At 45.8% G+C, this 57,671-nt stretch carries 51 protein-coding genes and 1 tRNA gene (2 of these 52 only partly in view); 23 read left to right on the top strand and 29 right to left on the bottom strand.

The window, feature by feature from the left end; all coding sequences use genetic code 11:
- Nucleotides 1–380: the 3' end of a lipid-A-disaccharide synthase gene (gene lpxB, locus GA520_RS10290; protein ID WP_163336692.1), read on the top strand. It extends 769 nt beyond the left edge of the window; the window shows 380 of its 1,149 coding nt (coding positions 770–1,149); its start codon lies beyond the left edge, outside the window; the stop codon is at nt 378–380.
- Between the two features lie 20 nt (nt 381–400).
- Complete coding sequence (locus GA520_RS10285; protein ID WP_163336693.1) at nt 401–712, top strand: Smr/MutS family protein; 312 nt, start codon at nt 401–403, stop codon at nt 710–712.
- Here the strand turns inward: GA520_RS10285 and GA520_RS10280 are convergent.
- The 3 genes from GA520_RS10280 to queD all read right to left on the bottom strand — a co-directional run bounded on the left by GA520_RS10280 (nt 703) and on the right by queD (nt 3,543).
- Nucleotides 703–1,536, bottom strand: coding sequence for an RluA family pseudouridine synthase (locus GA520_RS10280; RefSeq protein WP_163336694.1), 834 nt, complete (start codon nt 1,534–1,536; stop codon nt 703–705). The two genes, GA520_RS10285 and GA520_RS10280, sit on opposite strands and share 10 nt — an antisense overlap.
- Before the next feature lie 21 nt (nt 1,537–1,557).
- Nucleotides 1,558–2,835 (bottom strand): Vi polysaccharide biosynthesis UDP-N-acetylglucosamine C-6 dehydrogenase TviB, encoded by a 1,278-nt coding sequence (gene tviB, locus GA520_RS10275; protein WP_163336695.1) that lies wholly within the window; start codon nt 2,833–2,835, stop codon nt 1,558–1,560.
- A 294-nt stretch (nt 2,836–3,129) separates the two neighbouring features.
- Nucleotides 3,130–3,543: a 6-carboxytetrahydropterin synthase QueD gene (gene queD / locus GA520_RS10270; protein ID WP_240910067.1), complete on the bottom strand. Its 414-nt coding sequence runs from the start codon at nt 3,541–3,543 to the stop codon at nt 3,130–3,132.
- Nucleotides 3,544–3,745: 202 nt separating this feature from the next.
- On the opposite strand from queD, the gene GA520_RS10265 reads away from it, so the two are divergent.
- The 5 genes from GA520_RS10265 to thiL are packed head-to-tail and all read left to right on the top strand — an operon-like array spanning nt 3,746 to nt 9,171.
- Entirely contained in the window at nt 3,746–4,510 is a 765-nt protein-coding gene (locus GA520_RS10265; protein WP_163336696.1) for a tRNA1(Val) (adenine(37)-N6)-methyltransferase, read from the top strand.
- Between the two features lie 3 nt (nt 4,511–4,513).
- Nucleotides 4,514–6,049 carry a YifB family Mg chelatase-like AAA ATPase gene (locus GA520_RS10260; RefSeq protein WP_163336697.1) on the top strand — a complete coding sequence of 512 codons (1,536 nt, stop codon included), beginning with the start codon at nt 4,514–4,516 and terminating at the stop codon, nt 6,047–6,049.
- A gap of 9 nt (nt 6,050–6,058) precedes the next feature.
- Entirely contained in the window at nt 6,059–7,786 is a 1,728-nt protein-coding gene (locus GA520_RS10255; RefSeq protein WP_163336698.1) for a DUF3352 domain-containing protein, read from the top strand.
- A gap of 1 nt (nt 7,787) precedes the next feature.
- A complete protein-coding gene (locus tag GA520_RS10250) occupies nt 7,788–8,156 on the top strand; it encodes a hypothetical protein (RefSeq protein WP_163336699.1) in 369 nt (122 codons plus the stop codon).
- Between the two features lie 16 nt (nt 8,157–8,172).
- Nucleotides 8,173–9,171: a thiamine-phosphate kinase gene (thiL, locus tag GA520_RS10245; protein ID WP_163336700.1), complete on the top strand. Its 999-nt coding sequence runs from the start codon at nt 8,173–8,175 to the stop codon at nt 9,169–9,171.
- 4 nt (nt 9,172–9,175) lie between these two features.
- Here the strand turns inward: thiL and GA520_RS10240 are convergent, their stop codons facing one another.
- The 5 genes from GA520_RS10240 to GA520_RS10220 form a co-directional block, all read right to left on the bottom strand.
- On the bottom strand, nt 9,176–9,673 hold the full coding sequence (locus GA520_RS10240) for a dCMP deaminase family protein (RefSeq protein ID WP_163336701.1): 498 nt from the start codon (nt 9,671–9,673) through the stop codon (nt 9,176–9,178).
- Between the two features lies 1 nt (nt 9,674).
- Nucleotides 9,675–10,514 (bottom strand): alpha/beta hydrolase, encoded by an 840-nt coding sequence (locus GA520_RS10235; protein WP_163336702.1) that lies wholly within the window; start codon nt 10,512–10,514, stop codon nt 9,675–9,677.
- A 277-nt stretch (nt 10,515–10,791) separates the two neighbouring features.
- A tRNA-His gene (locus tag GA520_RS10230) sits at nt 10,792–10,868 on the bottom strand.
- 71 nt (nt 10,869–10,939) lie between these two features.
- Nucleotides 10,940–11,590: a zinc ribbon domain-containing protein gene (locus GA520_RS10225; RefSeq protein ID WP_163336703.1), complete on the bottom strand. Its 651-nt coding sequence runs from the start codon at nt 11,588–11,590 to the stop codon at nt 10,940–10,942.
- A 56-nt stretch (nt 11,591–11,646) separates the two neighbouring features.
- The gene (locus GA520_RS10220; protein WP_163336704.1) at nt 11,647–13,344 is read right to left on the bottom strand and encodes a prephenate dehydratase domain-containing protein; all 1,698 of its coding nucleotides are present in this window, start codon (nt 13,342–13,344) and stop codon (nt 11,647–11,649) included.
- A 160-nt stretch (nt 13,345–13,504) separates the two neighbouring features.
- On the opposite strand from GA520_RS10220, the gene GA520_RS10215 reads away from it, so the two are divergent.
- Nucleotides 13,505–16,483, top strand: a complete 2,979-nt coding sequence (locus tag GA520_RS10215; protein WP_163336705.1) for a DEAD/DEAH box helicase — start codon at nt 13,505–13,507, stop codon at nt 16,481–16,483.
- Between the two features lie 36 nt (nt 16,484–16,519).
- On the opposite strand, the gene GA520_RS10210 is transcribed toward GA520_RS10215, so the two are convergent.
- From GA520_RS10210 to GA520_RS10200, 3 genes are all read right to left on the bottom strand, one after another.
- On the bottom strand, nt 16,520–16,975 hold the full coding sequence (locus GA520_RS10210; protein ID WP_163336706.1) for an SH3 domain-containing protein: 456 nt from the start codon (nt 16,973–16,975) through the stop codon (nt 16,520–16,522).
- 172 nt (nt 16,976–17,147) lie between these two features.
- The gene (locus GA520_RS10205; protein WP_163336707.1) at nt 17,148–18,071 is read right to left on the bottom strand and encodes an LD-carboxypeptidase; all 924 of its coding nucleotides are present in this window, start codon (nt 18,069–18,071) and stop codon (nt 17,148–17,150) included.
- Nucleotides 18,072–18,872 (bottom strand): type III pantothenate kinase, encoded by an 801-nt coding sequence (locus tag GA520_RS10200; RefSeq protein ID WP_163336708.1) that lies wholly within the window; start codon nt 18,870–18,872, stop codon nt 18,072–18,074.
- Nucleotides 18,873–18,974: 102 nt separating this feature from the next.
- Here GA520_RS10200 and cutA point away from each other — a divergent pair, with 102 nt between their 5' ends.
- The 3 genes from cutA to GA520_RS10185 all read left to right on the top strand — a co-directional run bounded on the left by cutA (nt 18,975) and on the right by GA520_RS10185 (nt 23,644).
- Entirely contained in the window at nt 18,975–19,295 is a 321-nt protein-coding gene (gene cutA / locus GA520_RS10195; RefSeq protein ID WP_163336709.1) for a divalent-cation tolerance protein CutA, read from the top strand.
- Between the two features lie 396 nt (nt 19,296–19,691).
- Nucleotides 19,692–21,527 carry a DNA topoisomerase IV subunit B gene (locus tag GA520_RS10190; RefSeq protein WP_163336710.1) on the top strand — a complete coding sequence of 612 codons (1,836 nt, stop codon included), beginning with the start codon at nt 19,692–19,694 and terminating at the stop codon, nt 21,525–21,527.
- 62 nt (nt 21,528–21,589) lie between these two features.
- Nucleotides 21,590–23,644, top strand: a complete 2,055-nt coding sequence (locus GA520_RS10185; protein WP_163336711.1) for a DNA topoisomerase IV subunit A — start codon at nt 21,590–21,592, stop codon at nt 23,642–23,644.
- A gap of 9 nt (nt 23,645–23,653) precedes the next feature.
- Here the strand turns inward: GA520_RS10185 and miaB are convergent, their stop codons facing one another.
- The 6 genes from miaB to GA520_RS10160 form a co-directional block, all read right to left on the bottom strand.
- Nucleotides 23,654–24,985, bottom strand: coding sequence for a tRNA (N6-isopentenyl adenosine(37)-C2)-methylthiotransferase MiaB (gene miaB, locus GA520_RS10180; protein ID WP_240910069.1), 1,332 nt, complete (start codon nt 24,983–24,985; stop codon nt 23,654–23,656).
- A 79-nt stretch (nt 24,986–25,064) separates the two neighbouring features.
- Entirely contained in the window at nt 25,065–25,256 is a 192-nt protein-coding gene (locus tag GA520_RS27135) for a DUF4911 domain-containing protein (protein ID WP_163336713.1), read from the bottom strand.
- 14 nt (nt 25,257–25,270) lie between these two features.
- Entirely contained in the window at nt 25,271–26,716 is a 1,446-nt protein-coding gene (gene purB, locus GA520_RS10175) for an adenylosuccinate lyase (RefSeq protein WP_163336923.1), read from the bottom strand.
- Nucleotides 26,717–27,112: 396 nt separating this feature from the next.
- Entirely contained in the window at nt 27,113–28,798 is a 1,686-nt protein-coding gene (gene recJ, locus GA520_RS10170) for a single-stranded-DNA-specific exonuclease RecJ (protein WP_163336714.1), read from the bottom strand.
- A gap of 33 nt (nt 28,799–28,831) precedes the next feature.
- Nucleotides 28,832–29,803: a tRNA (adenosine(37)-N6)-dimethylallyltransferase MiaA gene (gene miaA / locus GA520_RS10165; protein ID WP_163336715.1), complete on the bottom strand. Its 972-nt coding sequence runs from the start codon at nt 29,801–29,803 to the stop codon at nt 28,832–28,834.
- Nucleotides 29,804–29,806: 3 nt separating this feature from the next.
- Complete coding sequence (locus GA520_RS10160) at nt 29,807–30,268, bottom strand: helix-hairpin-helix domain-containing protein (protein ID WP_163336716.1); 462 nt, start codon at nt 30,266–30,268, stop codon at nt 29,807–29,809.
- Between the two features lie 450 nt (nt 30,269–30,718).
- Here GA520_RS10160 and GA520_RS10155 point away from each other — a divergent pair, with 450 nt between their 5' ends.
- The 6 genes from GA520_RS10155 (at nt 30,719) to GA520_RS10130 (ending at nt 36,179) form a co-directional block, all read left to right on the top strand.
- Nucleotides 30,719–31,186 carry a tRNA (cytidine(34)-2'-O)-methyltransferase gene (locus GA520_RS10155; RefSeq protein ID WP_163336717.1) on the top strand — a complete coding sequence of 156 codons (468 nt, stop codon included), beginning with the start codon at nt 30,719–30,721 and terminating at the stop codon, nt 31,184–31,186.
- A gap of 29 nt (nt 31,187–31,215) precedes the next feature.
- Entirely contained in the window at nt 31,216–32,301 is a 1,086-nt protein-coding gene (gene serC, locus GA520_RS10150) for a 3-phosphoserine/phosphohydroxythreonine transaminase (RefSeq protein WP_163336718.1), read from the top strand.
- An 11-nt stretch (nt 32,302–32,312) separates the two neighbouring features.
- Complete coding sequence (locus GA520_RS10145; RefSeq protein WP_163336719.1) at nt 32,313–33,179, top strand: radical SAM protein; 867 nt, start codon at nt 32,313–32,315, stop codon at nt 33,177–33,179.
- Nucleotides 33,176–34,243 carry a 23S rRNA (adenine(2503)-C(2))-methyltransferase RlmN gene (gene rlmN, locus GA520_RS10140; protein WP_163336720.1) on the top strand — a complete coding sequence of 356 codons (1,068 nt, stop codon included), beginning with the start codon at nt 33,176–33,178 and terminating at the stop codon, nt 34,241–34,243. The genes GA520_RS10145 and rlmN overlap by 4 nt, the downstream gene beginning before the upstream one ends.
- 12 nt (nt 34,244–34,255) lie before the next feature.
- Nucleotides 34,256–34,996 (top strand): SagB/ThcOx family dehydrogenase, encoded by a 741-nt coding sequence (locus GA520_RS10135; protein ID WP_163336721.1) that lies wholly within the window; start codon nt 34,256–34,258, stop codon nt 34,994–34,996.
- Between the two features lie 400 nt (nt 34,997–35,396).
- Nucleotides 35,397–36,179 carry a hypothetical protein gene (locus GA520_RS10130; protein ID WP_163336722.1) on the top strand — a complete coding sequence of 261 codons (783 nt, stop codon included), beginning with the start codon at nt 35,397–35,399 and terminating at the stop codon, nt 36,177–36,179.
- A gap of 436 nt (nt 36,180–36,615) precedes the next feature.
- On the opposite strand, the gene GA520_RS10125 is transcribed toward GA520_RS10130, so the two are convergent.
- Nucleotides 36,616–38,229, bottom strand: coding sequence for a DUF445 family protein (locus GA520_RS10125; RefSeq protein WP_163336723.1), 1,614 nt, complete (start codon nt 38,227–38,229; stop codon nt 36,616–36,618).
- Nucleotides 38,210–38,869, bottom strand: a complete 660-nt coding sequence (locus tag GA520_RS10120) for an HAD family hydrolase (RefSeq protein ID WP_163336724.1) — start codon at nt 38,867–38,869, stop codon at nt 38,210–38,212. The genes GA520_RS10125 and GA520_RS10120 overlap by 20 nt, the downstream gene beginning before the upstream one ends.
- 341 nt (nt 38,870–39,210) lie before the next feature.
- On the opposite strand from GA520_RS10120, the gene GA520_RS10115 reads away from it, so the two are divergent.
- The 5 genes from GA520_RS10115 (at nt 39,211) to GA520_RS10095 (ending at nt 44,079) form a co-directional block, all read left to right on the top strand.
- A complete protein-coding gene (locus GA520_RS10115) occupies nt 39,211–39,816 on the top strand; it encodes a succinate dehydrogenase cytochrome b subunit (protein WP_304511320.1) in 606 nt (201 codons plus the stop codon).
- A 95-nt stretch (nt 39,817–39,911) separates the two neighbouring features.
- Entirely contained in the window at nt 39,912–41,840 is a 1,929-nt protein-coding gene (locus GA520_RS10110) for a fumarate reductase/succinate dehydrogenase flavoprotein subunit (RefSeq protein WP_163336726.1), read from the top strand.
- 52 nt (nt 41,841–41,892) lie between these two features.
- Nucleotides 41,893–42,645: a succinate dehydrogenase/fumarate reductase iron-sulfur subunit gene (locus tag GA520_RS10105; protein ID WP_163336727.1), complete on the top strand. Its 753-nt coding sequence runs from the start codon at nt 41,893–41,895 to the stop codon at nt 42,643–42,645.
- A gap of 112 nt (nt 42,646–42,757) precedes the next feature.
- Nucleotides 42,758–43,795, top strand: coding sequence for an NAD(P)/FAD-dependent oxidoreductase (locus tag GA520_RS10100; protein WP_163336728.1), 1,038 nt, complete (start codon nt 42,758–42,760; stop codon nt 43,793–43,795).
- Nucleotides 43,796–43,812: 17 nt separating this feature from the next.
- Entirely contained in the window at nt 43,813–44,079 is a 267-nt protein-coding gene (locus GA520_RS10095) for a hypothetical protein (RefSeq protein ID WP_163336729.1), read from the top strand.
- Nucleotides 44,080–44,095: 16 nt separating this feature from the next.
- Here GA520_RS10095 and GA520_RS10090 read toward each other — a convergent pair whose 3' ends face one another.
- Together GA520_RS10090 and pepN are read right to left on the bottom strand one after the other, a co-directional pair.
- Nucleotides 44,096–44,806 (bottom strand): SDR family NAD(P)-dependent oxidoreductase, encoded by a 711-nt coding sequence (locus GA520_RS10090; RefSeq protein WP_163336730.1) that lies wholly within the window; start codon nt 44,804–44,806, stop codon nt 44,096–44,098.
- 55 nt (nt 44,807–44,861) lie between these two features.
- Nucleotides 44,862–47,540 (bottom strand): aminopeptidase N, encoded by a 2,679-nt coding sequence (gene pepN / locus GA520_RS10085; RefSeq protein WP_240910071.1) that lies wholly within the window; start codon nt 47,538–47,540, stop codon nt 44,862–44,864.
- A 219-nt stretch (nt 47,541–47,759) separates the two neighbouring features.
- Here pepN and GA520_RS10080 point away from each other — a divergent pair, with 219 nt between their 5' ends.
- Nucleotides 47,760–48,983 (top strand): LL-diaminopimelate aminotransferase, encoded by a 1,224-nt coding sequence (locus tag GA520_RS10080; RefSeq protein ID WP_163336731.1) that lies wholly within the window; start codon nt 47,760–47,762, stop codon nt 48,981–48,983.
- Between the two features lie 116 nt (nt 48,984–49,099).
- Here GA520_RS10080 and ispH read toward each other — a convergent pair whose 3' ends face one another.
- The 8 genes from ispH to hisF form a co-directional block, all read right to left on the bottom strand.
- Nucleotides 49,100–50,026 (bottom strand): 4-hydroxy-3-methylbut-2-enyl diphosphate reductase, encoded by a 927-nt coding sequence (ispH, locus tag GA520_RS10075; RefSeq protein ID WP_163336732.1) that lies wholly within the window; start codon nt 50,024–50,026, stop codon nt 49,100–49,102.
- A gap of 21 nt (nt 50,027–50,047) precedes the next feature.
- Nucleotides 50,048–50,539: a universal stress protein gene (locus GA520_RS10070; protein ID WP_163336733.1), complete on the bottom strand. Its 492-nt coding sequence runs from the start codon at nt 50,537–50,539 to the stop codon at nt 50,048–50,050.
- 218 nt (nt 50,540–50,757) lie between these two features.
- Nucleotides 50,758–52,155, bottom strand: coding sequence for a TRAP transporter large permease (locus GA520_RS10065; RefSeq protein ID WP_163336734.1), 1,398 nt, complete (start codon nt 52,153–52,155; stop codon nt 50,758–50,760).
- A complete protein-coding gene (locus GA520_RS10060) occupies nt 52,152–52,697 on the bottom strand; it encodes a TRAP transporter small permease (protein ID WP_163336735.1) in 546 nt (181 codons plus the stop codon). Before GA520_RS10060 ends, GA520_RS10065 begins: the two co-directional genes overlap by 4 nt.
- 100 nt (nt 52,698–52,797) lie before the next feature.
- Nucleotides 52,798–53,823, bottom strand: coding sequence for a TRAP transporter substrate-binding protein (locus tag GA520_RS10055; protein WP_370362794.1), 1,026 nt, complete (start codon nt 53,821–53,823; stop codon nt 52,798–52,800).
- Between the two features lie 301 nt (nt 53,824–54,124).
- Nucleotides 54,125–55,480, bottom strand: a complete 1,356-nt coding sequence (locus GA520_RS10050; protein WP_163336925.1) for a sigma-54 dependent transcriptional regulator — start codon at nt 55,478–55,480, stop codon at nt 54,125–54,127.
- Nucleotides 55,480–57,324, bottom strand: coding sequence for an ATP-binding protein (locus tag GA520_RS10045; protein WP_205749208.1), 1,845 nt, complete (start codon nt 57,322–57,324; stop codon nt 55,480–55,482). The genes GA520_RS10050 and GA520_RS10045 overlap by 1 nt, the downstream gene beginning before the upstream one ends.
- A gap of 42 nt (nt 57,325–57,366) precedes the next feature.
- Nucleotides 57,367–57,671: the 3' end of an imidazole glycerol phosphate synthase subunit HisF gene (gene hisF / locus GA520_RS10040; protein ID WP_163336737.1), read on the bottom strand. Its footprint extends 1,279 nt past the window's final position; the window shows 305 of its 1,584 coding nt (coding positions 1,280–1,584); the start codon falls outside the window, past its right edge; the stop codon is at nt 57,367–57,369.

The following is a 57,671-nucleotide window of genomic DNA, read 5'->3' as shown; positions in this document are numbered from 1 at the left end:
ACAGGTATAATCTCATGGCGAGATGTGATGCGGTAGTCGCGGCATCAGGTACTGTCACGTTGGAGTTGGCATTACTCGATACGCCTATGGTGGTAACATACCGTGTTGCCCCGTTTACCTATAGAATTGGACGAATGCTTATAAAACTGAAACACTTTTCTCTTGTTAACCTGATAGCTGGAGAAGAGATCGTGCCAGAACTTTTACAACAGGAAGTTACTCCTGAAGCAATATCCAACCAGCTTCAAGAACTCCTTTTCGATCAGGAAAGCAGGACGAAATGCATAATGGGTTTGGAAGCGGTTCGAAAAAAAATGGGGGGAGAGGGCGCTTCAAGCCATGCAGCTGATCTGGCACTGAAAATTTTGGATAATTCCTGACGCGACCCGCCGAACAACCGATGGATGAATATAATGATGAAATGGAAATTGAGCTTGAAATTAATGGTGTCCTGGACTTGCACGCATTTTCACCAAAGGATGTGAAGTATCTTGTGCCGGATTACCTTGCAGAGTGCCATGCACGCAACATTCTGGAGGTGCGAATTATCCATGGTAAGGGGATTGGCAATCTGCGACGGACTGTTCATTCGTTGCTTGAAAAAAATAATATAGTAAAAGGATTTCGACTCGCCGGTGAAGATAGAGGGAATTGGGGAGCGACGATTGTTGAGTTGATTCACCGGGAGTGCGAGCGGGAAAATCAGAAATAGTTTTCAGCAAAGGAGATCTCTTTCTTTCCTAGAGTGTAGTTCCTTTCGATCCTATCAAAGGGGCATGTAAAGCTAAGTTCACATGCTGCCAGGTGGAGCTCTACCTCTGCCTCTTTTGAGTCGTATCTTTTGTCCCCAACCAAGGGGTGTCCTATCCCGGAGAAGTGTTTCCTGATCTGGTGATAACGCCCAGTCTTTATTTCAACCTGGATAACAGTTTTATTGTTTTCCTGATGAAGTACATGATATTCCGTCAAGGCAGACTTGCCATCCAGTGGTTCTGTTATACTCCCGTCTTTTCCAGGAGCGGCGAGCAATCCTCGAACAACAGCCAGGTAACGTTTGACAATTTGACGTTTTTTGAAGAGTTCTGAAAACTTGCCAGCTGCCAGTTTTCCATGGGCCAGTATCACCAGTCCGCATGCTTCTCGATCAAGACGGTGAACGAGATACGGTTTGTGGGTTTTCAGTGTCTTACCGGCTACTCGCAAGAGGGAGCAGTGGTCTCCGAATCGACTTCCCTGGCTGAGCAAAAGGGCGGGCTTATTCCATATACTGTAATGATTATTAATTACAAGCGGCTGAACAGGTGGCGGGTTGCGCTTAAGGATTGTGTCATCATAACAAACCGTTATGATATCCCCCTTTGTTACCTGGGATTTTGCCCTGCGAACCCGAAGTTCCTTTTTGCCTACTCCTTTCCGCCAAACACCGCCCTTTGTCAGACAATCTTTTAATGAACTCTTGCTTGCATCACAATGTGATGCAAGCAAGTCTATGAGAAGGGCGGTCTTCGTAACTTTAATGCGCTTTTGAAACTTCAAGGGGTATTGAAATCGACGGGTTTAAAGCGTTCCATCGACTTTGTCTGCAGGATAAAGGTTTTTAACATCGAAAAGGACGGATTTGTCTTTGCACAGATTGCGCAGTTGCTCCGGTAACATTTCCCTGAATTGCCTATGGGCCACAGCTACAACAGCTGAATCATAAATTCCCGGCTCTATGGACTGAACCAAATCAATGCCGTATTCATCTTTCGCTTCCTGGGAATCAACCCATGGGTCGTACACGTCGACGCGCACACCGAAATCTTGCAACTCATCTATAATATCGACCACACGGGTATTCCGAAGATCAGGACAATCCTCTTTAAAAGTTAAACCCATTATCAATACGCGGCAATTTGCAGTGTCGATTTTTTTCTTCACCATCAACTTGATCAGGGTGGCTGCGATATGGTGCCCCATCTGGTCATTGAGCCTACGACCCGCAAGAATCATGTTTGGGTGATACCCAACCTCCTGGGCTTTATGTGTAAGGTAATAAGGATCGACGCCGATACAGTGTCCACCGACGAGGCCAGGCCGGAAGGGGAGGAAGTTCCACTTTGTGCCGGCAGCTTCCAACACCTCAAGGGTATTGATTCCCAGCCTACTGAAAATCAGGGAAAGCTCGTTGACCAAGGCAATATTTACATCCCGTTGGGTGTTTTCAATAACCTTTGCAGCTTCCGCTACCTTTATAGAACTTGCCAGATAAGTTCCTGCGGTGATGATGGTTGCATATAATTGGTCGATGAAGCTGGCAATTTCAGGGGTCGAGCCGGAAGTGACCTTTACAATGCTGGAAAGCCGATGTTCTTTATCACCCGGATTTATACGTTCCGGTGAATAACCGCAATAGAAGTCTTGGTTAAAAGTCAGACCGGACTCTTTTTCAAGTATAGGAACGCAGACCTCTTCTGTGGCGCCAGGGTAGACTGTAGATTCGTAGATTACGACATCGTCGGCAGAAAGTATGCTGCCGACAGTGTGGGAGGCCCCAGCCAGCGGTTTGAAGTCAGGGCGTTTTGCCGCATCGATAGGCGTTGGGACTGCAATAATATAGACATTGCAGTCTTTTATATCTTCCACATTAGATGTGCAATGTAGTTTTGTGGCACTGGAAAGTTCGTCGTCATCAACTTCAAGGGTCGAATCCGTTCCGGCCCTGAGTTCCCTGATCCGCCCTTCATTCAGGTCGAATCCAACCGTAGTAAATTTCCTGCCGAACTCGACAGCAAGCGGCAGCCCTACATAGCCAAGGCCGATGATACAAATTTTAGCGTCCTGAAGAGACAACATACCTGCAATATCCTCTGGTTATACAGAATAAACCGGTTTCTCACGACACCTCTCAATCAGGCATCCATTTTTCATTCCCGTCCTGAAACCGTACCTCGACCAATTTTGGGGGTTAGGAAATATTCTTTAAATCTCTGAAGTAAACATGGTTTTCGACATCGATTCCATGCCTGCAGCAAAGAGATGCGCCATATCTTGACTTTGAATGAGATCACTGATTCCTGACAAGATTGGTTGCAAACAATGCAGTAATATCAGAAAAATGTCAATAGAACATCGTTCTATCGAACAATGTTACTTTTGAGGGCCGTAATACACCAACCCCTGATTATCAGTTTCGGATACAGTTACGCTATAAAGCGAGTACCGCTCATGAGAAAGCAGATCTGCCAGGTTGTCGAAAAGGTACATTGCGATATGTTCGGAAGAAGGGTTGAGTACTCTAAAAGCTTCATGTTCATTGAGGTCACAATGATCAATCGTATCTATGACTTCTTTCACATGTTTTTTAAGAACGGTAAAATCAATACCCATACCAAGATGATCCAATTCTGTTGCCCGTACCGTTATCTTTACTTTCCAGTTGTGACCATGAGGTTTTTCGCAATCACCTGGATAATCCCGTAAATGATGTGCGCCTGCGAAGTGTGTTCTTACAAATATATCGTACATGGTAATCCTGTGGTTATGGGTAATGTATTGCATCATCACTGATGCTTAAAAGGCACTTCGGGTTATATATAATCAGTATCATCGGCTAAATCCAAAGTAAAATATGATTATTGGCATCTATAAGGAACTTTTGTGCGATCCTTCTTTTGTGATAGATATGTCAGAATATATTTGTAATAAAAAGAGACATTTTTCAGCTTATTTTCATGCTCCAATTTACTTGTAAAGGAATTTCTTCATGAGCACCGATAATAATAGGGGCATCAGGACCGATGACTCAATCTTCGATGGTGATGTTATCTGCCGACAACACAAAAACGGGTATCGTTTTTCCATTGACTCTGTGCTTGTCGGACACTTTTTGACACCAACCAATAAATCCGTAATTTTCGATGCCGGGACAGGGTGTGGCATCATACCATTAATATTGATGTATCGATGGAAGGAGCGTATCGCATCCATCGATGCCCTGGAAATTCAACCACGTCTAAAACAACTTGCGGATACCAACTTCCGCCTCAATGGAATTTCAAATAAGTGTCACACCATTGAAGGTGATATTTCTGCTGTCTTACAGGTGTTAACACCGGAACAGTATGATCACACAATCTGCAACCCTCCTTATTATAAAGTTAACTCAGGAAGACAGAGCGGTGATAGTGAGGCCAGGGCCGCACGGCATCAGCTTAACGGAACTATCTCCGATTTCACAAAAGGTTGCAGCGCTGTTTTAAAAAACAGGGGCTCAGCTGTTTTTGTCTATCCAGCAGAACTCTCCGTTGAACTTTTTGAAGCACTCGCCAAGACGAGACTCGAAATTAAACGCCTGCAGTATGTCTATAGTTACCCTGGCAATGGTGAAGGGGCTGTTCTGATTCTGGTTGAGTGTATTAAAAACGGTGGCAGTGGTTTGAAAGTGCTTCCCCCTTTTTATATCTACAGTGAGAAAAACGGCGAATACAGTGCAGAAATGAAGTGCCTTTATCAACAGGAACCCAAATAATCCATGCTTGCAAAAATTACGGGATGTACAGCAATAGGTGTTGAAGGTTTATTGATCGATGTTGAAGTTGATGTCGCCAGGGGGCTTCCAACCTATTCAACAGTTGGGTTACCGGACAGTGCTGTCCGTGAGAACAAGGACAGGGTTAAGGCCGCTATCAGTAATTGCGGGTATGAGTTTCCCAATAAAAAAATAACCGTTAACCTTGCACCTGCTGATGTGCGAAAGGAAGGTGCCGGGTTTGACCTGCCCACCGCAATTGGTATACTTGCCGCCACTGAGATAATTCCTCAACATTCACTTGAGAAAGTGTGCATGGTGGGAGAACTCTCGCTTGATGGGAAAGTTCGCAGATGTCGCGGTATACTTCCCATGGTGGTTGCTGCAAGGGATGCAGGCTACAAGAAATTCATCCTGCCACGTGAAAACAGCAGAGAGGCTGCTATCGCTGCTGATGCGATACAAGTCATCCCGGTTAGCGACCTGCCAATGGTAGTTGAGTATCTATTGGCTTTAATACAAATAGAGCCTGCCAGTCATGCAAACCTCGAAACAGTCAGACAAAATCGAGATCACCTTGTCGATTTTTCTGAGGTAAAGGGGCAAAATCACGTAAAGAGGGGGCTTGAAATAGCAGCTGCTGGAGGTCATAATCTTCTCATGTCAGGGCCACCTGGAGCAGGTAAGACCATGCTCGCCAGGAGACTTGCTACAATTTTGCCGCAAATGATGAACGAAGAAGTTATCGAGACGACTAAAATATATAGTGTCAGCGATATGCACGCTACAAATGACATCATAACTGAAAGGCCTTTTCGGGCTCCACACCACACGGTATCAGATGCAGGCCTCATCGGTGGTGGCACCACCCCGAAACCTGGGGAGGTCTCGCTAGCCCACAATGGCGTACTCTTCCTCGATGAACTCCCTGAGTTTAAAAAACATGTTCTCGAAGTACTTCGACAACCGCTTGAGGATGGGCATGTTACCATTGCCCGTGCCTCCATGACGCTGTCTTTCCCATCACGATTTATCCTGGTAGCCGCCATGAATCCCTGTCCCTGCGGTTTTTTGGGTGACCCGCTCAATTCCTGTACCTGTACCAGTGTTCAGGTAGAGAAGTACCGTAGTAAGGTTTCCGGCCCCCTGCTTGACAGGATAGATCTTTATATCCCTGTGCCAGCGATCTCTTATAAGGTTTTGACAAAATCAGGTGGAAATGAAGAGAACTCGGCATCAATCAGAAACCGTGTAAATAATGTCAGATCCATACAACAGAAAAGATTTTCCCGTCAAAACGGTGTATTTTGTAACAGCCAGATGGGTAGTCGGGAAATTGATTTGTATTGCACCCTCGATTCAGTGTCGTCATCGTTGCTGGAAAAGGGGATGGAAAAACTCGGTCTTTCAGCACGAGGGTATCACCGGGTATTAAGGCTTTCCAGAACTATAGCCGACCTTGATGGAAGTCCTGATATCGGGCCGGGCCATATTGCTGAAGCATTACAGTATAGAAGGTCTTCACATTACGCATCCTGACAGGTAACTATGCGTTTCATAATCGCCTCACTTATTGCTCTCATTTTTTTCCTTGGTTTTTTCATTATTGATAACCAGGAAGTCACCGAAGTTTCTCCGGTTCAATTCCTGCCAAACGACACAACCGTCTACCTGGACCTGGAAAACGGTTTTGCATCAGTTGGAAAGTTTCAGGAATCAAGGTTCGGTAAGACAATCAGTGAGATAGATCTGGTGGAAGTTTCAGAATATCTAGATCTTGACCCCATATTTATTTCCCGTCTTGAAAAGTTACGAGACAATTTTCGGGACGTTAAGGACAACAAATTGTTTTTAAGCCTTCTCGGGTCAAAGTTCAGCGTGGCATTGTTTCCTGAAAGAACTTGGTCGCCACCTTTATTACCAGCGGGGAATTACCTCAAGAAACAAACACTGTTTATCAGCAAACAACATAGCTTCCGGTCTGTCATAACGACAGCAAAAAGGCTGTACCCGAAAATGGTTGAAAGAGCAGGTGTCCCTTACGGCCAGTATCGTATTCGAAGGTTTTCTATTGGTCATGATACAATAGCAGCAGCTTTTGTAGATGGTTATGTGCTGCTCACCATGGAGGAACGATTGCTGCGTGAAGCATTGTACGTAAGAGATAATGCAGCAATAAACCTGAACACGAATCCATCTTTCTCCAGGATCAGGCGGAATATTGAAACGAGTGACAGAAAACTTTATGTTGATCTTTCTGTGATGCGGGAAATGAGCGAAACCATCGCTGCTGGCGTGCACTCACCGCGCGAGCAGGCGTTTCTTGCAGAATTATCGAATCTAAAAGGTTTTCCAACAGCAGGCTATGGAGCCTGGCGCCAGGGGCCTGTTTTGAGAGACAGCCTGATGGTTGAGATGGATTATGAAAAAATCCTGCCCCTCACAGGTAGAATGCTGAAGAACAAACCTGAATCCAATGCTACGCTACCATTTGTTGTCGAAGACGTTTTGTTATATTACTGGTCGAATACCCTGAACGCCAGATTGCTCTGGAAAATGTATAGGGAAGAGCGCGCTTCCGACGGACATGATATTAGCGGGATGACTAAAAGTACCAGGGAAATTACAGGGTACACGGTAGAAGAGCTGACTGAAATGATGGGTAATGATATAGGACTCATTCTTCGCCCCAGCGAACATGAACAGTTCATTCCAATCCCGGATACAGCTCTCTTTATAAAACTTAAAGACAGGAAAAAGATAAAAGAAGCGGTTGATCACAGTGCAGACCATTTTAAAATAAGCCTGCAGAGTCGCAGGTATAAAAGTGTCAAATACTATTATTGGGGTCTCTACCCCATGGAAAACCTGCAACCGGTATATACCATTCATAAAGGATACCTCATTGTAGCCAACACACTTAATATTTTTAAATCCATTGTTGACCTGATGGCGGATAAGGAACCCTTGTCCAGTTCAATTAAATTTGCCCCAATCGACCCGGGGTTCCGGGAAAAAAATAATTCTGTATGTTATGTAGACCAGAAAACATTACTGGGACAATTCCGTGAACTAGCGAGTTGGGCTGGGACCATGCTGGCAATCCAGGACAGGAGGGCGGCTGCCAAATCGAAAATTCTTATCGACAGGTTAATCAACCCGCTTCTTCTCGGACTCACAATGTATGAAAAGTCCGCCACCAGGACGTATATAGATAAAAACTGGATAATCACAGAAGCCAGAACTCAAAAAGAATTAATTTTGGAAAAGAATTGACATGCAGAAACTCGTTAACGAACTCCACCAGATAGTTGATTTCAAGGATACAACAGACATTGGTGATATTGTACTCATCGCTGCGAAAGAACCCCAGATGCTATTGTATGCATTAGTAACCGATATTGAACGAGACTCTTCACGTAAAGATGAATGGTGGCAGGTGCATCTCTCGGTACTCTCACTTCCCATACAGCAGATGACCTGGACGCTCAGGACTGCGCAAATGACTGGCATGGAGATATTCACCATGGGGGGAGAAGAGCGATTTGTCAAAGCGGTCAATATACATACTCAAAGACCGGCTGGACCAAAACCGGAAACCAAACAGCAAAAAACCAAGATTCAGCCATTTAAAAGAGTTAAGTAAGGTTATATGTGATTTAATGCGTGAGCTTGAGTTAATAAAACACATCATTAGCCGGCAATCTGGACAACACCCTGATCTATCCTGTGGAATAGGGGACGATTGTGCTGTTTTCAATGCTAATCTCGGTGAAGAACTTCTTGTAACCACTGACATGCTTGTCGAAAACGTTCATTTCGACCCGAGTTGGCACCCCCCTTACCTACTAGGCCGCAAAGCTATCAGTGTTAATATCAGTGATATTGCAGCCATGGCCGGCTCCCCCCGTTTTGCCCTCCTGTCTATTGGTATGAATCATCGATTTAACAATGCCTGGGTCAAGGATTTTATGGATGGTGTTTTCAGCCAATTGAACTTTTTCGGTTGCACACTCATAGGGGGAGATACGGTGAAGTCAGATAAGCTGGTCTTTTCTGTAACGATCATCGGGGCAGCTCCGAAAGGCAACGCTATCAGAAGAGATGGAGCACGTTCCGGGGATAGGGTTTTTGTCTCCGGCCCTCTTGGTTCTGCTGCCGCCGGCCTCCAGCTATTTTTGGATCGGGACATTTCAATTAATGATTACAGTAGTTCCTTGTGGCCCACCCTTGTACGTAAACACCTTGATCCAACACCACGAGTCAGGCTGGCAAAGCTTTTAGGAAAGAACGGAAGTGTCACCTCCATGCAGGATATCTCCGATGGAATCGCCACTGACCTGAGCCATATTTGTACCGCAGGCAGGGTGAAAGCGACCTTATACAGCAACCGCCTTCCGGCAGACAAGGAATTATATGAAATGTGCAGGGAAAAAGGCATGGATGCTGTACAGTTACAACTCTGTGGGGGGGAAGATTACGAACTCGTCTTTACTGTAAAAAAGGAAGCAGTTGAAAAGTTGAGAACAGAATTCAGGGACCAACACCGGTTTCAATTGTATGAAATCGGTGTAATTGAAGAAGGGGAGGGGGTGTATCTTCAGCGGGAGGTGGGGGAACCTCAACTCATCTCGTACCAGGGGTATGAACACAGTCCCTGAGGACTTATTCCTCCGGTTTCAAAAATGAAAGATTCACTGTTTCAAGTTTTGTGTGGAGTTGCCGGTAGGTGATATTGGGTGACTTATCGAGCATTATTTTTGACGCCTTGACTTGGTCCGTATCCTTGTATTTGTCAGAGAGATAAATAATTTCACTTATTCCAGCCTGGATAATCACCTTTGTACATTCGTTACACGGGAAAAGTCCGACATAGATCCGGCAGTTTCGTAAATCTGTCGAGATGGCATTGAGCACGGCATTTAACTCAGCGTGACAGACGTATGGGTATTTTGTTTCGAGATAGTCACCTTCCCGCTTCCATGGCAGTTCGTCGTCAGAACATCCCCATGGGAAGCCGTTATAACCGACGCCAACGATCTTGTTCTGGTCGTTGGCAACGCAGGCTCCGACCTGGGTGTTCGGGTCCTTACTTCTTTGCGCTGAAAGAAGCGCAACGGCCATGAAATACTCGTCCCACCTCAGGTAATCTGTACGCTTCATGTTATCCTTTCACCTGTTGTTTCCTGTATTTCTTACGTCGGCTTCTCCAATCGTTTTTCCCGAGAATAGTGTCTGTGAAATTTTTTATGGTCTCAAAATAATGGATACCACCGTGTTCTAACATGGTGTTATGTGTAGCTCCAGGTATGACCATAAACTGTTTATTTCGTGCACCGCTATCGGCCTGTAGTTTTTCGGCCATAGCCACGGGAATCATCTCGTCACGAGCGCCGTGAAGGATGAGTGTCGGTTTTTTGATTTCTGCAATTTTCTGACAATTGCAGAAACACTCTTCCTCTAAAATTTCATTCTTTTCCGTATCTATCCCGAGAGCCTTGGCAAGCGGCAGAGTGTCTGCAAAACCACTTTCAATAATCAATCCCTTCACATCGTCCGGGTTCTTCAAGACCAGATCAATTGCCGCTGCCGAGCCCAACGAACGTCCCATGATAAAAAGCACATCGGAATAGCCGTTGACAGACAACCATTTGCGAATAAAATCATAAACCACTCCGGAATCTTCCATCATAGCTGCAACAGAAGGTGATCCCGTCGACCAACCATAACCGCGATAGGTCGTAACAAAGAGATTCAGACCAAGGGGAGTGTATTCTTGAGCGATTTGATCGTAATCTGAAGTACATTCACCATTACCGTGGAAAAAAATGACAGTCGGTGCGTCAGGGGCGCTTAGGTGAAACCGGCAGCCAAGTGTGACCCCATCTGTTACTTCTATATCAAGATCAGTACTCCCCTCAGGTAAGGAGCCACGCATTTCACTTTGTGGATGGAAGATATGGGCGAGTACTTCCGGGGTGTCAAGTTTACTATAGTCCGTCATGATAGTTACAACCTGTTAAAAAAGATTTTGAGTGCCACACTTTCTGCAAATACCACTTTGTTTGATACCCGTTCAGAAGGTACAGCAAATAGAAAATAAAAAAAGTGGTTATACGGTTGCCTGTTTAAAAACAGGACCATGGAGCGTATCCCGATTATCGGGATTTGATTCTGTGGAGGGTGAAAGTTTACAGTAATTGTCGCCAAAAATCTACAATCTCCTCGTTTCCCGCCCGGAAATAAAAAAAGCGGATACCGTTTGGTATCCGCTTAAAAAATGGGGTGGATGATGGGATTTGAACCCACGGCCTCTTGGGCCACAACCAAGTGCTCTAACCAACTGAGCTACATCCACCACATATCTCTATCGCTCGAAAAATCGCACTTCTTATACTCAGTCAACAAGCGATTTGCAACACAAATCTTTTATAAATCCTCTTTACAGTGCAAACATTTCTTGGCCTGGGCCTTAATAATTTCGGAACAATAAGGACATTCTTTCTTGAAATTATTCTTCAAAATCTGAGAAATTGCCATGTTAATATCTTGCTCAAAGTAGGTTTCTCGAAATTCATGATTTCTGAGCGGATCGATACAGTCGAGACTATTGATTTGCAAAAGTCGCTGAAGGGCGAGTTGTTTATTTTCTTTTCCTGCTGCATTATCAAGGAGGAGGGTTAAAACTGGCTCAAGATTATTATCAACGACACAAGTGTCGAGTGCTTTTATCGCCTCTTTTTCTTTTGCGTATCGGACGTTCTGCGTCTTTATAGCTTCCGGATCGACCACACTTGCCTTAAAGGCATCCTTGTTGCCGACCATCATAACATTTCCTTCTTTGCTGCCGGGTAGTTCCATGTACCGATAAGAGGCGTGATGACCATATTGCCCGTCAACATGATCCCAGCCTTTCAAAAACAGGGGACAAACATCGTTTAGACAGATAAACAGCACGTCTGAGCCCCACCCAAGGCCATCGCCAACGTGTATTGCCGGTGCCTCGCAACAGGACATCTTCTGCTTGCAATGAGGACAGACATGTGACTCCTCAAGATACGAATAACTCTGCATTACCATAATGTGTAACTCCTCAAAAAAATATGATTCCCCACGGCTATCGTGAGGTGATGTGTTTAAATGTATGTTTTCAGGCCACCGTCACTGAGCACATTGTCGACTGCTTTGGCTTGCTTCATCCGGGCCTGAAGGAATTCCGGCGTCATGAAATCTTTATTTTTTTCCATAAGCTCACAAATCCCATGAATATCTTCATTTTCAGCCATTTTGACGATCTCAAGCAGATTCTCGGCAAATGTCTTTACAATTTTTCGTCCGTCTCCCTTAGTGGCCATGATTTCAGCATATGTCCTGGGATTTTGGTTGTGAACCCGAGCCATGGCAAGAATCCCGTAAAGCGATGTAAGCGTTGAATGGCTGCCTATATCATCACACCCTATTGCGTGCTTGGCGAGTGTCTTCGCCAGTGCAACCGATATGGTTGTCGGAAGTTTTTGTCCTACCCCCATCAGCAAATCGTGTTTTTGTGCACTGTCATGATAAATGTCAGCACCGTGCTTATACAAAAAGGCCTCAAATTCACTGCAAAAACTTCCGCTACGTGGCGTCCGAACAACGATGGCGTTTTTGTCTTTCATTGATAGAATTTGCGGGCCCCACAGGTTGTGGACAAACATGATCTCGACGGCAGGGTCCGTCACGGTCATAGCTGTTTGCAAGGTGTTTTCCGATTCCCCTGCAAGAATAATCAGGGCCTGACCTGCCTGCAGCATTGCTCCGTACTTTTTTATAGTGTCAGCTGTGACTGAGATCGGAACACAGATAACAACAACATCCACTTCGCGAATCATTTGTTCCGGTCGTATTTCGGATGTCCTGCCTGTGACAGTCGTTTCATAACCTTCATGCTGCAGTTTATCGGCAAACCATAGTGACATATCACCACTCCCGATAAAGCCAAACGACTTGATCTTTTTCACTCGCATATCAACTCGGGGGAATGATCCGAGCAGTTTTATAGAGCCTGTTTCCTGAATAACATTATTTTCCAGGCTATCAACTGTATCGGCCAGTTCTTTTTGATTGATATGCCCTTCAAACTCTATATAGATCCTTAGTTTCTGCGTCTGGATGTCATTTTCAGACTGCAGGTCCTGAATATTAATGCCGCGTCTGGTAAATTCGCCGAGGATATCGGCCAACATGCCGACCCGGTCATTGAGCGGCCTGGTGATGAGTGCAGTTGCATCATACCCGGTAGATTCCGCAGGTTTTTTACCAATTACGGCAAAACGGGTTCGGTTATGTGAAACGACTTCCCGCTCAGCAAGATTGAATCCATATGATTTAACAAGCTCTTCCGAGTCGATCACGGCATGGCTGTATCTCTGTTTATCAATTATATCCTGAAACGGTTTATCAATGCTGGTTACCCCCATCAATGTGGCATGTGGAAAATTAGAATCTATATAATCTTCGCATTGTCGCAGTACACTTGTCCTGCCGACAACCACATCTATCGGAACATTGCTGCCATCATCCGGGAAAACACGGCCAAGAGAGAGGTGAATGGGCAGAACAACGTTATCGATCCAGTAACCGTCAAGTTTCGAGACAAGCCGGAAATATTCTTTTACCTCGCCCTCTCGCGTGTTATACACCGGTATAAGTGCCAGGTCGGTTTGCCCTTTCGTAAAGGCCTCAACAGCATCCGATGCCCGGTTATAAAGCATAATCTCTGCTTCCGGATCATACTGTTTGGCAGCATTATAGGCGTCTGAACTTTTGGGTCCGAGGGTTGCGATACGAGTCATTTTCAGCTTTGTAGATTAAAAATAAAATTAAGGGTATCCTGACTTGTAACCTGCCGGGTTTTACGTGAACCAACGGATATTCGGTACCATGGGAATTTCACATGGACTAGAGACAATATACCCTCTTCACATGTAAATCAAGCGAATATAGTTTTGTGGAATGGCTGATACAAAGACGGATAGGATTCAGGGTGCAGGAGAGTACATCAAGGCCTTAATGAATTCTCCGAAGTTTGGGCCCCAGGTCGTTGCAACCCGCACTATTCCCGGGAAAGTCGCAGATTTCGCCTCCAGCCCTCCTGCTGTTCATACAAAGATCAAGACCTTTCTCAAAGAAAAGGGGATCAATAAGCTCTATACTCACCAGCAACAAGCGTTGGAATATATTGATAAGGGTAGTGATGTCATAGTCGCAACACCTACCGCCTCAGGAAAGTCGATGATTTACAACTTACCTGTTATCGATATGCTGGCCGGAGATGCAAATGGTGCAGCGCTCTACCTCTTTCCGCTCAAAGCATTAGCCCAGGACCAATTGCGTGTATTCAGCGAATTCGCGTCGCTATTACCCTCCAACAAGAAGTATGCTGCCATATATGATGGTGACACCTCATCATATATGCGAAGGAGGATCAGAGAAGATTGCACTCCAATACTTATGACCAACCCGGAGATGGTTCATCTTTCACTTCTTCCCTATCACTCAAACTGGACTTACTTCTTTAAGAAGCTCAAATATATAGTACTCGATGAGGTGCATACATATCGTGGTGTGCTGGGTAGCCATATGGCCTGGGTGCTTAGGCGGCTCCTTCGCATAGCATCTGGTTACGGCAGCTCACCGCAGTTTATAATGCTTTCGGCAACCATCGGTAATCCGCTCGAACTCGCAGAACGGCTGACTGGCCGGTCACCGGAAGTTGTCACTCAAAGCGGCGCACCTGGCTCAGGCAAGCACATGGCCCTGCTCAACCCCTGGGACAGTGCGGCTTACACCGCTTCTCAACTGCTGGAAGCGGCAATAAAGCGTAAACTCAGAACTATTGTCTACACCCAGTCGAGAAAATTAACTGAACTCATTAATCTCTGGACCCGCCCTAAATTAGGAGAGTTGGAAAATAAACTCAGTTCTTACAGGGCCGGGTTCCTTCCTGAAGAAAGAAGGGAAATTGAGAAAAAACTGGCAAACGGGAAATTGCTCGGTGTTATTTCAACATCTGCACTCGAACTTGGTATCGATATAGGTGATCTTGATGTTTGTATTCTTGTTGGCTACCCAGGTTCAATTATGGCTACACATCAGAGAGGAGGGCGTGTAGGCAGGGCCAGACGTGAATCCGTTGTTGTACTTATTGCCCAGGAAGATGCACTCGATCAATATTTTATGCGAAAACCAGAGGATTTTTTTTCCCGTCCAGTTGAGTCAGCAGTATTAAATCCGGGCAACAGATCTATAATGGAATTGCATCTTCACTGTACAGCTGCTGAACTCCCCATTGAGAGCGAAGAGCACCTGCTGTCGGACAAGAAGGTGGTAGAGGTTGTCTCATCCTTGACAGAAAATGGCCTTCTTTTGCAATCCGGGGATGGCAATCGCTGGTTCAGCACCAGGAAATATCCGCAGCGGCATGTCAGTTTAAGGGGTGGCGGGAGTCAGCTGTCCATAATTGACAGCGACAGCGGTGAATTGATTGGAGAGATAGACAGCAACAGGGCAATGAAAGAGTGTCATCCAGGAAGTGTCTATTTACATCATGCTGTTCAGTGGGTGGTTTCCAAGCTTGATTTTGAGGCAAGAGAAGTGATTGCCAGCAGGAAGAAGGCTAATTATTTCACCCGGCCTATGTCCAATAAAAATACAGAAATTCTTGAAACCGAAATAACAGGTATGAGTTTTAAAGGGCGAGTTTCTTTCGGAAGGCTTCGAGTGACCGAACATGTTACCGGCTATCAGAAAAGAAACAATTCAACCAATAAGCTCATCTCCACCTTTCCTCTGGATCTACCTGAGCAATCAATTGAAACCAAAGGGTTGTGGCTGGAGATTCCGCCGATCATAAAAGAAACACTGGAAACCGAAAAAATGCACTTTATGGGGGCTATTCATGCTCTTGAACATGGCATGATAGCACTATTCCCCTTGCTTGCCCTATGCGACAGAAATGATATCGGAGGGATATCCTGCCCTGTTCATGAGCAGACAGAAGAGGCGACAATTTTTGTTTATGATGGGCATATCGGTGGTGTTGGGCTCTCTGAAGCGGTCTATCATAAAATCGATGAGCTGTTGCGTGAGACACAGCAGATGATTCAGAGCTGTGACTGTGAAAATGGCTGCCCTTCATGTGTGCATTCACCCAAATGCGGATCTGGCAACCGCCCTATTGACAAGGGTGCCTGTCTGCGACTTTTGGAGCTCATCATGGTGAGCGATAGTACAGGTGAAACCGAATTTTCGACACCACCACGTATCGTCCAGAAAAGGCAACATTTAGACACCGAATTAAAGGTGGTACAAACTGGCGAAGTATCTATATCGGATCATCTCTCGGGGCTCAATGCCCTGCCGGAACGATATGGGGTGTTTGATCTTGAAACGCAGCGCTCCGCTCAGGAGGTTGGTGGGTGGGGCAGGGCAGACAAAATGGGGGTCTCTGTAGGTGTTGTATATGACTCCTCCCTGAATGGTTTTGTGACTTACCTTGAACACGAGGTGGGGGCCTTGATACAACATTTACAGGAACTTGACCTTGTTGTCGGTTTCAATAACAAGCGGTTCGACAACAGGGTACTATCTGGATATTCGAGCGTGAATCTGGACAATTTGCCGACCATTGACATGCTGGAAGAGATATCCAATCATCTCGGCTACAGGCTCAGCCTTGATCGCGTTGCAGAACACACCCTTGGTGCCCGGAAAAGTGCGGACGGACTTCAGGCCTTGGCGTGGTATAAGGAAGGAAGAATTGACCTTATTCGTAAATATTGCAAAAAGGACGTGGAAATCACCAGGGATCTCCTGCATTTTGGACTGGAAAACAACCATTTCCTCTTTAAGAACAAGGCAGGTCAACTGGTTCGCCTGCCCTTGCGAATGGATGCGTCAATCACAAGGGCATTAGCTAAAAACTCTTCATGAGAGCCTGTAGCGGAAAAAGGGTTGGTATAGGTTGAATCAGGGCCAGAGAAGCGGCTTGTAAATCCAACCGACAGTGCCGCCGCTGTGACGCACCTGCAACCATTTCCCCTTTTCACCAATTTTCTTCATGATAACTCCCCGCTCCACGTCGGCAACAACAGGACTCGTTGTGGAAGGCCCGGATCGCATATTGACACTTTCTTTGGCATTGATAATTACAGTGTCGTTTTTACCAATAAGCGAATTGTGTATCCAGCCGCTGTCTCCCTCAAAATCAGAGATTTTGGCCCATTCACCACTACGTTGCGTAACCTTTAGGGGGTAGCCGGCAAAAAGTTCCATATAGACCGGGTTTTTTGTACTGGGCCCGGTTCTGACATTCACATTGTCCTTGTTTACAGATACATATTCGGCAGCATAAGCCGGAACTGCCATATACACGCCAAGACTTCCGGCAACAATTATTGAACGTAAAGCACTACGTAAAGACATATATTGGTCCTGATAGGTTCTGATTTTGCAGATTTTAGGTTTGAAATCTTTGTTTCGAGCATGGTTCTTCTATAGCATTTTAGCTGGTGGAAGTCAAATATCAAGAGGTTCAAAACGAAGGCGATAAAAGAACAGCAGAACTTCTCATGACATAAAGCAACCGTTCGATATGTTAATAAAATGAAAGCGTTGCTGCGTTGCTGTCCATAATGGTTGGCAGGCCAAGCGGCAATGTGAGATTGTTGTTGAAATGACCTATTGGGCAGTTCCCCCAGACAGGGAAGGGGGTGTTGCTGGTAAGCTCCAGGACTCTGGTCCAGATTGCCTCTGTATACCTCAATTTACTTATGGTATCAAATTTCTCATCCATGCCGAAATCGCCGATAAGGAGCCCCCTGACCCCTTCAAGTTTACCTGAAAGAGCCAACTGGGTAAGCATCCTGTCGATTTTGTAGAGAGGCTCATTGATATCTTCAATAAAGAGAATTGCTTCCTTCCAGCTGGGATCGTAAGGGGTGCCAATCATTGCCATGAGGGAGCTGAGATTCCCTCCGACAAGTATGCCCCTGACCTCGTCGCCGCCCCTCACTATCTCTACATCACCTACCTGTAAACCTTTTCTGAAGTTACCTGTCAGTGAGTAGTACAACCTCTCCAGGGCGGTATTGGTGCAATCAGGAAGTGATGTGACCACCGGGCCATGAAAACAGAGGAGGTTAGCCTGCGCAAAAATCTGGTTGAGCAGAATGGTGAGGTCAGAAAATCCGATAACAGGTTTAGGATTTTTGCGAAACTGTGAAAAATCAAGATGAGCTAGAGTCCTCAGGCATCCATAACCGCCACGGGCCGCCATGACAGCCTTAACCTCTGGCGAAGCTACCATGCGCATCAATTCGCCAGCCCTGTTTACATCGGTATCTGCAAGATAACCGGGGCCAGGCCAGAGCTCACGAGGGAATACTGGCTCAAAGCCCATCTCACGCAGGATACGAATCCCTTTCTCAAAGCGCGCCTGTTCGACTACTCGACCCGCAGGAGCGACAATGCCTATAATGTCACCTTTTTCAAGGGCGGATGGAACAAGAGGCTTGGCCATCTAACTACCAACCTTTTCCTCAAAAATAATCTTGAGGCCTTCAAGGGTAAGTAAGGGGTCCACATGTTGTATCGACTGCGTCGCAGGAGCAATAATTGATGCCATCCCACCTGTGGCGACAACTTCCATTTCACCGCTATCTGAACCTGTCATCTCCTTGCGGATTCGCTGGATAACTCCATCAATCATCCCTCCATAACCGTAGACAATACCGCTTGTCATTGCCTCAACTGTTGATTTGCCAATTGCTGAATCGGGTTTTTTGGAAATATCTATGTGGGGTAACTTGGCCGTTCGTGACGACAGGGCGTCGAGTGATATTGCAATACCTGGGAGAATAGCGCCACCTAAGTATTCACAACTGCCACTAACGCAGTCAAAGGTTATAGCTGTTCCAAAATCTATGACGACAACCGGCTTCTTGAATCGCCTGAAGGCTGCTATACCATTGACTAAACGGTCCGCACCCACCTCACCAGGGTTGGCCAGGCGAATGGAAATCATATCCTTCACGCTGTCGGCAGAAACCACAAATATTTTCTTTTGCAAATGGGTGAAAAAATATTTTGAACAACAGGAAACCCACGCCGATTCAAGACTAGGCACAACACTTGCCAGCACCACACCACTCACTTCCGTGGTGTTTATACCTGTCATGGAAAACAGGGAGTGGTAGTGAACACCTATTTCATCATCTGTCTTGGCCCGGTCTGACTTGAGGCGCCATTGGCCCCTAAGCCTGTCACCCTCATACAGACCTGTAACCGTATGTGAATTGCCTACATCGATAACAAGTAACATCAATGGTACCTCTGGCTAGAAGTGGTAAAAAGAATTATATTTTTTGAGCTGCACAATAGAAACACAGCAAAACCAAACAACAATCTATCAGGATATCCGCAAATGGACAAACCTCTTATAGTACAAACGACTGTCGAAACCAAACAAAATGGTCAGCAGCTGGCAGATTCGCTGCTGCGAAAAAGACTTGCGGCCTGTTGCCAGATTTCAGGGCCCATAGAAAGCCGTTACTGGTGGCAAGGCGAAATTGAGCATTCACCCGAATATCTGCTCAGCCTTAAAACATTTTCATCTTTATTTGTCAAAGTGGAGCAACTGATTGCAGAAGAGCACCCCTATGACGTTCCGGAAATTATAGCCATGGAAATAACCAACATCAGTGCGTCCTACCGTAACTGGATGAAGGAGGAGCTGCAATCGTGAGTGGGAAGGCGAAGGGGTACAGGAAGAGAAAAATTGGTGAATATCGATGTCATTGCTGCAAAGAAGAAAAGAGTTTCTGTTGGAGTTGCCCCTGTGGTTTCATGATTTGCGTAGAGTGTTTTGAAGAAAACAAATGGGGGATCAGCAATGGTCCGACTTGGATTTGCCCGGATTGTGAAAGGGTCAGAATGATGTGAAGGCACTTCATGGTTAATTGGATGACAATACAACTACTTGTGTGATGTGCGCATGACTGCGCATTATCAATGATGGGCTGCCGACAGGGAGAGGCAGAGTATGGACCAGCGGCTTATGATGGCTGTTGCTAATTGAACTTAAATGAAATAGTATACGATCCAGACTCATAACGATCAACCCTGTGGCAGACCTCAAAAAATGAACGTACCTACCCATAATTACGACGAAAGCAAGATCAAAACGCTAAGCTCCCTTGAGCATATCCGCAAACGACCGGGTATGTACATAGGGCGTCTTGGTGATGGCTCAAACCAGGATGACGGTATCTATATTCTACTTAAGGAAATTGTTGATAATGCCGTCGACGAATTCATCATGGGGGCAGGAAAACGTGTCGATGTCCACATCAGTGATGACGGCAGGGTTCATGTCCGGGATTATGGCAGGGGGATACCGTTAGGGAAAATCGTTGATTGTGTCTCAGTAATTAATACTGGAGCAAAGTACAATACAGATGTTTTCCAATTTTCTGTCGGCTTGAACGGTGTTGGCACAAAGGCTGTTAACGCCTTATCTGAAGACTTTGTCGTAACTGCCTATCGTGACGGCAATTTCTCGTCAGCTCAATTTTCCAAGGGGATCCTCAAGGAACAGACCGAAGGAGAGTCCGAAGAAAAAAACGGTACCAGTATCGACTTCCTTCCCGACTCGGAAATGTTCGGAGAATTCTCCTTTGATAATGAGTTTATTGAAAAGAGAATGTGGCGATATGCCTACCTTAACGCCGGACTCAAACTGTTTCTCAATAAGAAACAGTACTATTCTGCAAACGGACTTCTTGATCTTTTAGACAAGGAACTAAACGGCGACAACATCTACGACCCCATTTACTATAAGGATTCCACCCTCGAGTTCGCATTCTCCCATATCGACAGTTACGGTGAAAACTATTACACATTCGTCAATGGCACTTACACCAGCGAAGGAGGTACCCACCTTTCGGCATTTCGCGAAGGAATCCTGAAGGGGATAAATGAGTTTTCAAATAAAAAATTTGTTAATACAGACGTCAGGGACGGCATAGTCGGCACCCTGGCAATAAAAGTCAAGGAGCCGGTTTTTGAGTCGCAAACCAAGAACAAACTTGGCAACACCGAGGTCCGATCCTGGATTGTCGGCAAGGTCAAGGACGCAGTTTCAGACACCCTTTACAAAAAATCAGAATCTGCCGAACGATTGATTGAGAAAATTCTGCGTAACGAGAAGGTGCGCAAGGAATTGCAATCAGTCCGAAAGGAAGCGCGTGCGAAGGCTCGAAAAGTCGCATTCAAGATCCCTCAGCTTAAGGATTGCAAATACCACCCGTCAAAAGGCAAACCCTCCAAGGATGGGCGGGAGAATATGATATTTATCACCGAAGGGCAGTCTGCCGCCGGTTCGATTGTATCGTCGAGAGATCCGCTCACGCAGGCTGTATTCTCCCTTAAAGGTAAGCCAATGAATGTGCTTGGCCAAAAACTGGCCATACTTTACAAAAACGAAGAGATGTATTCACTTATGCGTGCGCTTGATGTTGAAGATTCCATCGGCAATCTGCGATACGACAAAGTCATCCTTGCAACTGATGCCGATGTGGACGGCCTGCACATCAGAAACTTGCTGCTCACCTTCTTTCTTCACTACTTCGAGCCGCTGGTGAAGTTGGGACACATCTACATCCTTGAGACACCAATCTTTCGTGTTCGAAACAGGAAGGAAACATTTTACTGCTACTCAGAGCAGGAAAAGGTGAGTGCGACCAAGAAGTTACAGGGCAGAGGGAAACGAAAACTCAACGTCGAGACAACGCGATTCAAGGGACTGGGTGAAATTTCCCCAAAAGAGTTTAAACAATTTATTTCCGGCGAGATTCGACTGCGAAGTGTCACCCTGGACTCATTGAGTGAGGTCAGCAAGGTACTCTCCTTTTACATGGGCAAAAACACGCCGGAGAGAAAACAATACATTATGGAGAACCTTGTGCCTGTCGAGTAGGATATTGCTGGATTTTTCTTAATGTTAATTATAAACAATCTTCCCTAAAGTGTTATTTTTGAATGGAACCATCAACTGGTAAGCTGCACAAACTTTTCGACGAAAACTTCCTGGAATACACCTCATACGTTATCCGTGAACGCGCCATACCCGCCATCGAAGACGGACTGAAACCTGTACAGCGACGCATCCTTCAAACATTGTTCAACATGGAAGATGGTCGTTTCCACAAGGTTGCAAATGTAGTTGGCGAGACAATGAAGCTTCATCCGCACGGCGACGCATCCATCTTTGCAGCACTGGTCAACCTGGCAAACAAAGGCTACCTGATTAACAGGCAGGGTAATTTTGGCAACATTTACACCGGCGACCAGGCTTCTGCTGCCAGATACATCGAGTGCCGCCTCTCGCCACTTGCCAAGGAGGTGCTCTTCAAGAATGAGCTTACTGAGTTCATCGATTCGTATGATGGCAGAATGGTGGAACCTGTCACTCTGCCTGCAAAAATCCCAATACTGCTACTGCAGGGGGCCGAGGGTATTGCCGTAGGCATGGCCACGAAAATCATGCCGCATAATTTTTGCGAACTCCTGCAGGCGCAACAGGCCATTCTGCGTGACGAAGAATTTATTCTTTATCCGGATTTCCCTCAAAAGGGATTTGTCGACGTAACCAGCTATGAAGACGGCAATGGGAAAATCCGCTGCCGCGCCCGCATTGAAGAAAAAAATGACAAAACCATCACAATTAAGGAAATCCCATACAACACAACAACCCAGTCTCTCATTGAATCAGTTGAAAAGGCTGCCAAGTCCGGGAAGATAAAAATCATCTCTATCAACGACTACACTGCTGAAGAGGTGGAGATAGAGATAAAGCTGGCTCGGGGAATCTATGCCGGCGACACTATCAAGGCGCTGTACGCCTTCACGGATTGCGAGATCTCCATATCACCAAACCTGACACTTATCCAAGGTGACCACCCGGCCACAATGTCTGTTTCAGAAGTTCTGAGGCAAAACACCACTAAGTTGGTCGCCGACCTGACTCGCGAACTTGAAATTGACCTGTCCCGACTGCAAGAGAAACTGCATGCTCGCATACTTGAGCAAATATTCATCGAGGAGCGACTGTATAAAAACATCGAAGAACAAAAGACATACAAGGCAGTCGTAGAATCTGTCGAGGTTGCACTGAAACCATTCTCAAAGGAACTAATCCGACCTGTTACACTTGAAGATATAGAAAGATTACTGGAGATAAAGATAAAGCGAATTTCCCGTTTCGACATTAACAAACAGCAAAAAGAGATCCGCGCAATCGGGAAAGATATAAAAACGATTGAAAAATCACTAAAGGATATGATTGGCTACACCATCTCATATCTCGACGGACTCCTTGAAAAATATGGCGCACGGTATCCGCGGCGAACCGAGATAAAATCCTTTAAGGAGGTGAGTGTCAGGAAAGTCGCAATCTCAAACCTCGCTGTTGGTTATGACAGCGCAACTGGCTTTCTTGGACACCAGGTCAAACCTAACGAAACAGGTGAAGATCTTACTGTAAGTTGCTCTGAATACGATCGACTTATCCTTATTTACGCCACCGGCAAATACAAGATCATACCTATTGTCGAAAAGCTTTTTGTTGGCTACGACATACAGTGGTTTGGAAAGGTGAGCAAGAACCTGATTTTCAATATCGCCTACAGGGACGGGCGCGAGAACCTGGTTTACATTAAGCGATTTAAAATGCCTTCCTTTATAATGGAAAAGGAATATGAACTTTTCCCACCCCACAAGCGCTCAAGAATCCTGCTGCTCCTGTTTGGCAATGAGAGGCACGCCCGCGTCAACCTGATGCCATCACCGCGAGCAAAAACCAATATAATCGATATCGATTTCGATGAGTACCTGATCAAGGGAGCTGCAGCCAAGGGCAAGAGGTTGTCAAATAGAGTTGTTCGCAGGATTTACGAAACAACCGAGAAGGTACAGGAGGAGAAGAAGAAGAACCTCAGTCTGCCCGGACTCGAAACTAAAGAGGAAGCCACTGATGCCGATACGGGTCAACAGCAACTTCCAGACACAGAAGGGGAGGGTGGCTCCTCCGAATAGGGCTGTGATTTATTTCATGCGGGCCAGCTTGCCTTTTAACGAGTGCTGACCGGCATGATATATCTCGGCATCAACCAAATCTCCAGGCCTCAAGATTCTACCCAACGTGTCATCCACATGAACGATGTGATTTGTGACTGTTCGGCCTTTTAACGCTTTCCCGCTAGCACTCTCAACAAGAACTTCCCTTATCGTTCCGACATACTCCCTATTTCGGTCAAGGCTTATCTCGTCCTGGCGATCCTGAAATCTCATCAACCTCTCTTTTTTGACATTCTCATCGACCTTGTCATTGAATTTTTCAGCTGCCGTGCCGGGACGATCAGAGTATTTAAAGGAGAAGGAACCATGATAGCGGACCCTTTCCAGGACACCCATTGTCTCTTCAAAATCCTTGTCAGTCTCCCCGGGGAACCCAACGATAATGTCAGTACTCAGGGCGATGTCCGGGCAATACTCCCTGAGCTGCTCAACGAGTTCAAGGTAGCGGGCTATGGAGTACTTCCTGTTCATCCTCTTGAGCACTTTATCTGAGCCAGCCTGTACCGGCAGGTGAAACTGGGGGCACAGGTTGGGAATGTCGCGAAAACACTTCATTAAATCATCAGATAAATCTTTAGGATTCGAGGTGGTGAACCGCAAACGTTGCAATCCTTCCAGGTGGGCAATCTCATGGAGTAATTCTGCAAAAGAAAAGGGGGCGCCATCGCTTGTCACAATATTAGTCTGCCCATACGAATTAACATTTTGACCAAGCAAGGTTATTTCCTTTATGCCACTTTCAAGCAATACGCGAATTTCGCCCTTTATGTCCTTAACATTGCGGGACACTTCCCGACCCCTCGTGTGGGGAACAACGCAATATGCACAGAAATTATTGCAACCCTGCATTATGGTAACAAATTTCCGGAAAATTGAAGGCGAGTCACCCTTTCCCGTATAAGCAGCGCCCATTGCCTGGTCGGGTAAAAAAACAGGGATGGTGTAATCTTTTTCCATTGAAATTGCGATATATCCAGGGTTTTTCCTGGCATGTTCCAGCAAATGATCAATCTGGTAAATGTTCTGGGTACCCACCACAAGGTCAACGTGCTCCATTCTCTCAACAAGCTTTTCACCTTCTTGCTGAGCGACACACCCTGCAACGCAAACTTGCATTTCAGGGTGCCGTTTCTTTTGTTTTCGCAATAAACCCAGCAGGCTCATTACCTTCTGCTCAGCTTTTGCCCTTATGGAGCAGGTATTGAGTATGACCAGGTCAGCGCTTTCCATCTCCATGGTCTCAACGTAACCTGAACCAGCTAGCGCCTGAGACATGATCTCGGAGTCACGCTCATTCATCTGACAACCGAAAGTTTTTATAAAGTACGAATACTGTTTCATCTATAACAACGGATAATATTTTATTTTAAGAGACAAATTATAACAATCTGCCAGCTATGCTCTTGAGCAACTTAAACATTTCACTCTCGAGACCACTTGAATACCTGAGCCGAACAACTCCTTTTTTCATATCGACACTAGAGAGAATAGCTAAATTGTCATACCCCTCTAAGATAAACTTAAGGTAGTGGAAAGAGTCAGGCGCAATGCGCAGATAAAGATTTTTCATGAAGTAGTATCGAGCTATACGCTAAGTGACGCATCGACCTTTGACATTTTGCCCCTATTTTCCTTCAAAAGTGGGTACACTATTTCACTCAAGAATTCTTCAGTCTGCTGACTGGCTCGTCCGGTAAACTGAGTGTAGTCACTTATCATCTCTTTGAGTTCCGAGTGATTAAAAGGGATCCTGCTGTCATCGCCAATTCGGACAAGTAAATCATTTTCTTTACCTTCTTCCTTAACAACTTTGCCTGCTGCAACAGAATGCTCCTTAACAACTTCATGCATCTCCTGGCGACTTTCGCCTTTTTCTACGGCTTCCATTAAAATTTTTTCGGTAGCCATGAACGGCAATTCAGCATTGAGTTGACGTTCTATTTGTTTAGGATAAACAACCATATCTGACGTTATGTTGATAAAAAGCTTCAATATTGCATCTGTGAGCAAAAAAGCCTGCGGAATATCCATCCTCCGAATGGCAGAATCATCAAGCGTCCTCTCAAACCACTGATTGGAGTAGGTCGCTGAAAAGTCAACTACCAGCCCCATGAGCTTTCTGGACAATCCGGTCATCCTCTCTGAGCGCATAGGGTTACGCTTATACGCCATGGCAGAGGAGCCAGTCTGATTTTTAGCAAAGGGCTCTTCTTGAACCTTCAAGTTGGAAAGAAGCCGTAAATCAACTGCAAACTTATGAGCCGTCGATCCAACCCCTGCAAGCGTTTCGGCAAGTTTCATATCAAGCTTTCGGCTGTACGTTTGCCCGGTAACGGGAATAGGGGAGAGGAACCCTAGTTTTTCAGAAACAAGCTGGTCAAGCTGGCGGACCTTTTGATGATCCCCCTTGAAAAGTTCAATAAAAGTGGCCTGGGTTCCGACTGTCCCCTTGGCACCTCGAGCTTTAATGTTTGATATGAGAAAATCAACATACTGTAGATCTGTAAGCAAATCCTGAATATACAGGGTGTTTCTTTTTCCGACAGTTGTGGGCTGTGCCGGTTGATAATGCGTATAACCAAGCGTTGGGAGGCCTTTATGCTTCTCGCAAAAGCTCGCAAGGTTTTCTATAGCCTGAAGCAGCCCGTTACGAACAAGCTGAAGGGCATCCTTCTGAATCATCAGGTCCGTATTGCACACGACAAACTGAGAGGTTGCACCCAAATGAATAATTCCGGCGGCCAAAGGACACTTGGTCCCGAATTCAAATACATGGGCCATGACATCGTGGCGTATTTCTTTTTCTTTTTCAGCAGCCAGGTCATAATCAATATTGTCAGCATTTGCCTTCATCTCTTCAATCATTGAAGAAGTGACGAGATCATCAAGGCCCAGTTCATGCTGAGCCTCTGCAAGGGCAATCCAGCACTTTCTCCAGGCGGTGAATTTGGTTTTTTCTGAAAAAAGTTCCTGCATCTCCCTGCTGGTGTAACGACTCACAAGGGGCTCTTGGTATATTTCTCTATTTATCACGTAATGTACCTCTCAATATGATCTCTTATTATGTTGTAAAAGCTTAATTCTCGAAAGAGCCTGACAGTATACCATTTTTTCAGGGAATTAAAACATCCTTCACCAGACAGGTAACACAAGGCCAGAATCCAAAGTCGATGCAACTATGTAGAACCAAGGCCCCGGGCCTGCGATTCACATCATTAATACAATGTCGCATAATGTATATTATGTATATATATATTATACGTAGTGTATTCAACTAGATAGCTTGGTCCCAATCCAAGTCTTTCTCTTACTGGCAAATGCATTGCCCTACGCAAGCAGTCCCCTCGGCAACCTTGGTGTGAATTGAAAAATGAGAGAATGGATTTTTCAAAAATAGAATTCCCCACTCAGGAAGAGTTGGAGATTCTAGACTGAAACAGAAATAACCCTTACCTGCCAGGTCTCTTTATTCCTGAACCTGTTAATCATTGGTGTGAAATAAAACTCCTGTTTCCTGCTGGCCCGAATATCAGCAGCCATGCCACCAAGACCAAAGCCGATAGCCCTGTGGTTGGCATACTTACCCCTCAGGACCATTTGCAGATGCTGATTATCTGAGCCAATCGCCTTGCAGCTGACAATCGAGGCCTGGCGATCCAGAAAAACCGGCTTCTCATTTTCTGGCCCAAACGGTTCCATGAGCGAGAAATATTTCAGGAACTCATCATCCATCACATCGTCAATTGAGCATTCCACATCATGGGAAGCTTGTATCAATTCTGAAAGATTACGTTCTTTACTTGCAAGTTTAGCGTGTTCTTCAAACATTCTTGCAAAACTGTTGAAGTTTGTCTCTTCAACAGTTAAGCCGGCGGCCATCCCATGGCCACCGTATCGCGAGATTGCATCCGAGCAACCGTGCAAGCAATTAAGGATATTGACGCCGGGAATGGAGCGCCCTGAGCCTTTGTAGCGGAAGCACCCTCCAGGGTCACGCTCTCTGGCAAACACGATTGTGGGTTTTTTAAACTTCTCAACAATCCTGGAGGCAACAATGCCAATAATGCCAGCATGAAAATCACCAGACACTACAATTGAATATTTACCTATTAACAGACACCTATCATCATTATCTAGAGTCTTGTTGTAACATTCTTCGCACAGTTTCTTACGTTTTTCATTGTGCTTTTCAAGCTGTGACGACAAGGTTGCGCCTACGCTCATATTGTCGCAAACCATCAGGTCCACCGCAACGTTAGCCACCCCCAACCTGCCAGCAGCATTTATGCGTGGGCCCAGAGAAAAACTAATATCTTCGGAAGTTATTGTACCTCCCGATATTTCAGCATTTTCAAGCAAGGAGGCAATGCCGGGTATGCTGGAATCCGTCAATGCTTCAAAGCCTGCCTTTACCAGGATCCTGTTCGTCTCAGTCAGTTCCACAAGATCTGAGATCGTGCCGAGTGCCACAAAACCTAGATATTGCTTTAAGTTTGGACGCGGGCGGGACGAGAAGTATCCAACCTCAGATAAACGGGAACGAACAGCAACTGCCAGGAAAAAAGCAACACCTACACCAGCCAGCATCTCTCCATTAAATCCACATCCGGGCTGGTTCGGATTCACAACCACGCAGTCCGGTAAGCCACCAATCGGCATCTGGTGATGATCCGTAACTATGACTTCACAGCCAGCACTTGCAATTGTGCCCACTGCGTCCCTGTCGGAAATGCCGCAGTCAACCGTGATGAGCAAAGCACCACTATCTACTTCATTTTTAAATCTTTCCAGGAACCTGGGGCCACTTAAACCGTAACCCTCAGCAAGTCGGTTTGGTATATAATACTGAATTTCGACGCCTAGCTCCCTGAAGAAATTGACAAGCAAAGCCGTACCTGTCGTCCCGTCTACATCATAATCGCCCCAGACAATGATCTCGATATCGTTTTCAATTGCCCTGCATATTTTAGAAGCCGCAGAGCTTAGCCCTTTCATTGAAGAAGGGTGCGGTAAAGATTCAAGCCTCGGGTAAAGAAATTTCTCAAGGTCACCCGCTCCCTGAATGTTCCTCCGGGATAACAACTCCCTAATGAGCTCCGGGAGGTTTTGCATTCTGGCATTGCTGTTTTGCATTGTCTTAATTATTTACACTGTGCCATGATTTTCATTGAGCCATCCTCTTACTCTCTCTATTACTTTTCCATTGTCACGAAAATCAAACCACTCAATCCCTTCCATTTTTTTAAACCAGGTGTACTGGCGTTTTGCATACCGCCTCGTGTCTCTTGCCAGAAGTTCCATCATTTCCGACTTTGTCCAATCTCCTTTCAGATAGTGAATCATGTGTCGGTATCCGATAGACCCCATAGACTTCAACTCCTGCTTGTAGCCCATCTCAAGAAGAGATCGAACCTCTCCCTCAAGGCCTTGATCTATCATGAAATTTGTCCTCATGTTTATCCGTCTATACAGGAGTTCTCTCTCACAGGTGAGGCCGATAATAAGAATGCCCTGCCGACTGCCTGTTGTTGCGTCACCGCTTGCCTGTCTTGCCAGGTGGGTCGACCAGGGGACTCCTGTCGATTGAAATATCTCCAGGCCCCGAATTATTCTTGATGTGTCATTTGGGTGAACCCTTTCAGCGGATACATGATCACATAGCTGCAATTCTTCATGCAGGACATTAGCCCCTTCAGTTGCAACTCTATGCTTGAGTTGTTTGCGGATCTCCTGCTTTACTTGAATACCCTCAAAAAGCCCATCCTTGAATGACTTCAGATACAGGCCAGTGCCACCCACCATGAGCGGAATGCGACCTCGCTCGGTAATTTCATCCACCAAAACTGATGCGTCACGAACAAACCCGGCAGCATCGTAGTCCTCATCCGGATACAGGATATCGATCAAGTGGTGAGGCACCCCTTCCATTTCCTCAGAGGTGATCTTGGCCGTTCCTATGTCCATGAGCTTGTAGACCTGCATGGAATCAACCCCTATTATTTCGCAGTTAAACTCTTGAGCGATATCAATTGAGAGTGATGTTTTCCCAATAGCCGTCGGCCCAACGATAGCGACAACAGGTTGAGGAGGATGATTGTTGAATTCTTTTTGTGCCATTGTCTATTGAACCGTGAGATAAGGCCTGATACGTACCAGCTTTTCGGGTCCAATCCCGCTGATTGATAAAAGCTGATCAACGCTCCCCACCCTGCCCTCCTTTGTTCTGAATTCTAAAATCCTGGCGGCGATAGTGGGTCCAATTCCCGTAATGGTAGTAAGCATTTCCAAAGAAGCGTCATTAACACGTACCGGCATGAAAAAAAACGGTGTGTGGGCATGATTTACTTGAGATACCAGCGGAGTTTCCGAGAGATTTTGTGCAGTTGCAAGCAATAACTCTTTATTGCCAGACACGAGGTCTGCTTTGCCGCGATGCTGCGTTACCGGGATTCTTGCCTCAATTATGTCGCTAAAGTGAACAACAATACTAAGGAATAGAAGTAAAAAAACAAACACCAGTGCACCGGTTGTCTGATTGTGGGCCGTCCTGATCGTAGTGCGATTTTCTATTAACCTGCTCAAGACTGTCCCCTATTGTGAAAAGAGTAAGACGTGCATGCCAATATGCGGTTTCTTTTTTGCCGGAATCATATCATAACTCACCGCAGGCCGACATGGCACCGCAAAATTTAATTTTGCTTGTCTCGATTTGATTGAGCAGGTATATAACAAGTTTCCATCCTGAAATTGCCTTTTTGGGCCCAATTTCAGCGTTGCGACTGAAATTCTTATCCTCGTAATATCAAACATGTGCCTGTGGTGAAATTTTCAGACTCGCCTTGATCTTGAACAAAATGACTCGTTTTAGGATGAAAACTAACTAGATCCTCATGTTACTTCTCATTGCAGGTTTCAATTACAAAGAGATGAGACTGTTCTCTTTGCCGACCTTCGCCTGAAATGCGTGCGCCGAGACCTTAACCCTGCTTGCAGACATGTTCAATATATATTTGACTTAACGTATTAATAACAATGCTTAGTCCATCAAAATTCCATATCGTTCTTGTCGAACCCGAAATACCACCGAATACCGGCTCCATTGCTCGTCTTTGTGGTGCCACCAATAGTGTTCTTCACTTGATCCACCCACTTGGCTTTTCAACAGACGACAAGCACCTGAAGAGAGCGGGCCTGGATTACTGGAAACATGTTGACATTCATCACTGGGATGACCTGAACAGCTTTCTGCTTGAGGCAGATGAAAGAAAGCTTTATTTCTTAACAACTAAAACAGACGTACCATATACCACGGCGCAATACAGCCCTGGAGACATCATCGTTTTCGGTAAAGAAACAAAAGGCTTGCCTGAAGAAATTAGAACACTATATTCAGACAGGTGTTATACCATACCTATGGAAAATCCCAATATTCGCTCTATAAATCTTGCAATGGCTGCAGGCATTGTCCTTTACGAGGCACTGCGGCAGAACAACCAGTAATAGTAATTATCGAAACAAGGAGAAAACCTATGCCAGAAAGAGTTTACAATTTCAGCCCCGGACCTGCCACACTGCCCTACGAAGTGTTGCAACAGGCGTCAAAAGATGTCATTAATTTCAAAGATTCCGGCATAGGTCTCATCGAAATCAGTCATCGTTCCAAAGAATTCATGGCGGTAATTGAAGAGGCCGAAAGCTTATTGCGTGAACTGATGGAGATACCTGATAATTATAAGGTTCTTTTTCTGCAGGGTGGTGCTTCCAGCCAATTCTTCATGATTCCCATGAACCTCCTTGCTGGCGGAAAAAAAGCAACATACCTGAATACCGGCACCTGGTCCAAGAAATCCATCAAGGAAGCCCAGGCACTTGCTGATATACATGTTGCCTACTCCAGTGAAGAAAAGAGCTTTAACAGGGTTCCGACAGATGATGAATACACCGTCGATCCTGATTCCGAATATCTCTATTTCGTATCCAACAATACAATTTATGGTACGCAATACGCTGAAATGCCAAAATCTGACAAGATGCTGATATCCGATATGTCTTCGGATATCCTCTCACGCACCTTTGATGTCTCCAAATTCGGTCTCATCTTTGCCGGTGCCCAGAAAAACCTGGGTCCTGCGGGTGTTACACTGGTAATAATCCGGGAAGATCTTATCGACACCGTTCCGTCTGACATCCCGACAATGCTCTCCTATAAGACCCACGCGGATAAGGACTCCATGTTCAATACCCCGCCTACTTTTCCGATTTACATAGTTGGCGAGGTTCTGAAGTGGCTCAAGGACAAAGGTGGTGTTGCCGAAATGGAAAAAATCAACAGGGAGAAAGCCGGGTTACTTTACGACGCTATTGATGCCACCGACTACTATAGAGGACATGCAGAAAAAGAGTCTCGCTCTATTATGAATGTATCGTTCAACCTGCCAACTGCCGAACTTGAGCAAAAGTTCATTGCCGAAGCTGCTGCAATAGGCTTGAGTGGATTAAAGGGACATCGTTCCATAGGTGGATGCAGGGCTTCAATTTACAATGCATTCCCCCGAGAAGGCGTTGTGAAGCTGGTTGCATTCATGAAAGAATTTGAAGCTGCCAACCCCGCCTGATTGCTTCATTAGTGGACTACGACGGTCAAATCATCCGACCGCCCAGCGAGGCTCAGTCAATTATCCTCCAGGTGACGGTCGGTTGCTCCCATAACAAATGTACATTCTGCGGCGCTTATAAAGAGAAGCTTTTCTCTATTAAAAACGCCGCTACCATAAAGAAAGACCTTAATTTTGCTGCCACCTTCTGTGCGCGACAAAAACGGATATTTCTCGCAGACGGCGATGCGCTTATCGTCCCTTTCCACCGACTTGAGAAATTATTTGTAGTAATAAGGGAAAAGCTTCCCTGGGTAACCAGGATTTCTCTGTATGCCAGCGCACGATCCATCCGTTCTAAAACCGAAGCTGAACTTCAGCGGCTGAAGGAGCTTGGGCTCGACCGGGTATATCTTGGCCTTGAGAGTGGGAACGATGAAATTCTAGCCAGTGTAAAAAAGGGTGAAACCGCCTCAACCATGATAGCTGCCGCAGAAAAAATTCGAACTGTCGGCCTGTTCCTCTCTGTTACCGCCCTTCTCGGTCTTGGCCAGGTTATTCTTTCAGAAGCACATGCCCTGGACACATCCAGGGTGCTTAATCAGATGAAGCCCAGACAAATAGGGATCCTCACCCTTATGCCCCTTGACAATACCGAACTCGGGCAGCATGTTTTGCAGGGAGATTTCATTCTTCCGACACCGGAAGAGCTGCTCAGGGAGTTAAGGCTTATTTTGTATCATCTAAATTGTACAACCCAGATCCATGCAAACCACGCCTCGAACTATGTTCCAGTCACGGGGAGATTACCGCGTGATAAGGCAAAACTGCTACATGAAATTGACGAGGCTCTCCATGGTAACCGCAAAATGGTGCCGGAGATGTTGCGTAGTTTATGACCGATACCAAAACAGATCTAAAAAATTTCAGTACCGATCAACTGGTTGATTACGTGGAGAGTCTGGGGCAGCCCGCTTTTCGTGGTCGCCAGATAATGGCGTGGTTATATAGACCCGGCATTAAGAACTTCTCGCAAATGACCGATTTGGCGAAAGTATTCAGGTCTGCACTGACTGAGAATGCGTACATTTCTCAATTCGACAATGCAATTACAGAACGCTCCTCTGACGGCTGTGTGAAATTTGGTTTCACCCTTGAAGACGGAAACGTTATTGAGAGCGTCCTGATCCCGGAAGAAGAACGGAATACACTCTGCATTTCATCCCAGGTTGGCTGCGCCATGGGGTGCGCCTTTTGTCTGACAGGGACTATGGGTTTTGTCAGAAATCTTACACCTTCCGAGATCGTTAATCAGGTGTGTGCGGTGCGTGACTTCTTACTTATTCAAGATCCGGCAGAGCGGATTGGACCCGACCGGGTCACGAATCTTGTCTATATGGGGATGGGTGAGCCACTAAATAATCTCGACAATGTTTTGACATCCCTTTCTATTTTAACGGAACCGAAAGGGTTGGACCTGGCTGCGAGAAAAATAACCGTTTCAACATGTGGCATTGTCCCGAATCTTAGAAAGCTTGGTGAAAACAGTCCCGTCAACCTGGCAATTTCCCTGCACGCAGTAGATGATGCTACCAGGGACAAACTCATGCCGGTCAACAGGCGGCATAACATAGAAGCGCTCCTTCATGCCTGCAGGGATTACCCGATGCCAAAGCGCAAGCGGATCATGTTTGAGTATGTACTACTTGAAGGTGTAAATGATTCCGACAATCATGCACGGTTGCTCGCAAAAAAATTACGTAAAATACCATGCAAGATCAACTTGCTCCCCTATAATGAATGCGATGCCCTCCCCTATAGGAGCCCAACACGTGAAAGAACCCTGGCTTTCCAGAAAATTCTCATGGAGGCACACTATTCGGTATTTATCAGGAGCAGCCGAGGATCTGATATCTCTGCCGCTTGCGGGCAGCTAGCCTCAGAGAGAAAGGGGCAGCCATAAGGAAATTATTCAATGCCGACGCTGAAAACCACCAAAGCCTATCAGTATATGAAACACAGCAACTTGAACAGGGGCGACATAGCCACTTTCAGGCGTGCTACTATTACTCCCGGCACCCCTTACAAGAAATTTCCAGATGCTGACAGGTATACTCTTCCGACCGATTGGTCAATTGATGAGCCCCTCTTTGTTCCCCTCCTGCAGAACAGACGTTCCAAAAGACAGTTCAATGACCATTCGATCACCCTTGAAACTCTCGGATTTCTACTCTGGGCTGCTCAGGGAGTAACTGCATCGGCCGGAAAGTATCTTTTCCGTACAGCACCATCAGCCGGAGCCCTGTATCCTGTTGAAACGTATCTTGCAATTGAAAATATTGAGGGGCTGGGAAGAGGGTTATACCATTTCGACCCTGAATTATTTGAGCTCGAACAGTTGCGTCGCGAATCGGTGGCACAGGACCTCGCCATGGCAGCTTTGAACCAGCAATTCATACAGCAGGCTGCAGTTACTTTTGTATGGACGTCTGTATTCAGAAGAAATATGTCCAAATACGGTGATCGCGGATTGCGTTATATGTTAATGGATGCAGGTCATATTTGCCAGAACCTGCTGCTTGCCGCGGAAGCCCAACATTTATGCGGCTGCCCTGTGGGTGCGTTCTTCGATGATGAGGTTAACGGGATTCTTGATATTGACGGGCAGGAAGAAACCGTTGTCTACATGGCTGCTATCGGTTCTGCTGACGGTTAAGAGTATCAGAATCATTCAACATACCGTTTGATACAAGTCTCATCAAGCCCTCCCACACAGCCACAAACTGCCTTGTCGGAATAGACTGCACATGATATCCTAACCCAATAAAAGGGTTTGTGAGGGAGAAAAACAGTTCCTGCCTTCCATGAATGATGTCGCCATCCTTGCAGGAACGGGTAATGGTTGCCTGGCATTCAGTAGTATAAAAATAACAAATACTTATCAAGAAGTTGTCACATTGGCTGATCTAGAGCACTTACCTGCTAATGCCCAACGATCCATCAAAAAACGAACAGCGCGAGTTCGCTGGGATAAAGGTATAATTCTCGTACAAAAGAAACTCTTTAGGATTTTACAATTTTAGACAAGCGAACATTTAGCCAATAAAGGAGAGATCATGGATACACCTGTAGCAATAACACGAAAACTATCTATACTTTTGACAACATTTGTCACTCTCTGCACTTTCCCTTTTCAGGGATTTGCCTCAGAAACTGAGGAATGGAGATTTACGATTGCCCCCTATGCCTGGCTTGCTGGACAGAGTGGTACCGTTGGAACCTCCCCTGGTTATCCGGCGGCCGATATCGATATTGATTTTTATGATGACATTCTTGGTAACATCAACGGGGCTATCATGCTTGTCGGCGATGCAATGAAGGGCGACTTCGGAATATCTGCCGATGTTGTGTATACTGATATCGAGATAGGAGATCAAACACCTGGGGAATATTTCAATACACTCTCTTCAAGAACAACGTCCTGGCTAATTTCAGCATCCGGAGTATACAGACTTTATGGCCAAGACAAAGGCCAAGTTGATCTTCTTGCAGGCCTGAGATACTGGTCGGTAGAATCAGAATTATCCGTCACTGCAGGATTGTTGCCGAGTAACCAGATAGCAAATAAGGAAGACTGGGTCGATCCTCTTATTGGCATAAGAGGACGGATGCCCATTGGCCAATCTAAATTTTTCATCAGCGGACTCGCATCAATCGGAGGATTCGGTGTTGGGTCAGACCTTTTGTGGGACTTGAGCGTCAACCTTGCCTACCAATTCAGCGAAGTCTTCCTCGCATCACTTGGCTATAGATATCTTGATGTAGATTATGAAGACAACGGTTATCTCTATGACATTTCTCAAGACGGTCCCACTATGGCTTTGATATGGCAATTTTAAATACGAATTCAATGTTCGTGTCAACTCCAACTCACCTTTTTGCTTATTCCCATTCCCGCGAAGGATGCCGGGGAATAGGCTTTGGGTAACAAAAGAGGTCTCTACACTCTTACGCCTGCCAATAACCGCTGCCCTGCCTTGATCATCAAGGCAGATTTCATGTTTCCAGATACCTGAAGTATCTTCATGGTATCGGTATCTGAGGTTCTAGCTTCACAGTTTGGTCGCATTTCAGGAGGAGCGAATTACAATACGATATATTTACAATATCATTTTTGACGATTCCGGCTGTACTTTTAGGAGTTGCTGCCGGGACGGGCACAGCTCTAATGCGGTTAGTAATGGAGCAACCACCAGTTGTTTCCCATTCTCAATAAGTGGATCTCATGGAATGGGAAATCGTATTAATATGTTTTTTCATTCCCTTTCATTCCAATTACATCATTACCAGTAAGAACGCATTGCAACAACCGATGAGAAAACCGAGCAGCGCGCCGAACAGGTTGATGTATTTGAACTGCTCCTCCATTATTGACAAGAGAAGCCCTTCAAGGCGCAGTAAATCTAACGAATTTAATTTCTCGGCAACAATTCTTCGTATATTCAAGGATTCCACAAGCCCGGGTACCTCTTTTTCCAACATGTCGGAAGCAACCCTCTGGATAGACTTGTAGATCTGTTGGCACACATCATTTGGAAGAAAACGAGTAAGTTTCCCTATCCTTTTTGATAAGACCTTGTCGATCATATTATCGACCATACAATCGATGGTATGCAGTGTGTCTTCCGAACGAAACATGGCAACGACCTCATCTGCAACCCATTTCCTACCGCTTTGAACGCTATCTGTGCCGATAAATGAATCCAGCACCGTTTGCAATGCAACATTTCCCTCATTAAGATTCACCTCGATATTGGATTTTATCATCGAGGTAACTGCTGCGCTTATCTTCTCAGTCTGCAGGGCTTTGAAAATCTGGAAACTAAGCTGGCAGCAGAACTGTTCCACTTTTTCATCGTTTTCAGTATTAAGGATATCGACTAGCGGTTTTGCACAAAATGTATCGAACCGCTCAGTTAGGATAAGGGCGACCTTCTCTCGAAATTCATCGGAGTTTAACCAGTTTTCTATATCTTCCTCTTTTTCATCAAGATACTCCCGCACCTTTGCATCAACGGTCTCTCGATTGAGGAAGCCCTGTGCCATAGCACCCATTGGACCAAGGGAAACAATGAAATTTTCGATCCCCCCCCATACTCCAGAAATGATTCCATCCCTTACCTCCGGGTCGGCCAGCATGCTACCAAGCTTTTTCAGTAGTTCCGGTGTCTGGTTATTAATCGAGGTTCGCAAAAAATCGACGAGAGATTCCGGTAAGAGATCGTTAATCGATTTTTCCTGACGGATTGCACCGTACACCTGTTCCTGAACGAACTCCTTAACCCAAGACTCCATAGCCGCAGAACCAAACATCCGTGTCACAGATGTTTCGACAAAACGGTAAATGGCCTCTCTTTCCCTTCCCCCTAAAACGTCGTTAACGTTTCGGGAAAGATAACGATCTATTTTGTCCTCCGCAGCGTTCCTGACTTTTAAGGCAAAATCATCGGATTCCACATGCCCCCGAATCAACCCTTTCACATGATATTTAATAACTCTTGAACCGAGATCCACATAGCTGGAGAATTTCCTGGGGACAATTTCACTTACCGAAGGCAAGTCACGGGATAATACCGAACCGACTCTCTCTGATATAACATTGAGCAGGTGATTCTGAAATTTTTCAGCCTGCAATCCATTACCTATTTCTGTACTGGTCAACAGGTGGTCACCAACAACTTCCCCCATATTTTCAGCGAGTTCATGCCGTTTCGAAGGAATAACACCAGGTGTCATTGGGACGCGGATGCCCAATAAACGCCATGCTTTCAGCGGCCGAAACAACATGCGAATGGCTATCCTGTTTGTGAGATAACCAATAAAAGCCCCTATTACGGGAGGGGCGGCATATTTTATATAAGGTACAAACTCAACCGGCAGATACGACATACCTAACTATCTCCTCGGGATAATCGACTATCAAATCGGCCCCGTTATCTAACAATTCTTCTTTGGTTCTGAATCCCCAACTTACACCGATAGTGAACATACCGCTTCTCTTCCCCGTCTGCATGTCAACGGATGTATCTCCCACATAGATGCATTGCTCAATAGGCGCATCGGTTAGCGCTGCAATTTCAAGACATCCGGCAGGGTCAGGTTTTAGCGGCACACCCTCCCTTTGGCCAAGAACATGAGCGAAACTATCTCTGATAAAGAAACGTTGAGCACAGTCAAGGGTGAACGTATGAGGTTTGTTTGAAAGCACACAACAATGCCTGCCACTCTCTTTTAGTGTTTTGAGCATATCGACAATGCCTGCATACGGTTTTGATTTCTTATCCCATCGTTTTGCATACACTTGCATGAAGGTTTTGCAGCATGTGGCTCTATCCACTTCACTTGCTTTGTCCGGGGTTATCCTCGCGATCAGGGTTTTGAGGCCGTCACCAACAAAGATGTTGTATTTTTCAACGGGGTGCTCGGGAAAACCGTGAATGTGTAACACCTGATTCGAGGCATCTGCAAGGTCTTCGAGTGTATCCAAAAGCGTCCCGTCAAGGTCAAATATTACCGTTTTTATTTTCATGTTTAATTAATTCAGTACGTTAAAACGTGATTTAACATTGCGCGCAAATTATACAAATCTTAAACCAAACACTCATGAAATCGATTGAACAATTCCATCAGTAAAAATTCGCTTTTCTTTTTTCCTATTCCATATAAAGATGGTTTTTAAATAATACCATTGGGACCGAAACGACAGATATTGTTATCCTGGTGAAGATGGTACATAAAATCTTGTTTGTTACATATGCAGGATTTGTCGATACAAGTTTGTCAGATTCCATTCTATCCAACCTTTTCTCTAAGGGAGAGCGTATGTGGTTCATCAACTTTTGTACGACGTCTATAGGAAAAAAAATCATCATGGCATGCTCGGGCCTTATGCTGGTACTTTTTCTTTGCACGCATGTAGCTGGTAATCTCACTATTTATCACAGCAGTAAGATTTTTCAGCAATATGCCGACCAACTGCACAGTCACCCCCTGATTGTCTTCTTCTTCAGTTGTTCCCTGCTTGTAATTTTCCTTATCCACATTGGCTTTGGCCTGTATCTCTTTTATGAGAATTACAAGGTCAGCAAGTCACGCTATGCCGTTACCACAAGGGTTGTTAACGAAAAGAACACTTTTGCCGCCAAGACGATGCCCTATTCCGGTCTTGCTATTTTACTGTTTCTCCTTGTTCACATCTCCGGATTCACCTTCGCCCCGGAGAACGTACTTATCTCAGTCACGGTAGAAAAATTGTTCAGCGGGTTCTTTTACAGCCTGTTTTATATTGTCTGTTTTTGTGCGCTGGCCCTGCACATAAGCCACGGTTTCTGGTCCATGCTGCAGACATTCGGGGCTAATCACCCTCGCTATAATGCACTTATCGGAAAGCTGACCTACATCGTTCCGATTGTATTTCTTGTCATTTTCAGTGGTATCCCGCTTTACTTTATGACCGGGATTGGAGCAGGCTATTAACGATTGAAATTCAAAATCAGGCCCGGCACTACTATAACCACTTTCAAAATTCCGGCTGCATGTAATATTGCGGCACAACGTCAAGGTCTTACAATATGGAACTCAATTCTCAAGTACCTTCTGGACCATTAGCCGACAAATGGGATAACCATAAATTCCAGTCAAAACTCATCAACCCAGCAAACCGCAGGAAATATTCCGTTATTGTGGTCGGCACAGGGTTAGCAGGCGCCTCAGCCTCAGCAACATTAGCCGAGCAGGGGTACCACGTAAAAACCTTCTGCATTCAGGACAGCCCGAGAAGAGCACACTCTATCGCTGCCCAAGGCGGAATAAACGCAGCCAAAAACTACCAGAATGATGGTGATTCGATCCATCGGCTTTTTTACGACACCATAAAGGGCGGCGACTTCAGGGCTCGTGAAGCCAATGTTTACCGACTCGCCCAGGTCAGCAATAATATCATCGACCAATGTGTCGCCCAGGGGGTCCCGTTTGCCCGTGAATATGGGGGGACTCTTGCTAATCGTTCTTTTGGAGGTGCCCAGGTTTCACGAACGTTTTATGCTCGTGGACAAACCGGCCAACAGTTACTGCTTGGTGCGTATAGTGCGCTCTCCCGCCAGATTCACAAAGGTGGGGTCACCATGTACAACCGCCGGGAAATGATGGATCTGGTTGTTGTTGACGGAAAAGCACGCGGTATAACAACAAGAAACATCATTAGCGGTGAAATTGAAAGCTTCAGCGCGGATGCCGTTATACTGGCAACAGGCGGTTACGGCAATGTTTATTTCCTCTCGACCAACGCCATGGCTTCAAACGTAACAGCTGCCTGGCGAGCGCATAAACAGGGAGCTGGCTTTGCCAATCCATGTTTTGTACAGATACATCCAACCTGTATCCCTGTGCACGGCGACTACCAATCAAAACTTACCCTCATGAGTGAGAGTCTTCGAAACGATGGGCGCGTATGGGTCCCCAAAAAGAAAGGTGACACCCGGCCGCCTTCCCAGATACCTGAAGATGAGCGGGACTATTATCTCGAAAACAAATATCCGAGCTTCGGTAATCTCGTCCCTCGGGATGTCGCTTCACGAAATGCCAAAGAACAGTGTGATCTTGGCAAGGGTGTTGGCGGTACCGGCCTTGCTGTTTATCTGGACTTTGCCCAGGCCATTGAACGCGACGGCAAAGATACGATATACAAGAAATACGGCAACCTCTTCCAGATGTATGACAAGATTGTCGATGCTAACCCAATGAACGAACCGATGATGATTTATCCGGCAGTTCACTACACCATGGGCGGCCTCTGGGTTGATTATAATCTGATGACCACGATACCCGGCCTTTTTGCTCTTGGTGAGTGTAATTTCAGCGATCATGGCGCGAACAGGCTTGGAGCCAGCGCACTCATGCAGGGGCTTGCCGACGGCTATTTTGTTATAGCACCCTGTCTTGCCAACTATTTCGGCAGTACCCCTCTTGATCCGGTTACTACCGACAATACAATGTTTGCCAGTTCCCAAATCGTTGTTGAGGACAGGTTGAAAAAACTTCTCCGTAATAGTGACAAAGGGCCGAGCGACGGTGTTACCGTTGATGAAATCCACAAAGAACTTGGCAAGCTGATGTGGGATAATTGTGGAATGGCACGGAATAAAGAGGACCTGGAAAAGGCTCTTTACGCGCTTCCCGAAATACGACAAAAATTCTGGGATAAGGTTTATGTTCCGGGAACCGGTTCCGAACTAAACCAATCGCTGGAACGTGCCGGACGTGTCGCCGATTTTCTTGAGTTTGCAGACATTATGATTCGTGACGCCCTTGAGCGTGAGGAATCCTGTGGTTGCCATCTTCGTGAAGAAAGCCAGACCGAGGAAAATGAGGCGAAAAGGGATGATGCTCAATATTCCCATGTTTCTGTCTGGGAGCATAAAGGTGTCGACCAGATACCACAGATGCACAAAGAGGAACTGACTTTTGAAAATGTAACCCCGAGCCAGAGAAGCTACAAGTAACGCTCGTGAATACTGAAACAACTATCCACGAATTCAACGAAGGTAAAATATAATGAGCAAGATTGATCTTACCCTGCAGATCTGGCGTCAACGAAACAGCGACTCTTTAGGCGATTTCGAAATATACGACCTCCAGGCCATTGATACCGACATGTCCTTTTTGGAGATGCTCGATGTATTAAACGAAAAACTCACCAAAGAAGGCAAAGAACCGGTTGCCTTTGATCATGACTGCCGTGAAGGAATATGCGGCATGTGTGGTGCCGTTGTAGACGGAGTGGCCCACGGCCCAGAAAAAGAGGTGACTCTCTGTCAGCTTCACATGAGGCACTTCTCATCCGGTGATATGATCGTTATTGAACCGTTTCGTTCCAGGGCGTTCCCCATCAGGCGTGACCTTGTTGTCGATCGATCTGCCTTTGACCGCATTATTCAGGCAGGTGGCTTTGTGTCGGTGAATACCGGTGGTGTTATCGACGGCAATGCCATTCCTATTCCTGCGGAAACAGCAGAACTGGCGATGGACGCAGCTGCCTGTATAGGCTGCGGAGCCTGTGTTGCCAGTTGCCCCAACGGTGCGGCCATGCTTTTCACCAGTGCCAAAATCTCTCAACTTTGCCTTTTGCCACAGGGCCAGGCAGAACAGAAACAGCGAGCCTTGTCCATGGTCGAAACCATGGACAAGGAAGGCTTCGGCAACTGCACCAACCACAAGGAATGCGAGGCAGTCTGTCCTAAGTCGATATCGATTCGCAATATCGCCCGCCTGAACAGAGAATACCTCAAGGCGGTATTGACCGAGTAGCGGTTTTTAAAAAACATGCAAAAAAGGCCTGGGTCCTGTAAAAAGGAGCAGGCCTTTTTTTCTTATTTTCATAATCTATGTGATAGCCACCAGGACCTGTTGTTCTTTATTCATGCATTACAATGTCATTATCATCGGCGGCGGGCCATCCGGACTAGCCTGTGCTACAGCCCTGGCAGAACACCAAAAAGAAGTACTGCTGCTTGAACGCAAGAGTAGATTCGGGCCGAAGGTTTGTGCTGGTGGAATCACCTGGTCCGGGCTACTCACCAAGGTCCCTCCCCATCTCATTGAAAAGCAGTTTCATGTTCAACATGTTATAACACCTTTTCAACAGGCACGGATTATTGAAAAAGATCCCATCATCGCCACGGTTAACCGCACGAACCTCGGTCGGCATATGGCAGAAAAAGCCAAAAAATCAGGGGTGGATTTGCGTGCGTCATGCCAGTTAACTCAAATTCATCACGAAAATAAACAGCTCGTTTTTGAAGATAAAGAAAACGGCAAGGAATACATTGCTCATTACGATATACTGGTCGGTGCCGACGGTGCAACTTCAAAGGTTCGCAAGCATCTTGGACTTACCACCGAAAGCCTTGGTGTTGGCATCAACTACCAGTATCCCGCTACTGCAGAGAAGATGGAATGGCATCTTGACTGGACCACATTCCGAAACGGGTATGGCTGGATTTTCCCCCACCATGATTCCATCTCAATAGGTGCATATGCTGATCGGCGACAGATGACACCGGCAGCATTAAAAGCTGCTCTTCTTGCATGGTCAGAAAAACAAGGATATGATCTCAGCCGTCTCCAACCAAGGGCGGAACTTGTAAATCATGACTATCAGGGCTGGAATTTCGGAGATATATTTCTTGTTGGTGAGGCAGCTGGTTTAGCCTCGGGGTTGACAGGGGAAGGTATATATCCGGCTATTGTATCTGGCGAAATTATCGGAAACCATATAGCGGACAAAGGTACTGATCTGCAACAAATGGAACGTTTAATAGCCATGCATCAGGTGCATTCCAGGATGGTTCGCAGGACAGGTAAAAACAGGATTCTCACCTCACTGCTATTTGAAACAATCACCCTGCTCCTTCGCACTAAAGCCTTGAGCTTTAAAAAGCTGGAAATGGCACATTGACGATAGAAAACAACTCTATGAGCATATTGAAAAAAAACAAGAATATTCTCCTCAACATCGCCTTTATCCTTACAGGCGCAACCATCCTCCTGTTTCTCTGGTCCGCACCCGAGGAGACCACTTCCCGGTTGCCGCATGATGAGATCCATGAGCCTTTTCATGCAATAAAAAGCAAGAAGGAGGCGGGTAAAAACTGCATCCAATGCCATGAAGAGGGGAAAAGCTCTCCCCTCCCCGAAACACATCCACCCAAATATCGATGTCTCTTCTGCCACAAGAGATAAGACAATTATATATTTTTTATAACTTCCTGATATCTGCGTACCCGCCACTCTTGATTGTTTCCCGAATCTTGGGAAGAGCATTGATGATATTTTCTGCTGCAGCTTCGGCAGATGGCATCTTGCCGCTCTCTTTCGCAGACTGAAGCACACCAAGGGTCTGGTATTTATCATCTTTTCCCAGGCTGTAGAGATATTCCTGCATACTGGTATCGACAATGCCGGGAGCGAGTGAACAAAAGTGTGTTTCTGGTATTTCTGCTGCGTACATTCTGATCAACATATTGAGTGCTGCCTTTGAAACACCGTAGGCACTCCAACCCCGCGCATCACTCACCGAAGCACCTGAAGAAATAGCCACAACCTGCCTTACTGACATCTTTTTCTGCAGGCAATAGTCAAGTATAACCTTATTCGACCAGACGTTAACATCTTCAACATGTTTTGCTTCCTGAAGGCTGATATCAGCCAGATCCCCATACTGACCGATAGTACCTGCATTTAACATAAAAAGGTCGAATTGATTGTCTGTAAAAAGTGCGTCCAGGCATGGAGGAATACTCTCGTGATTCCCAAGGTCAAGGCTTCTAAACGAGAAATTTTCAAACTGGAGCAAATCTTTCGGGGCGCTCCTGCTTACGCCGAAGACAGCCCCCCCTGCCCTGATGAAATACTCGGCCATTGCCTTGCCAAGGCCGCCGCTCACACCTGTTATAAAAATGTTTCCCATTACATACTCCCCCTCGTAGGTTTTACACTTCAATGAAATAAAAACTACACTGGATTTATAAACTTTTTCTAACTATTTCATTTACATCCCTTGATAGTTTCGGGGTGGCTGCAATCCGCTCGAGTTGATCCCTCATCAATATCTGGCGCTCACTATCGTACTTCCTCCAAGTAGTAAAAGGGGAAACTAATCGCGCGGCAATCTGTGGATTAAAGCCATTCAATTCAATTATGCGATCTGCAAGAAAGCTGTATCCTTCCCCGGCAATGTCATGGAAGCGATAATGGTTCATAGAACAAAATGCACCGATTAACGATCGAACCTTGTTCGGGTTCTTTATTGAGAAAACCTCATTGTTCATTAATTTTTTAACCTCATCAAGGGTAGATTCAAGCCTTGATGTTGCCTGTATCATGAGCCACTTATCCATAACCAGCGGATCGTGTTTCCATTTGCGAAAGAAGTCATCGAGTAAATCGTTCCGGGACGACAGGTCACTATTGGCAATGTTCTGAAGTGCTGCGGTAACATCGGTCATATTGTTTTCTTTCTCATATTGGCTCAAGCAATAAGACGCAGCGGTTTCATCAACAGGGTTCATCGACATCAGGTAGCCGAGGGAAACATTTTTCAAGCTTCTCCCCCCCATCGCTTCAGGTGTGATATTGTACTTCTCATCCCTGTCATTCTGCTCATAGAGTTCACTGAAAACGGATTTAAGCTTTTCGCCAAGTTGTTGTTGTACCAACAATCGTGCCTTGTGCAGATTTACGGGATCAACAGTCTCCATTAATCCTGCCAGATATGGCTCAGGAGGCAGTTGCAGTGCTTGTGCCAATAGCGAACTATCCTTCTTCCCTGTTTCAATATTTGCGGCTACTGCCTCAATATATTCTTCACTGAGGGCTGGCTGTTTCCCCGACTGCAATTCTTCGACAATATCAAAAATGAATTGTTCGGCCAGTCGTGAAGAAGCTTCCCAACGATTATAAAGATCGGAATCGTTGGCCATCAGGAACATTAGTTCTTGACGATCCTGGAATGAAGATACCTTCACAGGGGCTGAGAAATTTCGCAAAAATGAAAGAACGGGTTTTTCTTTTACGCCTTTAAAGAGGAACTTTTCTTTAGTCTTCTTAAGCTCCAACACAACCGATTTGCTATCACCAATGCTTAACTCTTTCCCGGTGGCCGCCAGTAAACCGATTTCTATCGGGATATGAAACGGCTGTTTTTCTTTTTGGCCAGGTGTTTCAGGGCAGGTTTGCTCTACCTCCAGTTCATATTCTTGTGTAAGTGCATAGAACTTCTCAGAAACGACAAGTTGCGGAGTGCCCGACTGGCTATACCAGTACTTGAATTGATCAAGTGAATATTTGTTGGCATCGCTCATTGAAGCAACAAAATCATCACAGGTTACAGCTTTCCCGTCATGACGTTCAAAGTAGATATTCATTCCCTTTCTGAACCCTTCCGGACCAAGAAGGGTATGCATCATTCGGATAACTTCGGCCCCCTTGTTGTAGACTGTGACCGTATAAAAATTATTGATTTCCTCATAAGAATCCGGTCGGACAGGATGGGCCATTGGACTACTGTCTTCACGAAACTGGTGGGTGCGCAGTACACGCACATCGTCTATTCGTTGCACCGGTCGGGAATTCATGTCGGCAGAGAACTCCTGATCCCTGAAGACGGTCAACCCTTCTTTAAGACTCAGCTGAAACCAATCACGACAGGTGACTCTGTTACCGGTCCAGTTGTGAAAGTATTCATGAGCAACAACACCTTCTATTCCGAGATAATCTGCATCAGTTGCTGTTTTCGGGGAGGCAAGAATATATTTCGAATTGAAAATATTGAGGCCCTTATTCTCCATGGCGCCCATATTGAAATCATCAACAGCTACAATCATGAAAATATCGAGATCATATTCGAGGCCATAAACATCTTCATCCCACTTCATCGCCTTTTTCAGGGACCGCATGGCATGTTCACATTTGTCGATATTGCGCTCTTCCACATAAATGCGCAGGCATATATCCCGGCCGGAGCATGTCGTGTAGCTATCTTCCAAATACAGGAGTTTGCCTGCAACGAGAGCAAAGAGGTAACAGGGTTTAGGAAAAGGATCTTCCCATACTGCGAAGTGATACCCACTGTCCAGCTCTCCACGATCTATCCTGTTTCCGTTAGACAATAAAACAGGGCATGTCTCCAGTGGTGCCTCTATGCGGGTTGTAAATTTTGCCAGGTTGTCAGGCCGATCATTGAAGTACGTGATCTTGCGAAAACCTTCAGCCTCACATTGGGTGCAGTAGTTACCGCTCGATCGATACAATCCTTCAAGTGAGCTGTTTTTGTCGGGATAAATGCGGGTTACCATCTGCAACTCGAAATCATCATCGACGACATTCAGTTGGAGATTGGTTTCCGTAACAGTGTAATCACTTTCATGGAGCTGCTTTCCGTTATACAGGATGGATAAAAGTTCAAGTTGTTCACCATCCAGAATGAGCTTTTTAGAAACATCGTCCGATTGACGGTTTCTGGAGATTTTCATGGTGGATGTCACCTCTGTGAAATCTTCATGTAACTTGAAGTTGAGGTGAACAGTATTTATCAGATAGGATGGTACCTTGTAATCCTGCCGGTAAATTGTCTCGGCTTTTGCACTCTCCATAATTATTCCTTTCCTTTCAAGGGCTATCCCTGCTACGAAATTATTGAGCATTGACACGACCAGTAAGACAGTTATAATCTCCTGAGTCGTTTGCTAAATACAACTTTAGACTATCACTACAATCCAGCGGTTTCATTCACTCCCCTTGCCCATACCTGACAAAATACATTGCCTGAGCACTGTATTGTCCGGCAGCAATTTCGGGCAGAAGGCTAAATGATGATAAACTGTAACGCTAAAGAAGAACATCACAACTGAAAACTCAATACTATGATAACAATTAACGAACACTATCTCAAATTACAAGCATCGTACCTCTTTTCCGACATTGCCAAGCGGGTTTCATCTTTTCAGGAGAATAATCCCGACAAGGAGGTAATCAAACTTGGTATCGGAGATGTAACGCAACCACTGCCTAAAGCATGTACCGCTGCATTTCATGATGCTATTGATGAGATGGCCACCGAGGCCGGTTTTCATGGTTATGGCCCCGAGCAGGGCTACGACTTCCTTCGTGAAGCCATTGCCGAAAACGACTTCCGTTCAAGAGGTGCCGACATCTCTGCCGATGAAATTTTTGTAAGTGATGGAGCTAAATGCGATACCGGTAACTTTCAGGAACTGTTTTCAAATGATATCACCATAGCTATCCCTGATCCGGTTTACCCTGTATATCTTGACACAAACGTAATGGCAGGCAGGACAGAACTTTTCAAAGATGGAAGATATGGGGGACTCGTTTACCTCGACTCAACGAAGGAAAATAACTTTGTCCCATCCCTGCCGAAAGAAAAAGTAGATCTTATCTACCTCTGTTTTCCAAACAATCCCACCGGTTCAACTATTTCCCGTGATGAATTGAAAACCTGGGTTGATTATGCCCGCGAGAGCAAGGCACTGATACTTTTTGATGCAGCTTACGAATCATTTATCCAGGACGACTCCTTGCCTAAATCCATCTATGAGATTGAGGGAGCAAAAGAAGTTGCGGTTGAGTTCAGGAGCTTCTCTAAAACAGCCGGTTTTACAGGAACACGGTGCGCATTCACTGTCGTCCCTAAAGCATGTGTCGCCTTTGATAAAGAAGGAAACAGCCACTCTCTCCATGCATTGTGGAACCGCAGGCACTGTACAAAATTCAACGGTGTTTCCTACCCCGTGCAAAAAGCTGCGGCTGCAGTATACAGCCCTGAAGGGAAAGCTGAGGTAAAAGCATTGGTAAACTATTACATGAAGAATGCTGACCATATATGTAAAACCATGGAGGAATTGGGGTATGATTATGTCGGCGGCAAAAACTCTCCCTATATCTGGATAAAGGGCGATATAGATTCCTGGGAGTTCTTTGATATGCTGCTGCACAAGGCAGGTGTTGTCTGTACTCCGGGGGCCGGATTTGGTAAATGCGGCGATGGTTATATCCGAATTTCCGCCTTCAATAGTTTTGAAAATGTTGAAAAAGCGATGAAACGCGTACGCAAGGCCTTGCAGTAACCTCGCAGGCATATAAATAGTTCCCATCCCATCCAGCTTGGTTGCATAGTGGAAACAAAGTAAGAAAAGGGTCGTATTTCAATGAAATACGACCCTTTTCTTATTCAGGAGATGCTCTATTTGATAGCAGCCGGTTTAAAACGAATAGTCTCTTTAATCCCATCCATGGTCGAGATACTAGTACATCCAATTTCAGTCAAACGTTCCAACACCCCATCTACCAATCTTTCAGGTGCAGAAGCTCCTGCAGTTATACCCACACTGGTGACACCTTCGAGCCATTCGGCTCTAATATCATCCCGGTCATCAATAAGATGAGCGGGTGTTCCATTAATTTCAGCAACCTCTTTCAGTCTGTTTGAATTTGAACTGTTTTTGGAGCCTACGACGAAAATAAGATCCGTTTTTTTAGCCAGTTGCTTGACAGCACATTGGCGGTTTTCCGTAGCAAAACAGATATTTGACAACGGCCCCCTTATTTTAGGGAATCTCTCTTGCAGTCTTTCCCTTATTGGGGTGAGATCCTCCCTGCTTAACGTAGTCTGAGTTACAAAGCCGACCTTTTCTGCATCCTTGACTGTAAGAGCATCAACATCCTTGATATTGGCAACGACATGTACGGTACCGTTTACAACCCTCCCGGCGGTACCTTCGACTTCCGGATGTTTATGGTGGCCGATGATGATTACTTCACATCCCTCTGAATGGTACCTTTCAGCCATTCGATGAACACTTCCCACCAGAGGGCAGGTTGCGTCTATAGTTTTTAATCCATAAGATCCTGCCATTTTCTCGACTTCGACAGAGACCCCATGGGCACTGAAAATACACAATTGCCCTTGGGGAACATCTTCGAGCTCCTCAACAAAAACGACGCCAAGCTCTTCCAACTCCTGTATCACATGCTTGTTATGAACGATCTCATGTAATACGTAAATCGGACTGCCATAATAACTTACGGCCCTGCGAACAGTTTCAATCGCCCGCTCCACACCGGCGCAAAAGCCTCGTGGAGATGCCAGCACTACATTAAAGGTGTACATAACAGTATCCCGAGAAATGCCTTACTGGTTGGGAACCATCAACACAGGCACTTTTGCGAGCCTGTTGACCCTGCGGGTTGTTGACCCCATTACCTTGGTCCCCCTGACTTTTCTGCCGGATTTGCCGATAACGATCATGTCAGCTTCGTGCTCATCGGCAACACGCAGGATTTCTTCGCTTGGTTTGCCAGCGACAACAATTATTTCTTCAACGGGTTCTGTGCCAAGACTTTTACCGCCACACTCATCCTGAAGGAATTTATCAATCCGTTTCTTCATGTATTTCAGCACTTTTTTCATGCCGTCTTTCTGAACTTTGGCAACATCCTCATTTGACAAATAGGTCTGGATCACCGCACATGCTGTTTCGGTCATCGGCTCAACAACATGGAGGACGATAATCGAGGCGTTATTGTTTGCTGCCTGAGCAAGGGCGTGCATGAATACAGGACGGGTACGTTTACCAAGGTCGGTCACATAAAGTATCTTTTTTATTTCAGGTGTAGTTAACATAATGTGTGCTCCATATGATTAATTAATCGTCAATTTCCGTTAAAGATATCAGGCGCAATTTGCTCTCATAAGTTAGGAAAAAATAACCTTTATAGACCATAGTCATCTTTTCATGCAACACCAATCTGTTAATAGAGTGAAAAAACGCAAAAGAAAGGCCGCTTGAGAGATTTGCTCTCAAGCGGCCTCATATGATCCGATATACTGCTAAATTATTATCAGTAGCCTTGTATTTTGTCGATAAACTCAGGCAGGAACAAAGAAATCTGGGGAATATAGGTAATAAGTATAAGGAATGTCAACAGTACGCACAGCCATGGGAGTGCAGCTCGTATTGCCCAGCCCATACCGTGCCCTGTAATTCCGGATATAACAAACAGGTTGAGACCCACAGGCGGCGTCAGCATGCCGATCTCCATATTGACAACCATGATGATACCGAGATGAATCGGGTCAATTCCAAGCTGTACTGCGATCGGAAATAAAATAGGTGCCATAATCAGCAGGATTGCTGATGGCTCCATAAAGTTTCCGGCGATAAGCAGTAAAATATTAACAACTATCAGGAACATCCACCATGATAGGCCGAGGTTTACGATTATTTCGGCGATATGGTGAGGAATTCGCTCTGTGGTAAGCACATGGGCAAACAACATGGCGTTGGCAATAATAAACAGCAGCATGATACTTACCTTTGCTGCGTCTAAAACTACCTTGTTCACCTCTTTATCAAAAATACTTTTAGGGAAAGCAATTAGAGTCTGTATTGTATTCCTGTAAATCATAGAACCTACAGATTCACCTTCCTGCTTCCACAACACACCTTTCATCGGCCCCATATCACGATAGCCGAAAATTGCTACCAGAAAGGCATATACAGCAGACACGGCAGCAGCCTCTGTTGGGCTTGCTACACCTCCATAGATGGAGCCGAGCACTATAACAATGAGCATTAAACCGCCTGCGGCACTAAAACCAGCAGCAAAGACTTCCTTGATGCCAGCCCAGGGCCTGCAGGGAATCTTCTTCGCCCTGGCAACAAAATATATAACTATCATCAGCATCAGCCCCATCATGATACCAGGAATAAATCCTGCCATGAACATGCGGGCTGCAGACTCTTCCGTTGCAGCAGCATACACCAGCATAACAATGGAAGGTGGAATCAGTATCCCGAGAGTACCGGCGTTAGCGATAACACCTGCCGCGAGACTTTCCGGATAACCTGCCCGTACCATGCCCACGATAACAATAGAACCAATTGCTGCAACAGTTGCCGGCGAAGATCCGGATACAGCCGCAAAAATCATACATGCCAGGACTGAAGCCATGGCGATACCGCCACGGATATGCCCGACAAGGCTCAGAGCGAAACGGATGATACGTTTAGCGACACCACCGGTAGACAGGAACGCAGAAGACAGAATAAAGAAAGGTATTGCCAACAGGGTATAATGCTCTGACAAAGCTTCAAAAAGCTTCAACGCGATTGATGCAAGTGAGTCACTGGAAAACATCAGGATCGTTGCGATACTCGACAATCCAAGTGCCAGCGCGATAGGCATTCCAAGCAACATACACCCAAAGAGGAGGATGAACAGACATGCAGTTGTCATATTTTACCCTCCTCACCTTTTAACTCTTCAGCTATTTCCATACTTTCCTTAGCCTCATCAGCATGCTTGAATCCATCTGACTGGTTGAGAATGACAGACAGCAGTATCTGGAACAGCCGAATGGTAAGAAAGGTGAAACCGACAAGCAGCATACCATGTGCAAGCCAGGTTGGTATCGGGAGATCTTCAAGTTCAATACCGATCATTTTCATCTTCTTGAGATAAATCCAGCTTCCGTACAGGATGAGTCCACAATAAAAAAGACCTATAATGGCTGCTATTGCTGTCAGGATTCGTCTGCCGGTTCTTGGGAACAGCTTCACGAAGGCGTCCATTCCTATGTGGGAACCGACCTTCAATCCATAAGACGCTCCAAAAAGAACAAACCATGCGGACATGTGCAGGGTAAGTTCCTGTGACCACATGAAGCCACTGTTAAAACCAAACCGCATTACGACATCGATGAAAACCAGCATTGTCGTCATCACAAGCAGTATGGAAATCACTGCTTCTTCGGCCCAGTTTATGAATCGCATAAACATATTCAGCTCCTCTCCACAAAAAAGATGGGGCAGATTTCCTGCCCCATCAGGGACGTAATCAGAAATGGTTCTCTCACAACACTCCCGGCTTTGTTTCTGATTACTTGTTTGAGGCGTAAGCTGCGTCGATCATGTCTTTACCGATTTCATGCTCAAACTTTTTCCATACAGGCTTCATAACCTCTACCCACTGTGCGCGCTCTGCGTCATCAAGAGTGATAATCTGTGAACGTTTTGAATCGACGATCTTCTGGCGATCGTCGGTAGCTTTTTGGGCAGCAACCTGATTTCCAAAAAGAATGGCATCGTCGAGTGCTTTCTTGACTTCTGTACGAACATCGTCAGGCAGTCCGTACCAGAATTCTTTAGATGTGACGACCATATAATCGAGCAGGCCATGATTGGACTCTGTGATGTAGGGTTGTACCTCAAAAAATTTCTTGGAATAGATATTAGACCAGGTGTTCTCCTGACCGTCTATAGCCTTGGTTTGCAGAAGCGTAAAAACTTCTGAGAAAGGCTTTTTGAGAGGAGTTGCATTTACAGCCTGAAACTGTGCTGCCAGAACCTCTGAAGTCATGATTCGAAACTTCAGGCCATTGGCATCGGCAGGAACATGGAGTTCTTTAGAGGAGGACAGCTGCTTCATACCGTTGTGCAGGTAACCCAGACCAACAAGCCCTTTCTTTTCCAGGGATGTAAGAAGTTCCTGTCCTTTTTCACTTTGCTGAAATGTATCTACAGCTTTCATATCTTTGAAAAGGAATGGCAGGTCATATATTTGTAGCTTTTTGGTATAACGGCTGAACTTGGAGAGGCTTGGCGCACCCATCTGAACATCGCCGAGCAGCATGGCTTCAAGCACCTTGTTGTCGCCAAATAACTGAGAATTCGGAAAAACTTCAACAACAACTTTTCCACCCAGTCTTTCTGCAACAAGATCCTTGAACTTGTTAGCCATCTGACCTTTCGGAGTGTTCTCGGCTACAACGTGTGAGAATTTGATAGTGACAGGGTCGGCGATGGCCGCACCTGTCAAAATCATTGCAGAAACTGCTGCAGTTGCAACCAAGGTAGTAATTTTGCGAAACATACGTTTTTCCTCCAAATTATTGTTTTGGATCATGTAATGGTGGCACACGATACTCATTGCACCCTTCATCGCTACGGCTGGAAACCTGGTTTCCGCCATCAATGATAGTTATTGCAAGTAGTAGACCAATTGGCGTTTTTAAATGTGGCTGCTTAGCTACAAAGGGATTGATCAGGAAGATTGATAATTGGCAACAAAATAATTGGCGGATTCCCGCCAATTTGCCCTTCCGGAACCGGGGAATTGCGCCAATTGGTTTCTTTTTCAAACCAGAAGCACTGTATCATGCTGATATTTATATAAATACAACCAGAAAGACGGAGGGGGGGGGCAATTACTTATAGTCACTCTTATCAAGACCATATTTACGCATTTTATCTGACAAGGTCTTTCTCGGAATGGCTAAAACATCCATTACATCCTTAATAGAGCCTTTTGAAGCGACAAGTGCCTGTTCAATAAGTGATCTTTCAAAACACTCAACCTGCTGAGGGAGGTTTCTCTTCTGTTCCTTCTCCTCTCCACTCATCAATTTATCGATTGACCAACCTATCTGCCCACCCAGGAGCACATACCTCTCGGCTAGGTTTCGTAATTCACGGACGTTACCTGGCCATGAGTGAGCCATAAGGGAGTTCATCTGGTTTCTGCCTGGCAATTCAACTTCTTGCTGGTAGCGGTGGCCGGCGACCAATAAGAAATGGTGAAACAAAAGGGGGATATCCTCTCTTCTGTCACGTAGCGGTGGAATTTCAAGGCAGACAACATTGAGCCTGTAATAAAGGTCTTCTCTGAAATCGCCACTTTCGGACATTTGACGCAAGTCCACCTTCGAGGCTGCAACGACCCGCATATCAAGTTCGATGAGTTCATTGGAACCCAGACGCTCAAGACATCGCTCCTGCAGGACTCGAAGCAGGTGAATTTGAACACGAACTGGCATCGATTCTATTTCATCAAGCAGAAGTGTACCGCCGTTAGCATGTTCAAATTTGCCGATTCGTTGCGACCTGGCATCAGTGAACGCCCCGGCTTCGTGACCAAAGAGTTCACTCTCAATCATGGTGTCAGGCAAAGCACCGCAGTTAACTGCGACGAAATTTCTGGTTCTTCGGTTGGAATGCTCGTGTAAAGATCTGGCAACCAATTCCTTTCCGGTTCCCGTCTCGCCAAGGACAAGAACGTCTGCACCGGTATCTGCAACCTGGGCAATAGTACTCCTGAGCTGTTCCATAACAGGAGTCTGCCCGATAATTCTGGGCCCTGGCGTCGATTGAGCTTCAAGTTCTCTCCGCAGATTCCTATTCTCAAGGGTGAGAGCTCTTTTTTCCAGGGCTCTCTGTACTGTTTTCACGAGTCTCTCAGCTGAATATGGTTTTTCTATAAAGTCATAAGCTCCGTCACGCATTGCCTGTACAGCGGTAGAGATATCACCATGACCGGTAATTAAAATAATCGGCAGGTCCTTATCTATTTTCTGGGCTGTAATAAGAAATTCAAGGCCGTCCATTCCGGGCAAGCGTATGTCACAGACGATCACTCCCTGCCAATCAGTCTGAATCATTGGTAATGCTTCTTCTGCAGACTCGAGGCATTCTACCTGCAGATCTGCCAGCTCCAGTGTCTGGCGATTTGCCTGACGGATATGCTTTTCGTCATCGATAAAAAGAACTTTATTACTCATATCTATTACGCCTTCTCCAGCGTTACCTCAAAACAGGCACCCTGCGTATCGTTTTCAATATACTGAATACTCCCACGCATTTCGCGTAGAATTCGGTCACTGATGGTGAGTCCAAGCCCCAACCCCTGTCCTGACTTCTTGGTGGTAAAAAACGGGTCGAAAATAGATTCCCTGTCGTTATTATTGATTCCTGGACCGCTGTCCTGCACCAGGATAATGACCTTGTCCTTTCTGGCTTCTGCCCTGATTGCAATTTGTAGTTTCGGACACCCCTCCATGGCTTGTATGCCATTACCGATAAGGTTCACGAAAACCTGCTGCAACATGACATGATTAGCTTTCACCTCAACATCATCGGGATTGAGTTCTATGGAGACATCAACCTCGGCTTTTCGTATTGTCGGCTTCAAAATCTCTAATGCTCCATCCAATACTCCGTGCAGAGCAACAACCCTGATCTGGCCCTTTGCTTTTCTTGAGAAAAGCTTCAGCTGCACACCAATCTGGGCCATTCTTTCGGTGAGTTCACCAATCTGCTCCAGGTTATACATCGTTTCCTCGAGCCTTCCCCTGTCAAGGAACTGCATCCCATTGTCTGTATAACTCCTGATTGCAGCGAGCGGCTGATTCAACTCGTGATTAATACCAGCAGACATCTGTCCCAGTACAGCCATTTTAGCTGCATGAATCAGTTCATTACGGGTTTTACGGAGATCTTCCTCAGTTCTTTGTCTGTCCTGAATTTCCCTGCGCAGGAGGCGGTTGGTGGCGGTCAGCTCCCTGGTACGCTCCTGGACTCTGTTTTCGAGTTGTTCATTGGCCTCCTCCAGTGCTTTTTGAGCCTCCTGCCGTATCCTGCTGAGTTCCGCCATTCTCAACTGACGCTGTAACAGGAGGAGCACCAGTACAAATCCGAGCAACAGCAGGGTCCCGACCATCAGGTTTACCCAGAAAACAGTTTTCCTGACGGAGTCAACCTCCATGAGTATATGTACATTCCATCCTGCTTCGGGCATATCCCGTGAGAGAAGCAAGGAGGTGTTTTTGAACCTTTTCCCTGACAGTGCCAAGTGAACCAGCTTTTTACCTTCATTGAATTCTCTCTCTACACTGGTAAGTTGCTCCAGACCGGCATTTGGGTACCTGCGACTGTCAACGATACGTCTTCGAGCCTCCTCCCTCATTGGTGTTAATGTGTGGAAGCGCCAATCATTATTGGTGGTAATAAATACTACGCCATCCGGATCAGTCACCAGAAAGCTCTCGCCCTTCCCAGCCCAGGCCTGTTCAACTGAATCGATATTTATCTTAATCACGACGACGCCGAGAATTTCACCTTCTTTACGAACGGGATAGGCAAAATAATATCCACGTTTGGCAGAGGTGGTTCCAAGGGCAAAATACCTTCCCAGCTGACCCTTCATGGCTTCGACAAAATATGGCCTGAAAGAGAAGTTTCTGCCGACGAATGGGTGGTCTTCGTTCCAGTTGGAGGCTGCAATTGTCAGGCCTTCCTTGTCCATCAAATAGGTATCCGCTGTATCACTTATGTAATTGATGGTCTCAAGGTACCGGTTCAGCTTGTCGATTCTCTTGTCCTCAGAGGGGTTAAGAAGTGCTGAAACAAGCTGTTCATCGGTTGCCAGTAGTTCAGGGAGGCTCTCGTATTGCCTGAGGATACCCTGCAGGTAGGTAACAAATAGCTCAAGACGTATCACCCCGTCTTCTGAAAGGCGGTTGAGGCCTCGATTGTACATCACAATCGAGGTTACCCAGATAGTCACGAAACCAAGGATTACGAAAAAAAGGGTCGCGATAATAATTCGTTTATTACGTCGTTTCCTGACCACTCTTTTTTCTCTTTAACCCTTGAGTTGTTTATTCAAAACAGATTATCGTATTTCTATACCAGCTTTAGCAACGGTATCTTTCACCTCGCTGATCGACACTTCACTCCTGTGGAAGATACCGGCAGCAAGTGCTGCTTCAGCGTCGGTCTGTTGAAATACTTCGACAAAATGTGCCGCTGAACCTGCGCCACTGGAAGCGATTACCGGTATGGAAACAGCTTTTTTAACAAGAGCTATCAACTCGTGGTCGAAACCGCTGTTTGTCCCATCTTTATCGATACAGTTAAGTAAAACCTCACCTGCACCAAGCTTTTCACAAACGGTTACCAGCTGAACTACATCAATAT

It is taken from the genome of Desulfopila sp. IMCC35008 (assembly GCF_010646885.2).
In the GTDB taxonomy this organism is placed as follows: domain Bacteria; phylum Desulfobacterota; class Desulfobulbia; order Desulfobulbales; family Desulfocapsaceae; genus Desulfopila.
This window is presented reverse-complemented; position numbering and strand designations above follow the sequence as displayed.

Bases quoted from the DNA above. Each gene is read 5' to 3' on its own strand.
- GA520_RS10265 (WP_163336696.1), top strand. From the start codon at position 3,746: ATGAGCACCGATAATAATAGGGGCATCAGGACCGATGACTCAATCTTC.
- GA520_RS10115 (WP_304511320.1), top strand. From the start codon at position 39,211: ATGGCATGCTCGGGCCTTATGCTGGTACTTTTTCTTTGCACGCATGTA.
- GA520_RS10135 (WP_163336721.1), top strand. From the start codon at position 34,256: ATGCCGACGCTGAAAACCACCAAAGCCTATCAGTATATGAAACACAGC.
- GA520_RS10185 (WP_163336711.1), top strand. From the start codon at position 21,590: ATGGAACCATCAACTGGTAAGCTGCACAAACTTTTCGACGAAAACTTC.
- GA520_RS10260 (WP_163336697.1), top strand. From the start codon at position 4,514: ATGCTTGCAAAAATTACGGGATGTACAGCAATAGGTGTTGAAGGTTTA.
- GA520_RS10235 (WP_163336702.1), bottom strand. From the start codon at position 10,514: ATGACGGACTATAGTAAACTTGACACCCCGGAAGTACTCGCCCATATC.
- miaA (WP_163336715.1), bottom strand. From the start codon at position 29,803: ATGGCACAAAAAGAATTCAACAATCATCCTCCTCAACCTGTTGTCGCT.
- GA520_RS10220 (WP_163336704.1), bottom strand. From the start codon at position 13,344: ATGACTCGTATCGCAACCCTCGGACCCAAAAGTTCAGACGCCTATAAT.
- GA520_RS10215 (WP_163336705.1), top strand. From the start codon at position 13,505: ATGGCTGATACAAAGACGGATAGGATTCAGGGTGCAGGAGAGTACATC.
- GA520_RS10090 (WP_163336730.1), bottom strand. From the start codon at position 44,806: ATGGGAAACATTTTTATAACAGGTGTGAGCGGCGGCCTTGGCAAGGCA.
- GA520_RS10080 (WP_163336731.1), top strand. From the start codon at position 47,760: ATGATAACAATTAACGAACACTATCTCAAATTACAAGCATCGTACCTC.
- GA520_RS10110 (WP_163336726.1), top strand. From the start codon at position 39,912: ATGGAACTCAATTCTCAAGTACCTTCTGGACCATTAGCCGACAAATGG.
- serC (WP_163336718.1), top strand. From the start codon at position 31,216: ATGCCAGAAAGAGTTTACAATTTCAGCCCCGGACCTGCCACACTGCCC.
- GA520_RS10125 (WP_163336723.1), bottom strand. From the start codon at position 38,229: ATGTCGTATCTGCCGGTTGAGTTTGTACCTTATATAAAATATGCCGCC.
- GA520_RS10130 (WP_163336722.1), top strand. From the start codon at position 35,397: ATGGATACACCTGTAGCAATAACACGAAAACTATCTATACTTTTGACA.
- queD (WP_240910067.1), bottom strand. From the start codon at position 3,543: ATGATGCAATACATTACCCATAACCACAGGATTACCATGTACGATATA.
- recJ (WP_163336714.1), bottom strand. From the start codon at position 28,798: ATGCAAAACCTCCCGGAGCTCATTAGGGAGTTGTTATCCCGGAGGAAC.
- GA520_RS10200 (WP_163336708.1), bottom strand. From the start codon at position 18,872: ATGTTACTTGTTATCGATGTAGGCAATTCACATACGGTTACAGGTCTG.
- thiL (WP_163336700.1), top strand. From the start codon at position 8,173: ATGCGTGAGCTTGAGTTAATAAAACACATCATTAGCCGGCAATCTGGA.
- pepN (WP_240910071.1), bottom strand. From the start codon at position 47,540: ATGCTCAATAATTTCGTAGCAGGGATAGCCCTTGAAAGGAAAGGAATA.
- GA520_RS10065 (WP_163336734.1), bottom strand. From the start codon at position 52,155: ATGACAACTGCATGTCTGTTCATCCTCCTCTTTGGGTGTATGTTGCTT.
- GA520_RS10100 (WP_163336728.1), top strand. From the start codon at position 42,758: ATGCATTACAATGTCATTATCATCGGCGGCGGGCCATCCGGACTAGCC.
- GA520_RS10055 (WP_370362794.1), bottom strand. From the start codon at position 53,823: ATGATCCAAAACAATAATTTGGAGGAAAAACGTATGTTTCGCAAAATT.
- GA520_RS10095 (WP_163336729.1), top strand. From the start codon at position 43,813: ATGAGCATATTGAAAAAAAACAAGAATATTCTCCTCAACATCGCCTTT.
- rlmN (WP_163336720.1), top strand. From the start codon at position 33,176: ATGACCGATACCAAAACAGATCTAAAAAATTTCAGTACCGATCAACTG.
- GA520_RS10205 (WP_163336707.1), bottom strand. From the start codon at position 18,071: ATGGCCAAGCCTCTTGTTCCATCCGCCCTTGAAAAAGGTGACATTATA.
- tviB (WP_163336695.1), bottom strand. From the start codon at position 2,835: ATGTTGTCTCTTCAGGACGCTAAAATTTGTATCATCGGCCTTGGCTAT.
- GA520_RS10285 (WP_163336693.1), top strand. From the start codon at position 401: ATGGATGAATATAATGATGAAATGGAAATTGAGCTTGAAATTAATGGT.
- GA520_RS10190 (WP_163336710.1), top strand. From the start codon at position 19,692: ATGAACGTACCTACCCATAATTACGACGAAAGCAAGATCAAAACGCTA.
- ispH (WP_163336732.1), bottom strand. From the start codon at position 50,026: ATGTACACCTTTAATGTAGTGCTGGCATCTCCACGAGGCTTTTGCGCC.
- GA520_RS27135 (WP_163336713.1), bottom strand. From the start codon at position 25,256: ATGAAAAATCTTTATCTGCGCATTGCGCCTGACTCTTTCCACTACCTT.
- GA520_RS10120 (WP_163336724.1), bottom strand. From the start codon at position 38,869: ATGAAAATAAAAACGGTAATATTTGACCTTGACGGGACGCTTTTGGAT.
- GA520_RS10070 (WP_163336733.1), bottom strand. From the start codon at position 50,539: ATGTTAACTACACCTGAAATAAAAAAGATACTTTATGTGACCGACCTT.
- miaB (WP_240910069.1), bottom strand. From the start codon at position 24,985: ATGAATGAGCGTGACTCCGAGATCATGTCTCAGGCGCTAGCTGGTTCA.
- GA520_RS10250 (WP_163336699.1), top strand. From the start codon at position 7,788: ATGCAGAAACTCGTTAACGAACTCCACCAGATAGTTGATTTCAAGGAT.
- cutA (WP_163336709.1), top strand. From the start codon at position 18,975: ATGGACAAACCTCTTATAGTACAAACGACTGTCGAAACCAAACAAAAT.
- GA520_RS10210 (WP_163336706.1), bottom strand. From the start codon at position 16,975: ATGTCTTTACGTAGTGCTTTACGTTCAATAATTGTTGCCGGAAGTCTT.
- GA520_RS10105 (WP_163336727.1), top strand. From the start codon at position 41,893: ATGAGCAAGATTGATCTTACCCTGCAGATCTGGCGTCAACGAAACAGC.
- GA520_RS10240 (WP_163336701.1), bottom strand. From the start codon at position 9,673: ATGAAGCGTACAGATTACCTGAGGTGGGACGAGTATTTCATGGCCGTT.
- GA520_RS10225 (WP_163336703.1), bottom strand. From the start codon at position 11,590: ATGGTAATGCAGAGTTATTCGTATCTTGAGGAGTCACATGTCTGTCCT.
- GA520_RS10255 (WP_163336698.1), top strand. From the start codon at position 6,059: ATGCGTTTCATAATCGCCTCACTTATTGCTCTCATTTTTTTCCTTGGT.
- GA520_RS10155 (WP_163336717.1), top strand. From the start codon at position 30,719: ATGCTTAGTCCATCAAAATTCCATATCGTTCTTGTCGAACCCGAAATA.
- GA520_RS10060 (WP_163336735.1), bottom strand. From the start codon at position 52,697: ATGTTTATGCGATTCATAAACTGGGCCGAAGAAGCAGTGATTTCCATA.